The organism is Flavobacterium sp. FlaQc-30, assembly GCF_044005885.1.
Taxonomy (GTDB): domain Bacteria; phylum Bacteroidota; class Bacteroidia; order Flavobacteriales; family Flavobacteriaceae; genus Flavobacterium.
The window spans coordinates 1,095,757-1,153,427 of sequence record NZ_JBIPCO010000001.1 but is presented as its reverse complement, the minus strand read 5'-3'; the positions used below and the strand labels follow the sequence as shown (position 1 = coordinate 1,153,427).

Sequence of the window (57,671 nt, the reverse complement as noted above, 5' to 3'; positions counted from 1 at the left end):
AACCAATACAATCAATATAATCAATTCCAATTCAGGAATAGATGCTTTAACCATAAATAAAAACCTTTTTTTATTGGTAAACAATCCATTACCACAAGGAAAAGACTGGTTTAACGGAAGAAATATTTTGGACGTAGAATATTCAAAAGATGGTCTGAACTGGAAAAAATTATTTGATCTGGAAAAACAGGAAAAAGGCGAATTCAGCTACCCGGCAATCATCCAGACTACTGATAAAAAAGTACATGTTTTATATACTTATGATAGAAAGTACATCAAACATACCGCATTCGATTTGAATTAATCGGTACAATATGAGAACTCTTAAATTGTATCATCTTAATGATCCGATTTTCTCGCAAATTTATTTTCCATTTAAAGAAGCACAAAAAAATCCCCAAAGCTCGAAAGCAATGGGGATTTAATATAAAAAAACAATCTATTTTTAAAATTGTGATATAAGAAAACTTAAATTAACTTATATCACTTATATGTTTTAAAGAAAATTATGCGTTGAAAATTTTCTCTTGGTGACCAATACTTTCTTGGTGAATTGCTTTGAACATTCTTAAAACGAACTCTTCAGTAAGACCTTTTTTCTCACCTTCCAAAATCATTTTTCCTAAGATTTCGTTCCAACGGTTGTTTTGAAGAATCGCAACGTTCGCATCTTTTTTCACCTGACCAATTTCGTCAGCCACTTTCATACGTTTTCCTAACAATTCTAATAAGTTAGCATCAAGAACATCGATGTTAGCTCTTAGTTTTGTCATTTTTTGGCTGTACTCATCTGTAGTATCATCTGTTTTTCTGATCGTCAAATCTTTAATGATTTGTTTCAAAACATCTGGAGTAACTTGCTGCGCAGCATCAGACCAAGCATTGTCTGGATCAATGTGCGTTTCGATAATCATACCATCGTAGTTCAAATCTAGAGCCTCTTGCGTTACTTCGAAAATCATTTTACGATCTCCTGTAATGTGAGATGGATCGATGATTAATGGTAAATCAGGGAATTTATTTTGCAATTCGATAGCAATTTGCCACTCTGGAATGTTTCTGTATTTTGTTTTTTCGTAAGTAGAGAAACCTCTGTGGATAACTCCTAATTTCTCGATTCCAGCCATATGTAAACGCTCAACACCACCTAACCATAAAGCTAAATCTGGGTTTACAGGGTTTTTAACCAAAACGATTTTATCAGTTCCTTTCAAAGTATCAGCAATTTCTTGAACTGCGAAAGGGTTTGCAGTTGTACGAGCACCAACCCATAATACGTCGATATCATGTTCTAAAGCTAGTTTACAGTGAGCTGCAGTTGCAACTTCAGTACCCATTAATAAACCAGTTTCAGCTTTTGCTTTTTGTAACCATTTTAATCCGATTTCTCCAACACCTTCAAATCCTCCTGGACGTGTTCTTGGTTTCCAGATTCCTGCTCTGAAAACACTTACTTTTGAATCTTTTAATTCGTGAGCAATTTTCAATACTTGATCTTCAGTTTCTGCACTACATGGTCCAGCTATCACAAGTGGGTGATTTAAATTGAAATCTTCTAACCACTTTCTCATTTCTTTCTTATTTTCCATCTTAATTCTAATTTACTTTTTAGTTGTTGTTAATCCGTTTAGTATTTCTTTTATTTTATTTGTGCTTTCCATTTCTTCAAAAATGGCATTGTAATCTTCATCTTTCAACAAATCCCTAAACCGACTGAGATTTGAAATGTATTCTTCTAATGTTTCCAGAACGTGTTCTTTATTCTGTTTAAAAATTGGTGTCCACATTGCTGGCGAACTTTTTGCTAAACGAACCGTGCTTTCAAATCCACTGCCCGCCATGTCAAAAATATCCTGTTCGTCTTTTTCCTTATTCATTACTGTTTTCCCGAGCATAAACGAACTAATGTGCGACAAATGCGAAACGTAAGCAATATGTTTGTCGTGTGAAGTCGGATCCATATATCGAATCCTCATTCCTATTTCGCTAAAAAGCTTTAATGCCTTTTCCTGCAATTTAAAAGTGGTTTTTTCCACTTCGCAAATAATGTTTGTCTTTCCTTTAAACAAACCTTTTATTGCCGCCGAAGGTCCTGAAAACTCCGTTCCTGCTATCGGATGCGTGGCAATAAAATTTCTTCTTTTCGGATGATTGGCCACGGCATCACAAATTGGTTTCTTCGTTGATCCAACTTCAAAAACAATTGTTTTATCTCCAACCGAATCTAGAACTTTAGGCAAAACCGTCAACGCCACATCCACCGGAACCGAAACGATTACAAAATCGGCTTCAGCCAAATCTTCAAAACTTCCCGCTTCGTCGATAACTCCTAAATCAATGGCTTCCTGCAAATGTTTTTCGTTGCTGTCGATTCCAAAAATCGTTGAATCAGGATGTTGGTCTTTGATGTCCAGCACCATCGAACCGCCTATTAATCCTATTCCTATTACGTATACTTTCATAATTCTTTTTTTTTCCTGCAAGGTTTTCAAAACCTTGTAGGTTTATATAATCTAGACTTTCAAACTAATACCTACAAGGTTTTGAAAACCTTGCAGGAAATCTGAAATCTAAAATCGATCTATCGCTTCTTGTACTTTTTCTTCTTTCACACACAATGAGAATCTTATATAACCTTCACCGTTGCTTCCGAAGATTGTTCCCGGTGTAATGAAAATATGTTTCTCATATAATATTTCGTCAATGAACTTCTCTGCTGATTCGATTCCTTCCGGAAGTTTTGCCCAAACAAAAAGCCCAACTCCTTCTTTATACACTTTACAGTTTAACTTTTCAGCTAATTTCTCCGTTAATTCTCTTCGGCGTCTGTAAATCTTATTTTGATCTTCAAACCAAGATTTATCACAATTTAAAGCGGCAACTGCACCTTTTTGGATTCCGTAAAACATCCCGCTGTCCATGTTGCTTTTTACTTTTAGGACCGCATCGATAATTTCAGGATCTCCTAAAACCATACCGACTCTCCAGCCTGCCATGTTGAATGTTTTACTTAATGAATTCAATTCTAAAGCTACATCTTTCGCACCTTCAACCTGCAATAAACTCATCGGATTATCATTCAGAACAAAACTATACGGATTGTCATTGATCAATAATATATCGTGTTTTTTAGCAAAAGCAACCAATTTTTCAAATAACGCTAAACTTCCTCGTGCTCCTGTTGGCATGTGCGGATAACCAAGCCACATAATTTTTACTTTCGAAAGATTCAATTTTTCTAAAGCTTCAAAATCCGGTTCCCAAGCATTTTCTTCTTTCAAGTCATAATAAACCGGAACCGCTCCTACCAAATTAGTTACCGAAGTATACGTTGGATAACCTGGATTCGGAATTAAAACTTGATCGCCTTCATTTAAAAATGCTAACGAAATGTGCATAATTCCTTCTTTTGAACCCATAAGAGGTAAAATCTCATTATTAGGATTCACTTCAACACCAAACTGATCTTTATAAAAATCTGCCATCGCCTGCCTCATTTCCGGTAATCCCTGATAGCTTTGATAACCATGTCCGTTTTCGTCTTGAATTGCCGCGGCAACCGCTTCAATTACTGCTTTTGACGGACTCAAATCAGGGCTTCCAATTCCCATATTGATGATCGATTTTCCTTCAGACATCAACTGACGAACTTCTCTTAATTTTGATGAGAAGTAGTATTCTTCAACTGTGTCTAATCGTTTTGCTGTTGTAATCATTGTTTTTATTTGCTTTAGGCCATAAGCTTTAGGCTTTAGGCTCTTTTTAAACTTTCTATTTTTGACTTTAAGACTTTCCTACTTTATGACTCAGTCAAAGGTTTTGTGTTTTTATATTCTCCCAAAACTTTAAAATATTCTGCCATGATGTTTAATAATGCTTTGGCTTTTGCAAAATCTTCGTATTTCTCGAATGTTACATCTACGAAGAACGAATATTTCCAAGGCGTTTCAATTTTTGGAAGCGACTGGATTTTTGTCAAATTCAGTTTGCAATCGCTCATTACATTTAAAACCGCTGCTAAACTTCCTCTTTTGTGATCTAATTCAAATTTTACAGATGCTCTGTTGATTTCACTTTCTGGCAAAAATGAATTTTGCTTTTTGATGATTACGAAACGTGTCATATTATTTTTGATCGTTTGAATCGATGATGCAATAATATCCAGATCATACATTTCAGAAGCTGTTACACTTGCAATTGCTGCAATTCCAGTTAATTGCTTTTCCTGAATTCTTCTTGCTGTTTCGGCTGTATCTTTATCCTCAACCAATTTGATATTTGGATATTGTTTCAGGAAATCCATACACTGCAAAAGTGCCATTGGGTGTGAATGAACTTCTTTTATATCTTCAATTTTCTGACCTTTTAAAGCCATTAAATTTTGCTGAATGTTTAAATAATGCTCTCCAATAATGTGTAAATTATTCTTATCAATCAAAGCATAATTCGGAATAATTGGTCCCGCAATCGAATTTTCAATTGCCATAACTGCCTGATTCGATTTTCCTGAAAGCAAGCTGTCAATCAATTCTTCAAAAGACAAACACTCATCAATTTCCACATTTTCAGAGAAATACTCCTTTACAACCTGATGATGAAAAGAACCTTTGATACCTTGTATTGCAATTTTCGTTGTCATATATTCAAAAAAAAATCCTGATTTGCATCAGGATTGTATATTAGTTTTATTTGTCTTAAAATTTTCTCAAATAACCATAGCACAATCCTCACTTCTACTAAAGAAGAAATAAAAAGAGTTGCTAAAATAAAAACGGTTACTTGCCATTTTGTTTGTGTTTTTAAATAAATTCTCTGCGAATGTATAAATTATTTTTACTGCACCAAAAAAAAGATTGCATTTTATGAAACAAAAAGGGATTTCTTAACAAATTTATGATGTTTTGTATGATAATATAAAAATATCGGCTTAAAATGAGATATATACAATGGGGTTTTGGAAGATTCTAAGATGCTGAGATACTCAGTTTCTGAGTTTTTTTCGCCACGAATTCACAAATTAGCATAAATATTTGTGGTTGTAAAATCTAATTTCACAGATTACTTAGTGTTTTTGTCATTTCGACTGAAAGGAGAAATCACACTAGTTTGTCGACAAAGATTGGCGAATTTCTATACGGAGTTCCGAGTGTGATTTCTCCTTTCAGTCGAAATGACAAGATTGCGATTACGTAAACAATCCCGAAACTGGTTTATTCGAAATCCCGATTTTAGCATAATCAAAATTCAACTTCTCTTTTAATAAAGATGCGTAGACACTTCTAAAATCGATTTGATATTTTAAATCCCCATTATCCAAGTCGGCTAAATTTGGATTATTCCCTAAAAGCGTTCCTTTATTATTACCTCCAATTATAAACATTGGTGCTGCGGTTCCGTGATCTGTTCCGTTTCCGTTGTCTTTTACTCGTCTTCCAAATTCTGAGAAAACCACGATAGTAACATTTTGTAATAATTGTGCTTGTTTTAAATCTTGATAAAAACTATACAAAGCGTCATTCAAATCGGTTAATTTTTTCTCGTGAATGGCGAGTTGATTATCATGTGTGTCAAATCCGCCAAGCGAAGTGTAATATACTTTTGAATTCAGATTTCCTTTTATCAATCGCCCAATCCATTCCAGATTTTTGGATAATTCTGTTTTTGGATAACTGATTTCTGATTTAGATTTTGCCAATGCTTTCTGAATTTCATCTGAACCTTCGGTAACGGAATTGGCGATTTTTCGAACAAAATCCAATTGCGGATTATCTGACAAGGTTACATTTTCTTCTTTATCTGATTTTACTGTAAATCGGTTTGGATCTTTTACCGTTATCGAATTAGGCTCCATTCCTTTTAAAGCCAGATTATCGATCGAATCCAAATTTATTCCTGCCGTTGCTTGATGTCCATTACACTGTAAATCTAAATAACGTCCTAACCAGCCTTCATTAATATATTTATCTGAGTCTGCAGCGGTTTGCCAAATTTCCTGACTGCGAAAATGAGATCGAATAGGTTCTGGATAACCAACATTCTGAATTACGGTTAAATCTCCGTTTTGCTGCATTTGAGCAAAATCTTTTAAGGATGGATGAAACGCCATTCCTTTATTTTTACCAATAACAGCATCTTTACTCAAAGCTATTTTTGTTCTCAAATCATAATACAACGGATTATCGTAAGGAACAAAGGTATTCAATCCGTCGTTCCCGCCATTTAATTGCACAAACACAATACACTGCTCGCCGATTACCAAATTATTCTGCGAACCAAAAGCGTGTAAAAAATCAGGAAGCACCAGCATTCCGCCAGTAAAAGTTCCTGTAAGCGTTAGAAAATTTCTTCTGTTCATAGCTGCAGTTTTCTAAATTAATTGATATTCGGGCTGTTTTGTAATGTAATCGAAGAGTCTTATTACGGCGAAATTGGCGTACGTTTCTTTTGGGTCAAAATCATATTTCAGCAAACTCTCCATGTCCTTTTGCATGGCATCGCTTACCTTAAACAACAATCTGTTTGACAATTCAGCAATAATCGTTTTGTTATTTCCATCAGAATCAAAATCAATTTTTATGTTGAGCTTTTCAAATTCTAATTTTGGTTTTTCACCATCACCAGTCATTGTGTTTAATACTTTTCTGGTAATACTTCTTCCACTGCAAAGCAAATCTGATGTATTGTTACGTTGTAAATAAATTTGCGAAGTCAGCCAGGAATTTCCACCGTCCCATCCTTTTACATTTACCTGATTGTACAAATCCATTCCTTGCTGCTTAATAAAAAATAGAATCATAGCATCGTCCAGATCATCGATATGTAATTCATCCAAAAGCTGCAAAATATAAACCAGAGGATCTTTGATTTTTGTTCCTGAATTTTCCTTTTTGTATTCTTCAGTAAAAATTTTAGTTAATAAAGGTTGAATTTCAAACTTTACTTTTCTAAAATAATCGCCATAATAAGTCACCAAATCTTCTGACGGATTATCATAAATAAACCATTCTAGTATTTTTCGAGTAATGAGATAAGGGATGTTTTTCTGCTCAAAAATAATATCGACCAGATCATCTGCTTTCCAGTTTCCAGTTTTCCCAAAGTAAGTTTTATCAGTATCATCTTCAGCAAAACGCCTGTAAACTGCACCATCGTCTCCGTAATTTAATCCTGCTAAAGCTCTTGCTCCATTTTTAATGTCGCTTTCGGTATAATTTCCAATTCCGATCGTGAATAATTCAAGCAATTCACGACTTAGATTTTCATTGTATTTTCCTTTTTTATTATCGACATTATCAAGGTATTTCACCATTGCATTCGACTTTATGATTTGCTTGGTCAGCTCCTTGAAATTCCCGAACGCATGTTCACGCAAAATCATATTATGCTGGTAAATCCAGTAATTGACTTTTACTTTTTGAGAAGTGGAAACGAAATGATTGTGCCAAAAACAAACCATATTTTCCCGTAATGGAAATTCGTCGTTGCGCATTTTACCAATCCACCATTTTTTTAGTTCAACTGCAGAGTAGATTTCTTTTTTAAGAGCTTTCTTTTTTTCTTCTGAATCAGCGGTTTTTATGGATTCCCGAAGTTCTTTGAGTTCTAGTAGTGTTTTGGGATCATCGTTTAAAAAAGCGGGAAGCTGCGTGTCGAATTTTGAACTATAGGAATGTTTTAGAAATTTTTCTAATCCTAATTTTTCTATTGCATCGGATTCTTTTCCGGAAAAACCCAACCGTAACGACCAAAGATTGCTTTTTTTCATAACATAGAAATTTTACATTAAGACTCAGCTTTCTCCTAAAGGTTTAATTTCGAAGAAGGTTCTGAGGTTCTTAGATGTTAAGGTGCTAAGTTTTGAAAAAGTTTTTGGTAATAATTAAAACGGGGAATTATTGGGGATATTGTCATATTATGATAAAAACAATATAGCCCGTGGTTTCAACCACGGGAAACGGATTGAGGTAATGCATTGTGTTCCCGTGGTTGAAACCACGGGCTAAAATCACACAACGTATCTCTAAAAACAATAACAAAAAAAACAGCTATCATTACAATAACTGCTATCTCTTTTTAATTAATTTTACTTAAAAATCTTAATCTATTTAGATTTAGGCCTGAATTAATCCAATATCAATTATGTCAATTTATCAGGGTTCTTCTCAATACTTTTAGTTTCTGAATTAACACGTCTCTCTAATTTCTTTATATCTTCTTCTGCTGGTAAATTTTCAGGAACGATTTTTCTATCAAGCAGTAATTTTCTAACTCCTTTATTATTTTTAATATGTTCAGAGGAAATACTCCTTTCATTTGACAAACCTTTATCTTTTGTATTAAAAACAGTTATTTCAGTTGCAAAATCTTTTGCTTTTATAACAATTGTAGGTAAGAAATCTGCTAAAGGTCTCGTTTCTGGAACACCAAGTTTTTTTTTCATTTGAGTTGTGTTTTTTCCTCCAAATAGAGCTTGATCACCTTTACTTCTGATTATTCCAAAATTTTTATCATTTCCTGTTTTTTCAAAAATAAGCTCTGACAATTCCTTTTCAGATAATGTAAGTTTCTGTCTTGCATTTAACCTTTCCCAATCATCAATTCTTTTAGCAATTTCTTCAAACTTTCTTGTTTGTACAGCAAAATAATTTTGGGCAAAAGCAATTGGCTCTTTTTTAGGATCACCATTTTGAGCAATAAGATAACAAGCATATCTGGTCAACATCATATCATCAATCTCACGTTCGCTTCCAGAACCAATGACAACCATTTTGTTGACATCAACAAAATGGTCTAACACTAAGTGATCAGTGATTTCACAAGATGTTTTTGCTTTTAAAATAACTTTGTTAAAATTTCTCCATTCTGAATAGCCAAGTAAATGCTGAATATCTCTAGCAAACCAAAATTCTATACCACTTTCAGTTTTTTGCGAATGATCTTCGAAATCATTAGTAAGACTTTTAATTAATTCATTTTTCATTTAATCCCATATTTAAAGTAAAAAAGGAAGTCAAAATATACTTTAACTTCCTTTATTTTTTAGTAAATGTAAAACTTTTCCTTCAACTCTTGCTAATTATAATTTAGCAACTAAAAATTAAGACCCACACATTTCACAATCTTCAGGATCTCCAGCTTGTGCTTTTAGAAGCATTGCTTTATAATCCTCAACACTGATAGATTCAGTTTCTACAGCTGCCGCTACGGGAGTCTCTTCTTTTTTGTCGTTGTTTAGGGTAAACTTAATCGCATCAACTGCTGATTTTGTTCTTAAGTAATACATTCCTGTTTTTAAACCTGACTGCCAAGCGTAGAAGTGCATTGACGTAAGTTTAGAATAGTTCGCATCTTGCATAAACAAGTTCAACGATTGAGATTGGTCAATAAAATATCCTCTTTGACGTGACATATCGATAATATCTTTCATCGACATTTCCCAAACTGTTTTGTAAAGATCTTTTAAATCTTGCGGGATAACATCAATATTTTGAACTGATCCGTTATGACGCATAATTTCTTGTTTTAAGTCTTCGTTCCATAAACCTAGTTTTACTAAGTCTTCTAGTAAATGTTTGTTTACTACGATAAATTCTCCAGACAATACACGACGTGTGTAAATGTTTGATGTATATGGTTCGAAAGCTTCGTTGTTTCCTAGAATTTGAGAAGTTGAAGCTGTTGGCATTGGCGCAACCAATAATGAGTTACGAACTCCGTGTTCCACTACTTCTTTTCTTAATGAAGCCCAGTCCCAACGACCTGATAATTCTTCATCTTTCATTCCCCACATATTGTGTTGAAATTCTCCTTGTGACATTGGTGAACCTTCAAAAGTTGAATATGGACCTTCTTCTTTTGCCATTTCCATAGAAGCGGTTACAGCTGCGAAGTATAATGTTTCGAAAATTTCTTGATTTAGAACTTTTGCTTCATCACTTGTAAACGGTAAACGAAGCATAATAAAAGCATCTGCTAAACCTTGCACTCCTAATCCTACTGGACGGTGACGCATGTTTGAGTTTTCAGCCTCTTTTACAGGATAGTAATTTCTGTCAATTACTTTATTTAAGTTACGAGTTACACGTTTTGTAACATTATAAAGTGCTTCGTGATCGAATTTTCCGTTCTCGATAAACATTGGCAACGAAATAGAAGCCAAGTTACAAACTGCGATTTCATCTTTAGAAGTATACTCCATAATCTCTGTACACAAGTTTGAAGAACGAATTGTTCCTAAATTCTTGTGATTTGATTTACGGTTTGCTGCATCTTTGTACAACATATATGGCGTTCCAGTCTCAATTTGAGATTCTAGAATTTTCTCCCATAATTCACGAGCACGGATTGTTTTTCTTCCTTTGTTTTGAAATTCGTAATCTGTATAAAGTTTTTCGAATTCTTCTCCGTAAACATCGTATAATCCTGGACATTCGTTAGGACACATTAAAGTCCAAGTTGTATCTTCCTGAACGCGTTTCATAAACAAATCTGAAGTCCACATTGCGAAGAATAAGTCTCTTGCGCGCATTTCTTCTTTTCCAGTATTTTTCTTTAAATCTAGGAATTCGAAAATATCAGCATGCCAAGTTTCGATATAAATCGCAAAACTTCCTTTACGTTTTCCGCCTCCTTGATCTACGTAACGAGCCGTATCATTGAAAACTCTCAACATCGGAACAATTCCGTTTGAAGTTCCGTTTGTACCACGAATGTACGATCCTGTAGCACGAACGTTATGAATAGAAAGTCCAATTCCTCCTGCTGATTGCGAGATTTTTGCTGTTTGTTTTAATGTATCGTAAATTCCGTCAATACTATCATCTTGCATTGCCAAAAGGAAACAAGAAGACATTTGCGGTTTTGGAGTTCCTGCATTGAACAATGTTGGTGTTGCATGCGTAAAGAACTTTTTAGACATTAAATCGTAAGTTTCAATTACCGATTTTAAATCGTCTAAGTGAATACCAACAGAAACACGCATTAACATATGCTGTGGACGCTCTACGATTTTTCCGTTTATTTTAAGAAGATAAGAACGCTCTAAAGTTTTGAAACCAAAGTAATCGTAATTAAAATCTCTTGTGTAAATGATATGCGAATCAAGGAAAGCAGAGTTTTCCTGAATTACTTTAAATACTTCATCCGAAAGCAATGGCGCATCTTGACCATTTCTTGGATTTACGTAATTGTACATATCTTTCATCGTTTCTGAGAACGATTTTTTTGTATTTGAATGCAGGTTTGAAATTGCCACACGAGCTGCTAATTGTGCATAATCTGGGTGTGCAATAGTCATAGACGCAGCAGTTTCTGCTGCAAGATTATCCAATTCTGAAGTCGAAACTCCATCATACAATCCTTCGATAACTCTCATCGCTACCTTAACGGGATCTACAAGCTCATTTAAGCCGTAGCACAATTTTTTGATTCTTTCTGTAATCTTATCAAACATTACCGGCTCTCTGTGACCATCTCTTTTTACTACATACATAAGCTTACTATTTTAGTTATTGAAAAAATGAAAGACACTGGAAAATAAATTCCAGCACTTAAACATTGTGTGTTTTAAAATTATCTTTTTTGAGAATTGTAGGATTCTCAATAGTTATCTGTTTCCAGTCTGAAAAACAAACCGAAAAGGCATTAAAAAATGTCATTGAATCTTCGATTGGGGAAAGAGATTCAATCTAAAAAAATACTTGTAAAAGTTTTATTCTTTTCAGGGTTTAAATAACACTGAAATTATTTTTGTTGTCTAAAAATCTGCATCAAATGAAATTTTCTGAGCATCGCTGTCTGTGTTCATCACACCCGATTTTTGATACTCTGCAACACGTTTTTCAAAGAAATTGGTTTTTCCTTGAAGAGAGATCATGTCCATGAAGTCAAACGGATTCGCTGATCCATAAACACGCTCGCAGCCTAATTCTACTAATAATCTGTCAGCAACAAATTCTAGATATTGCGTCATTAAAGTCGCGTTCATTCCAATTAAACTTACCGGAAGAGATTCTGTTACAAATTCTCTTTCGATATTTAAAGCATCAACAATGATTTCTTTAATTCTATCTTTTGGAACTTTATTCACTAAGTGATGATTGTGCAGGTGAACTGCAAAATCACAATGTACGCCTTCGTCACGAGAAATCAATTCATTAGAGAAAGTTAAACCTGGCATTAAACCACGCTTTTTCAACCAGTAAATAGAACAGAAAGCTCCAGAGAAGAAAATACCTTCAACAGCTGCAAAAGCAATAAGTCTTTCAGCAAATGAATCAGATTCAATCCATTTTAAAGCCCATTCTGCTTTTTTACCAATTGCAGGAAAAACTTCCAAAGCATTAAATAATTCTGCTTTTTCTGCTTCGTCTTTCACGTAAGTGTCAATTAATAAAGAATACGTTTCACTATGAATATTTTCCATCATGATTTGAAAACCATAGAAAAACTTAGCCTCAGCATATTGAACTTCGTTTACAAAATTCTCAGCAAGATTCTCATTTACGATTCCGTCAGAAGCCGCAAAGAATGCCAAAATATGTTTGATGAAATATCTTTCATCATCACTTAATTTATTATTCCAATCTGTCAAGTCTTGGTGCAAATCAATTTCTTCTGCAGTCCAGAAACTAGCCTCCATTTTCTTATACCATTCCCAAATATCATGATGTTTGATAGGAAAAATAACGAAACGATTTTTATTTTCTTGTAGTATTGGTTCGACTTGTGACATGACAATTTTTTTAATAATTTTTACTGAATTTTTTCTAATTCAATACACTACAAAGATTGTTAATTGCTGCCAAAAATAAAAGCCAAACTTATTCACAATCGGGCGTAGTTTTTAACAACGATGAAAAATTGAAATGTTTTTCATACAACAATCAATTCTCTGTAAATGAATGATTTAAATGCTGGACATACATCTTGAAGCCCTGTAAAATATAGACTTTTTGAAATAAAAAGCAAGGAATTCTAAAATGTTTTTAAAGTTTTTTTTGAGGCTCGGCTTTCCTTTTTGTGAGTAAAAACGAATCACTTTTCAACAACGATAAGCCTTGCCGAATTTTTACGAATTTTTAAGTTCTTCGGCTACTTTTTCAAGCTCCAAATACCAGTCTTCTCCAAAGCGGCGAATCAAAGCTTCTTTGACAAATTTATACACTGGAACTTCTAGCTCTTTACCCAAAGAACAAGCATCATCACAAATATCCCACTTATCATAATTAACAGCAGCAAACTCTGTGAAGTCTTTTACACGAATTGGATACAAATGACAAGAAACTGGTTTTTTCCAATCTACGATTCCCTGATTATAAGCTTGCTCAATTCCACAAAGTGCCGTTTTACCGTCAAAAATAACATAAGCACAATCCTTATTATCAATCAAAGTCGTTTCTAGATCTCCGTCAGTTCCTTTTACCCAAGTTCCTTGCGCTTCGATGGCGTCAATTCCTTCTTTTCTTAAAAAAGGTTTTACTTTAGGATAAATCTCTTCTAAAATCTTAGTTTCAGCTTCACTTAAAGGCGCACCTGCATCGCCGTCGACGCAGCAAGCCCCTTTGCATGCTGATAAATTACAAACAAATTCTTTTTCGAGTATATCCTCTGATACGATGGTTTTTCCTAGTTGAAACATTTTGCAAAGGTAACTAAAGATTCAGGAAATAAAAATCACTCCCACACTTATGTTCTTAAACCAAACTAATTTAGAATGTTACTATTTTATCTACATAAATTTGTAGTCAGCCTTATTAAAAACGTAAGCATTTTTTTCTAAACTTACACATTTCATTGTAGTCACTTTTCCTTTATTCTTCAAATCCTTCATCGTCATGTCCATTAATAACGTTTTATCTTCTGGTTTAAAATAATTTATAAAAGCCTCGGGCATTTTCCAGCCTTTTTGATTTTTAAACATATCACCAAAACTCACTTTAGCTTCGCTTGTGTAATAACAAATAATATCATGTTCATCATTTGTCATTTGAATTCCTTTGCAATTGTATCCTAAAAAAGTCTTATTAGGCAATGTCTTAATGATAAATTTAGTCTTCTCACTTTCTTTTTTTGCCATTTCTGAATAATCCGGCATTTTTGAAGCCGAAGCCATTTTTTCTTTACCATTACCAAAACCAGTCACCGTTATATTATTCTTAGAATCCATAATCATCAACATACTCTGCCCTTTTCCTTGATCGATATTCATTGCAAAATAAGCTGCATTAGGTTCCAAAAAATAATCGGCATTCATTGCCTTTCCTTCACCGGTTTTAATTTCCATAACATATTTCCAGCTAAAATTATAGGAATTTGGCACAACTGACGGATCTACTTTATTTTTTCCATAATTCAAGATCGCATCATTCATATTTACATTTTGATCAGCAGCTTTACCACTGTCGCTTTGGCCTTTTTTACCAGCCTTATCTTCTGCAGTTTTTTTAATTTGCTGCCAAATTTGAGCTTGCGAACTATTGAATGAAAACAACAGAACCAAGAGTACTACAACCAACCGCATTCTTTCCATGATCAATAAACTTAAAATTACAAACAAATTTACTAATTGATTTTCAGTAAGTTATAATTTTTAGCTTTTAATTTTATCCGATTTTTTAAAAACAAGCTAAGAAAAGTTAAGTTCAAAAATTATCCGTCTCTTTTTCTCTAAATCAACAATTGAAACACAATATTGTTATAAATATCACATTTTACACGTATAATATGTGTTTTTATAACAAAAATACAACGTAACAAAAAATCACCTAACTTTATTACCTACTTTTGCAGCAAATTATTAATCGCTTAAAATCAGAACTATATGCTAGAAATCGACTTTAGAGAAATTATTACTGTTGGAATGGTACTTTTTGCGGTAATCGATATTGTAGGTTCTATCCCAATTATTGTCAATTTAAGAGCAAAAGTTGGTCACATCGAATCTGAAAAAGCTTCTATTGTTGCTGGCGCCATCATGATCGTTTTTCTATTTGTCGGCGAAGGTTTTTTGAGCCTGATTGGTATTGATGTACACTCGTTTGCTGTTGCAGGTTCGTTTGTATTATTTTTTCTTGCTTTAGAAATGATCTTAGGAATTAGAATTTACCGTGACGAAGAACCCGGATCAGCCTCAATTGTTCCGCTTGCTTTTCCATTGATAGCCGGAGCAGGTACAATGACTACTTTACTCTCGCTTCGATCTCAATTTCATACGGTTAATATTATCATTGCAATCATACTAAACATTGTCTTAGTTTATATTGTTTTGAAATCGTCTAAAAAAATCGAAAATTTATTAGGAGAAAACGGACTTGGCGTGGTTCGCAAGACATTTGGAGTCATACTTTTAGCAATTGCTGTTAAATTATTTGCTGCTAATGTTAAAGGTTTGTTTGTCTAAGATTTATTTTTATACTTTTACCTCATAAAATTTCTAAAACAGAACTTTAAGACTTTTTTTAACTTAAAGTTCCTTTTTACTATTTTAGACAAATAAATAAGCATATGAAAATCTTTACTTCAATCTTAGTGCTTCTAGCATTAGCTCTAATTGTTTTTAATATTACGTTATTAGACTTTAAAAATCCTTTTCAAGGTGATAGTATGGTAGCTTTTATTGGAATCGCAGCTTCTTTCTGCGCAGTATTGATTCTTTTGATTTTTAGAATTTCAAAAAGAATTGAAGAAAAAACAAACGGTCGATAATATATGTTTGACGTTTTAATTGTCGGTGGAGGAGTCTCAGGGATTTCTTGTGCCCTTGTTTTAGGTTCTGCCAAAAACAAAGCTTTTGTTACCGATAAAAAAATTGGAATCTTTACACATCAAAAAAATTCTTCTTTACAAGAAGCTATTTTTTACAATGCTTATGGTATTTCGCCTGGAAAATTAGGTTCTGAATTACTAACAGAAAGCACACAAGATTTAGCAGCTTCCTATCCGCATATTATTCAAATCGCAAATGAAAAAGTAATTAAAGTAGAAGGAACCTATCCTGAATTTACTGTAATTACCAATAAAAATTCATACCAAACAAAAAACATTGTTGTTGGAATTGGTTCTGCAAATACTTTTGATATCGAAGGTTTGATGCAGTATATTGAACCTCATATAAAAGCACTTCCCGAAAAACAACGTATTCAGCTTAAAAACGACGATCATAAAGTAGCCGACGGCATTTATGTAATTGGAACTTTGGCAGGCTGGAGAAGTCAATTAGCTATTGCTGCAGGAAGCGGCGCAGCAGTTGCAACAGATATTCTTACTTTATGGAATAATGGTATACAAACTCACGCACACGATAGTATTAGATAAAGTTATTTCACAAACCTAACTTTGTTATACTTGGGCAATGCAGGCAAAGGCAAAATTAAAGTATCAGCATGCATTGAAAAGTTTATAAATGCTCGTTTTTTTCTACTCAAAGAAACTGTGTCATTTATTCTTTCGAGCTTTTCTTCAGTACCCTTCACAAACAAAGAAACATACAATTTTTTAATCATCATATCTGTCTTAACTCTACCAGGATAATTTAAAAAATATGACTTTATTTTTTTATTACTATAGAGAACATTCAATCTTAATATTAACGCACTTTCAACACATCCACCATAGGAATACGAATCCGTAGGCATTTCAAATTTATTTTGAGCCAAACTAGAATCCTTAACAAATTCTTTGATAATTTTTTCATCTATTTTCGAATGAAAATAAACCTCTTTCTTATTTGGAGAAAACTGACACATATAACTTTCATTTTCTCCATTTAAACCTATAATTGAATATAAATTTGGCTGAATATAAAACTTTCCCTTATCTGTCAAAGTCGGATTTTTGAGCTCCCATCTGTACGACATAAACTCAATACTTTCGATTTCTTCCTTATTAGAAGAACATCCAAAACAAAAAAGAATTAAAAAAATCAAAAGTTTTTTCATTCTAAAAATAGAAGTATAAATTAATTCTAGTAAGAGTATTTTATTTGACAGAAATAATCTGTGTAACCTTAATGTGGTTTTCCTCTTCGCTTTTCCAGATTTCTCCTTTTACAGAAACCTCATCACCTTCTTTTATTTTTTTGTAATTTTCTGGTCCGCCAACATTTACAATACTGATTGTGGCAAAATAAACTTCGTTTTTAGCAGTACTGATTTTAGCTGTATAACCATCCTTTCCAAATTCAATAGACTGAACTTTTCCTGAAATTGTATTTTTATCTTTCATACTTGCACAAGAAATTGCAAAAGCCATTAGAAGTAAAAGAAAACTTATCTTTTTTAGATTTTTCATATTTTGTGATTTAACCGCAATCTCTAGAACTAAGAATTACGAAAAGCAAGCAAAGTCTTGTTTTAAAAATTTACGCTAATTGTGTGCAGCTTCCAGCGATTACTTTTAGATCTTCACCAAACTGTTTCCAAACTCGAATGTATCTCAAAACACCATCAATTGGATTGTTATCAAATTTTCCTTTTAATGAAACTGTAACAACAACGACAGCTGAATCGCCTATTATATTAATAATTTGATCGGAAGCCTCAATCATATCAATTTTCATTTTACCCGAACGATAAGAATCGAGATCAAACTGTTTTGTAATTGTATTACCATCAGGCAAATTGAACAACAAATCGTCATGAAGCATTCTTTCTAATACTAAAACATCAGCATTTTTAACAGCAGTCAGAAGTTCGATTTCGGCATTTACAACAGTTACTACTTCCATATTAAAAAGGTTTATGGTTACTTTTTCGGGTTTAAGATTGTTTTTATCATGGCGTCATCTTTCAAAATAACATCATAATAATACATTTCTCCATACAATTGTCGCGCAAATTCTGCAGTGATATATCTGTTTACCAAAGCTTTTGTTTTATCTAGCTTTAAATCTAAACCAGTCAACGAAATGTATTTTTTAAACTTCTTAAAGTAGTCGTCAGAATTTTTCATCTGTACCAGAAACTCATTAAAATGAGCGTCTTTAAAAGCATTTCGATTTTTATCTAATTCTTCAAAAACAAAATGCCCTACTATTCCTGTTTGAAGCAAATAAGCAACGTTTTCATTTCCGTGTTCTGCTTCCATCGGCACAAAAACATCCGGAACAATTCCGCCGCCGCCGTATACGATTTTACCTTTTGGCGTTTTAAATTTTAAAGAATCTGCTACTTTTATACTGTCTTTTGCATACAATTCGCCTGTTGTAACACGCGACTCTGATTCTTTAAAATACGCTTCATTTCCTTTTTTATACGGTTTTTGAATTGATCTTCCGGTTGGCGTATAATATCTTGCCACGGTAAGACGAACTGCCGATCCGTCGTTGAAATCCATTTCACGCTGTACCAAACCTTTTCCAAAAGAACGACGCCCAACGATAGTTCCGCGATCATTATCCTGAATTGCTCCTGCTAGAATTTCGCTTGCCGAAGCACTGTTTTCATTGATTAACACATATACTTTCCCAGCTTCAAAACTTCCTGCTTTCGTAGCATACGTTTTTTCTGTTGTTCCGTTTTTATTTTTGGTGAAAACAATCAATTGCTTGTCTTTTAAGAACTCATCGGCAATTGCAATCGCTTCTTCCATATAGCCGCCACCATTATCACGAAGATCGATTACGAGCGACTGAATTCCTTTTTCTTTCAATCGTGTTAAACCCGTTTTAAACTCATTAAAAGTAGTTTCGGCAAAACGATTTATTTTGATGTAACCAACATTATTCCCAATCAACAAAGAAGCATCGACACTTTTAATTGGAATAATATCTCTTTTGATTTTAAATTTCAGCTTCTTTTGCTCAGATTTTCTAAAAACAGTCAATTCAATTTCTGAACCTTTAGCTCCTTTTAGTTTAGAGAATAAACTGTCTGAAGGTAGTTTTCGTCCGTATAACTTAGTTTTTCCTGCAAATAGAATTCGGTCGCCAGATTTTAATCCTGCTTTTGCAGAAGGTCCGTTTTCGACAGGTTTTATAATGGCAACTGAATCTTTATACATATAAAAATTGATGCCGATTCCAACAAAATCCCCTTTCATACTTTCGGCTACTTCTGCCTGTTCGCTTGGCGGAATATAAACGGAATGCGGATCTAATTTTGAGAGTATATTGTCGACGGTAAGATTAACAATTGAATCGGTGTTGATGCTGTCAACATATTCATTATTGATAAAATCGATAAGTTTGTTGAGTTTAGTTTTGGAGTAATTTTTAGCCAAAAATTGGTCATCTGCAGAAGTGTGCATTAAACTTCCGAGTACTGTTCCTAGAGCAAAAGTGGCTCCAATAACAATGGGCAGATATTTGGGATTAAATTTCATTATTCTTCTAAAACAGGAATATGTTCTACTTCGACACCTGCTTTTATTAAAAATTGAATTCCAGAGTCATCACGATATCCGTTATGATAAACTACTCTTTTTATGCCTGATTGATGTATTAATTTACTGCATTCTTTACATGGCGAAAGCGTGATATACAAAGTTGCGCCTTCACATGATTGTGTTGATCGCGCTACTTTTAAGATCGCATTTGCTTCGGCATGTAAAACATCCCAGCGTGTTAAACCATCTTCGTCTTCACAGCAATTTTCAAATCCTGAAGGCGTTCCATTATAGCCGTCAGAAATAATCATTCTGTCTTTTACGATGATAGCACCCACTTGTTTACGCTTGCAATAAGAGAGTAAACTCCATTCTTTAGCGATTCTCAAATAGGCTTTATCGTATTTATTAAGCTTTTTTACTTCCATTTATTTTATCTGTTCCAAATTGGGCTTTCGATAATCATCGGAATTACTACTCCAATAATAAAAGCCGACATCACAAGTGCCCAGTCGCGTTTTGAAAAACGAAATACCGTCTGTACAATATATGAGATTACCAAAACTACAAAAACCACTACTAACTGCGCTGCTTCAATACCTAAAGCAAATTCTCCTAAAGGTAATAATTTTGAACTTGGCGAACCTCCTAAAATAGTTTTAAAATAATTCGAAAATCCAAGTCCGTGTATAATTCCAAAAAACAGCGTTACAAAAAATATTAAATTTATGCCGTCATTTTTAGTTGCTTTTCCTGCGGTAAAAAGATGATATAAGGCTGTGATCAAAATCGTTATCGGAATTAAAAACTCCACAAGGTTTACTTTTACTGCAATTATTCCAAAAACAGAAAGTATTAATGCTATAGTATGACCGATTGTAAATACGGAAACCAAAAGCAAAATGCGTTTCCAGTCTTTAAACGTATACGGAACTGTTAATGCAATTAAAAAAAGAACGTGATCGTAAGCGTTGATATCTAAAACATGCTTTAAACCTATTTGAAAGTAAATCCAAAATTCTGACATAAGAACTAATAATATTTTAATGATTAGGGGTTGTAAACATACGATTTATTTTGAAGATTCAGTAAATACAGTTCTTAAAACAATGAATAAAAATAAGTTAAATTTATGAGGAATTTAAAATTGTTAAATTAAAATAAGATTTATCTTTGCGAAATAAAACACTTTTTAATTATGCCATTTTCAGAATTATTTGATAACGAATTCAAACAAAGAAACAGAGGTCATTTCTCTGCAATTGTGCGTGTAGCATTTGCTGACGGTAAAGTAAGTCCTGAGGAGAAAGACTTTTTGGACAAATTAGCTTCAAGATTAGAAATCTCGGAAGAAGAATACAGTGAAATCTTAGTTGATCCTTGGAAACACCCAATAAACCCGCCGTATTTATATGCTCAACGTTTAGAGCGTTTGTTTGATTTGGCGAGAATGGTTCATGTTGATCATCATTTAGGAGACCAGCAAGAAGTTATGTTGACTCGTATGGGATTAGCTTTAGGATTTACTCCAGGAAACGTAAATTACATTATTTCAAAAGCATTATCTTTAGTAGACAAAAAAGTAGATTTAGATACTTTTGTTTTTGAAATGGAAAATATGAATAAATAATATTCAGGGCTTAGATTTTAATGTTCAGTTTATATACTGACTTAAAATTGAAACCTAAATAAAACTCAAAAATAAACCCGACTAGATTTTAAATCTTGTCGGGTTTATTTTGTTTGTACTATATTCAGATTTATGAATTATAAAATATCAATTATTGTTTAAACAATTCTATTTCATAAAACAGAATGGCGCATTAATCCTTAATTAATCTCAACCCCAATTTCCCTTGTCGTTCTTGACTTTCATTTGCAGTAATCTCATATGTATAATTCCCTTTTTCAAGAGTTGTTTCTCCAACATAATCAATAGGCTGCAATGTATATGTTTGACCATCAATTTGTAACTCAACAAATGCATAACTATATGCATACTCAAATACTTTGTAACTTGTTTTTTGTCCTGAATTTAAATCCTCGAAATTCACATTTCCAGTCGAAGTATTTACTGTAATATTTTTAAAATTAAATTTACTCGCATTCGACAATCTAATTTTTACTCCCGAGGAATCATTATCATTAGAACAGCTAAATAAAGTTACGGTCAAGATTAGCAAAATGGATAGTTTTTTCATAAGTCTTTTATTTAAAAGATGTTGAAAATGTAAAAAGGTTGCGTCGACAAAAAAAGTTTGCTATTGCGCTTCCTTCATAAACTCCTCTGCCTTCTCTACCATTTTATAGCTTCCGCAGAAAAATGGCACTCTTTGATGCAGTTCTGTTGGCTGGATTTCCATAATTCTTCCAAAACCGTCAGTTGCTTTTCCTCCGGCTTGTTCTGCAATAAACGCCATCGGGTTACATTCGTATAATAATCGCAATTTCCCTTTTGGTGCTTTTGAACTTGTTGGATAAATATAAATTCCGCCTTTAATCATATTTCGATGAAAATCTGAAACCAAACTTCCAATATATCTTGACGTATACGGTCTGTCTTCTTCTTCACGCTGACAATATTTGATGTAATTTTTTACACCTTGCGGAAAATGAACATAATTCCCTTCGTTTACAGAATAGATATTTCCGTTTTCTGGAAATCTCATATTTGGATGTGAAAGGTAAAATGTACCAATTGCTGGGTTTAATGTAAATCCGTTTACCCCATGTCCAGTTGTATACACTAACATAGTCGAAGTTCCATAAATTACATATCCTGCTGCAACTTGATTGATTCCCGGTTGTAAAAAATCCTCACTTGTAACCGGAGTTCCTATTGGAGTAACTCTTCTAAAAACAGAAAAGATAGTTCCTAAAGAAACATTTACATCAATGTTCGATGATCCGTCAAGAGGATCCATCAAGATAACGTACTTATTATTATGACTGTTGTCGCTCCCCTGAACAGTTATAAAATCGTCGTTTTCTTCTGAAGCAATACCACAGACAATCTCACGGTTTATTAACGTCTGGATAAATACTTCGTTTGCATAGACATCTAATTTTTGCTGGTCTTCGCCTTGGATATTTTGCTCGCCTGCTGCGCCAATAATATCTACTAAACCTGCTTTGTTTACTTTATAGTTTACGACTTTCGCCGCCAAACGTATAGAGTTGATAATTCGGGAAAGCTCCCCCGACGAATACTGAAATGCTTTTTGGTTCTCAATAATAAACTCTCCCAGTGTTTTATTGCGTTCTTCCATTGCTATATCGTTATAGTTTTTAATTTTAAGTCACAAATATCGCTTATTTTGTGAGAATGATTTAAAAATTATTTTGTTAGTTTACTACTATTGTATATTTGCTAATTAATAGCAGAAAGCAGCCTATAAAAAAATGCTTTTTTAGCTAATAAACGGTTAATAATAAGAATATATGAAATTGATCTTGACAAAGACACAATATTATATAGGAGCGATAAAAGAATAAAATTAGGATAGTTATGAATATTAGAAAAGGGAATCCTGAAGACATGAAATATGTTTTGGGATTAATACAGGAACTGGCAATATTCGAAAATGAACCTGATGCGGTTGTTATAACTGAAGAGGATTTAATACGTGACGGATTTGGAGAAAAACCGCTTTTTCATGTATTTGTAGCTGAGATTACAAATGAGTTAAAGGAAAGGGAAATTGTTGGAATTGCATTATATTATTACCGTTATTCGACTTGGAAAGGAAAAACAATCCACTTGGAAGATTTAGTTGTAAAAGAGAAAATGCGCGGTACTGGTCTTGGTTCTGCATTATATGCCGAAATAATGAGACAAGGCAAAAGAGACAATGTGAGAAGGGTTGAATGGAATGTTCTGGATTGGAATACTCCTGCTGTAAAATTTTACGAGAACTCGGGTGCAAAAATTCTCGACGGCTGGCAGGTTGTTCAAATGGATGAGTTAGGAATTAATACGTTCTTAGATAAATTATAAAAATATTAGTTTGCCACGAATTTCACGAATTAGCACGAATTAAATTAGTGGAAATTTGTGTAATTCGTGGCAAACTGACACAGATTGTAAAATCATTTTAATCTTATAATCTGTGGCAGAAGAATATAAAAAAATACCAGATTTCGTAATCTGAAATCTAAAATTAAAAAATCTAAAATTAAAAATGAGAGTATTTAAATTTGGTGGTGCATCTGTAAAAGATGCTGAAGGAATAAAAAACGTATACGACGTTTTACAAAAAGTAGGTTATGAAGATGTGATTTTAGTTGTTTCGGCAATGGGAAAAACCACAAATGCTCTTGAGGTTGTTATCAAGAACTATTTTGATAAATCGGCAGAGCTGAATTCATCTGTACAGGAAATAAAAAAATACCACAACCAAATCTTATTGGATTTGTTTGAAGATGAAAAACATGAGGTTTTTACGGCTGTGAATGCGCAATTCTCAGAATTAGAATATTTCTTAGCGCATAATAAATCTCCAAATTATAATTTTGTTTACGATCAAATTGTAAGTTTTGGAGAATTAATCTCGACTACTATTTTAAGTCATTTTATGAATTTCATGGGCATTCAAACGCAATGGCTTGATGTTCGTAATTTCATTAAAACAAACGCAAACTACAGAGATGCCGAAGTAGATTGGGAAACAACGCAGCAGCTTATTAGTAAAAATGTACCTAGAAAAATCTTAAACATTACTCAAGGGTTTTTAGGTGCTGATGAAAATAATTTCACTACGACTCTAGGTCGTGAGGGTTCTGATTATACTGCAGGAATTTTTGCTTATTGCTTAAACGCCGAAAGTGTAACGATCTGGAAAGATGTACCGGGAGTTATGAATGCTGACCCGCGTTATTTTGAAAATGCAAGTTTGTTAAATCAAATCTCGTATCGCGAGGCAATCGAATTGGCGTTTTACGGTGCAACGGTTATTCACCCAAAAACATTACAGCCGTTACAGAAAAAAGAAATTCCGTTATACGTAAAATCATTTATCAACCCATTATTAAAAGGAACTTGTGTTTCTAAAGGTGTTGATCTTGAGCCGCAATATCCTTGTTTTATCGTAAAAAGAGAACAGCTTTTAATTTCTCTTTCTTCGATTGATTTCTCTTTCATTATGGAAGAAAACATCAGTGAGATTTTTGGGTTATTCCATGAATTTAAAATCAAAGTAAACTTGATTCAGAATTCTGCGATTAGTTTCTCTGTTTGTGTAGAAGATAAATTTGGAAATTTCAGTGATTTGAACGCTATACTTTCGAAAAAATTCAAAGTAGATTACAGCGAAAATGTGACTCTATATACGATCCGTCACTTTACAGAAGATGCTGCACAGACTGTTGAAACAAACAAAGAAGTTTTACTAAAACAAGTCAGCCGCGAAACCATGCAGATTGTAACTAAGGAACTTAATTAATACTTTGTAAAAGGTAATTATTTCAATTCAAATATATTTTAGAAAGGCTTCACTTAATTGTGAAGCCTTTTTAGTTTTTACCTTTATTTAAATGTTTAATTATCATTTTCAAATCTTCTATTTGTAATTCATATTGTCTTATTATTTTTCTATACACATTTAACACTCCAATTTCAGTTTGCTGTTCTGTATTTACCAAACTTTCATAGACAGAATCTCCAATTCCTTTTTTAACCAACTCTTCCGGTGTTATCTCAAAAATTTCGCAGATTTTCTTAAAATGAATAGCCCAAGAAGTACTTTCTCCACGCTCCATCCTCGCATAGGCTGATTGCGAAATGTTTAAAAAATCAGCAACTTGTTCCTGTGACATATTTTTAGCTTTACGCAGGTTTTTAAGCTTATTTCCTATAATTACATTCATATTTAACGAATTTACAAATATAAAAATAAGAAATATTTTATATTTATCCATATTTAGGTTTTAAATAACCGATTATCGACTAAGACTATCTTAAAACAGTCTGTACTTTTGTGTGTATATCAATCTAAATATTAACCAATAAATCTTTATCATTATGAAAAAATTAGAATTACAAAAAATGGAAAAGTTATTAGCAGGAGGCCCTTACACCAACACTTATGATCAAGAAGCACCAGACCCATATGACGAGGGCGGCGGCGGTTGTACTAAAATTATGAATAGAGGGGATTTTAGTCGTTCAGACGCTTGTATTGTATGTTCAGGAATTGGAGGAATAGCTGTAGGAGCAATGTTTGGAGGCGGTGCTGGAGCACTCCAAGGATGGATAGGAGGAGTTGTACAAGGTCTTTTTACCTGCTAAAGCTTTTTTTAACCCGTTGAATAAAGTTCTCAATATTAAATTATTTTGAATATTCAACGGGTAAAATTATTTGTACATCAATATTTCTAACAAAATACATCATCAAAAATTATAAATGATTTACGAAATTTTATTAATAAAACTAAAATTATACACACGCTTTGAGTATGATTACAAATTTAAGTATATGATTAAGATTAATTATATGCTTATCCTTCTTCCTTCTTATCTATTTCTTCTGCATAATATCTACATATTTAATAATCTATTTTACGCACTTTCTGTATATTTTTTAACGATAATAGGTTTAGATTTTCATACTATTTCAAACAAATCAAATCTAAATACAATTATTTTATTCAGTAATTTACTTGACCTTTACAAAAGCATTAAACTAAACTTTTTTTCAGAACTAATTCTAAAATTTTTTTTACTCATACCTTTTCTATTCTTAACAAAAAACACACTGCCATTAATATTAATAGGATTCCTTTTTATTTCTTTTAGTTTTTTCTTAAAAGAAATAGTATCTAATAATGTCGTAAGTAAAAAAATATATCTCATTTTAATTTTTATTTATATGTTTCCCCTTATGCTTTTAGGCGGTCCCTTCTTAGATTTTACAAAAAAACAATTACAGTTTGTTGAGTTTACCAAAGTGTATTTTTATAAAATTTACTTAACATCAGCTACTATAACTTTCTTGCTCGCTATAATTTCTTTTTATGTATACCTCCATAATTACTATAAGACCTCAAAACAATGAAGCTATCTTACATATTTTTTTTAAAATCATATCGGGAAATGGGGTTAATAGATATATTTTTCATGTCAATAATTATTTTGACTTCTAAATATAAAGACACTTTTATAGTTTATTCATTAACTCCAATTCTATTTTCAGATAAGTTTTTTAATTTAATATGGTCAAACACAAATGAAAAATTATTCTTTTTCCAATTTCCAAGTATTGAGCTTAAAAAGATTGCTTCAACTAAACAAAGTCAGTTTATTGTCGAATTCAACATCTGTTATTTACTAATTACTTTGCTGTTCAATCAAAATTTTAATGGAACAAATCTAACCAACTGGCTTTTAATGAATATTTTTATTTTTATCAATCTGATAGTTGGAAATATTCTTTTTAATATTTTTTTTGCGATCCCTCTTATCAAATCACTCATACTTTTAATTACAAACTCTTTGGTTTTAATAGTGATTTTCTATATTAACACATATTTGATAGATTTTTCATTTATAACATTTTTATCAATTTTGATATTTTTAATTTTTTATCGATCCCATACTTTAAATACTTTGTTCAGTAATTTACATATAAACACCTTTTATGATTAAAGTCGAAAATTTAACCAAAAGATTTAACTCAAATATAATTTTAGAGAATATAAATTTTTTAATAGAAAAAGGTGAGCTCTCTGTTATTTATGGTCGAAATGGTGCAGGAAAAACAACCTTAATTAAATGTTTGATAGGACTTCTAAAACCAAATACTGGCACAGTAAACCTTATCCCAAACAATAAAAACAAAATAGGTTTATACCTTGGCCATGAAATGTTAATTGATAAACTAACAGTAAAAGAATACATTCTTCTAGCAGGAAAACTAAAAGGGTTACTTAATAACGAAATAGAATCAAAAATTACTAAAATTTCACAAACTCTAGACTTTGATGCACATTTAAATAAATTGATTTCTACAATCTCATTTGGAACAAAATCTAAAGTTTTACTAGCGACATCAATAATAAACGACCCCGAAATTTTAGTTATGGATGAACCTTTTATAGGATTAGATTTAATTGCAATAAAAGAAGTAGTAAATGTATTGTCAAATCTAAAAGAAAAAGGATGTACTCTTTTTATTTCCTCTAACCAAGTAGACATCCTTGAAAATTTTACTGATAAAATTTTAATATTAAAAAATCAAACAATCATATTAGAAAAAAAAATAAACACTCTAAATATAGAAAGTACTGACCAACTGTCAGATTTAGTATTAACATACTTAAAATAAGGTTTAAGCTCTTAATAATTCGATGTGAAAATAAAAAAAACAAATTATTTATTACTATTGTTATTATCCAGTGTTTCAATAATAGTATCCAAAGCAGGTAATAATCTACTTAACGTTGAAGAATTATACTATCAATCACTTACAGTACATCTAACCTCTCAACAAATTGAAAGAATACTTGAAGTCCAGAAAAAAATTAAGTGGTTATACTATATTATTGTCCCAATTATCACTTTAATAAAAACAATGATAATTTCAAGTGTAATCTACGTTGGAATTATGCTGTTTGATAGCAGAAAAATGAATTTTAACTTAGTTTGGCATTATGTTTTAAAGGCAGAATTTATTTTTATTTTGGTAAGTATTTTTAAAATAGTTTGGTTTTGTTGTTTTCAAACAAACTATAACCTGAAAGATCTTCAATATTTTTATCCTTTATCAGCATTAAACATTACAGGCTACAAAAGGCTTGAAGTCTGGTTTATTTATCCATTTCAGGTCATTAATTTGTTTGAGCTTCTTTATGTCATTTACTTAGGTTTTGAAATTGGCAAATTAACAGAAACTAATACTGATCAAGGACTAAAAATTCTAGGCTTAAGCTATGTTCCAGCACTATTTTTATGGGTTGCAACAGTAATGTTTTTTACATTAAACTATTCTTAAAATGTCTAAAATTCAAAAACTTTTTCTCATCATCTGCTGTAGCATAATCATTATTTACACAGTCAACTATTTTTCCTACAAATAAGATTACATTCAAGCAGGACTTGGAGCAATATCAATGGTTTGCTTAATCATATCCCTACTTTTAAATAGAAAACAAAAACAATGAAAAAATCATTAAAAATAATCTTTGCATTACTATTTATCAGTGCTCTATTCTTTCTTGGTTATCAAATAACATCCAAAATAAACCACAAAAAAGAAATTCTTCAAAACATCAAAACCATTCCCAATTTCTCTTATCAAACCATAAATGGAGAAACTTTTACAAATGAAAATCTTAAAAATGATATTGCAACAATTTTTATCTATTTCAATACTGAATGTGACTACTGTGATGCAGAAACACAAATGATACAAAAAAACATGGAAAAATTTAAGGACGTTCAGCTCATTTTTATATCCTTTGAAGAACCTTTACAAATTAAAAAATTTGCTAAAAAACATCAATTAACAGCTTATGATAATGTCCGTTTTTTACATGACAACAAAATTTCATTCGCTGCTACTTTTGATGTTAATTCATTGCCTAGCATAGTATTATATGATAAAAATCAAAATTTAATCGAGAAAACAAAAGGCCAAATAAACCCTGCCATTTTGATTAGAAAATTAAATATCGACTAATCGCAATGAATTTAAAACACATCCGTAAAACCCATTCTTTACAACTCGATCAATCAGATTGTGGCGCAGCATGTTTATTATCTATCATAAAGTTTTATAATGGCAATACTTCTTTAGAAAAAATAAGAGAATTAAGCGGTACAACCAAACAAGGAACAACAATGTTAGGATTGTACCAGGCAGCCAATCAATTAGGCTTTAATGCTGATGGCTGTGAAGCTGATATGCAGGCTTTGATTGATCATAAACAACCCCTTATTTTACATACTTTAATTGATAATCGATTAAACCATTATGTCATTTGCTATGGCTACAATGAAAAAGATGGATTTCTGATTGGAGATCCTGCGAAAGGAATTGCTGTTTTATCAATCCAAGAACTAGACAAAGTTTGGATTTCAAAATCTTGCCTGACTTTAGAACCAAATAAAAATTTCGTTACAGAAGAAGCAGAAAAAAACATTCAATTAAAATGGTTTTTAGATATACTAAAAGAAGATTATAAACTTATTTGGATTTCTATACTGCTTGGTGTTTTTGTTGCTGGTTTAGGGTTGGCAATGGCTCTTTTTTCTCAAAAACTTATTGATGATATACTTCCATCAAACAACATCAATAAATTAATTTCTGGAATTATCCTGTTGGCTATTTTACTTTCTGCTCGTGTTGGAATATCTGTTTTAAGACAGCATTTTACAATTCGACAATCTAGAGATTTTAATAACCGTATTAATAATACATTTTTCTCGTCCTTGCTTCAACTTCCTAAATTCTTTTTTGACACTAGAAAAACAGGAGAACTTGTCTCAAGACTAAACGATACACAACGAGTACAAAATGTCATCAAAATATTAGCTAACACATTAATTATAGACATTCTTGCTGTTATAATCTCATCTGTTTTCTTACTAACTTATTCATTGAAGTTGGGAATAATTTGTATTCTCAGCCTGCCTGTTTACTTTTTTATAATCTATCGTCACAATAAAAAAATCATGCTTTCTCAAAAAGAAGTAATGGAAAGTTCAGCTATTAATGAAAGTAATTTCATTAATACAATTCAAGGTATATCTACTATTAAAAATGACAATAAACAAGCTGTATTCAATCAATTAAATCAATTTATTTTCGCTAACTATCAGGAAAAAATAGTTAACCTTGGAAAAATTAACATTAGCTTATCTTGGCAATCTGGCTTGGCAAGCGTAGTATTTGTTATTGGAATCTTAATCTATACTTCTATTCAGGTATTTAATAAAGAAATTAAAATTGGAGAATTAATGGCTATTTTAGGAATTGTCGGCTCATTATTACCTTCAATTGCAAGTTTGGCTTTAATTTCGATTCCAATAAACGAAGCAAAAATAGCTTTTAACAGAATGTATGAATTTGCATCCATTAAAAAAGAAAATGAAGAAGGGCTGAAAATTATTGAAATTAATACTATTTCCATTCAAAATCTATCATTTCGGTTTGCAGGTCGAAGCGAACTTTTCCATAGCGTAAATATCGAAATCAAAAAAGGAAAATTTATTGCAATAGTAGGCGAAAGCGGATCTGGAAAAAGTACTTTGGGGCAAATATTACAGCGTTTCTACCCATTCGAAAATGGAAATATTATTTTAAACAACAAACAGCAGCTTCAAGAAATTGAACTTAAAAATTATAGAGATTTATTAGGAGTCATTCCGCAAGAGATTACCATTTTCAGCGGAAATGTTATTGATAACATCCTGCTTGGAACGATAGACACGCCAGAAAATGTAATGCAGTTTATTAAAGAATATGAATTTGGACATTTCTTCAATCAACTGCCACAAGGATTAGAAACTATTCTTGGCGAAGAAGGCATAAATTTAAGCGGCGGTCAAAAGCAAATTATTGCTTTGGCACGAGCCTTATACAAAAAACCTCAGTTCCTAATTTTGGATGAAGCAACATCTGCTATGGATAGAAAAACAGAAAATTTCACTTTAAAATTACTGCAAAAAATAAAACTAGACTGCGCAGTATTATTCATTTCACATCGCTTAAATAAATTAAAAGCTATTGCTGATACTATTTATATTTTAGAAAATCAAACTATAACTCAGTTTGGCAATCATGAGGAACTAATGCAAACGAATAATTTTTATAGTGAATACTGGAAAGAAAACAATTAAAAGCCAAATCATGAAATTAAAAATTCAAAAAGCAGTTATTTTTTTCAATAAGTACCTTTATAGTCCTACAGTTCTATTAGGAATGTTTTGGATATTTTTCTTTAAAGGAGAACGATTTTCCGTTCAAAAAATAATTGATGCTCGATATGAACCAGAACTCTACGGCGCAGCAGTAATGGCAGTAGTTTTTTTGACAATTTTCAAACACAACAAAAAAAATCCGACTAATAAAAAATAGTGAATAATACATGGTTATAATAGTGGTGAATATGATTTGAAGATATAAAAGTTACCTCGCCCTATTATTCTCTGTCTGCTCAATTTCAGATTTCTTGTAAGTTGTCTTTTTTGAATTCCCGAAACTATACGTTGCTATTAGTTTAAAGTAATTTGTAGTATAGGTTCTGTGGTAATAAATTTGAGTCTGCCCTACTTCGTAATCACCGGAAACCATAAACTTATGAAAGATATCATTTGCCGTAAAATTTAGTCTTAGCGCCTCTTTAAAAAAGTTTCTTTCGATCCCCAGCGTTACAGTTGAGCGCGGGTTTTCACTTCGCAATCCATAGCTTTTATCCCCTAGATACCAAGCTAGTAATTGAATTTTAAAAAGGTCAGGAATCGTAAAAGTGTTATTTGAATACAAATAAATTTGAGGCTTAACCGGACCTAAAGCATATTCATAAAAATTATCGATTGATTTGCTTAAATTCATACTCACGGTATTAGTAGAATTCCACCATTTCACATTGAAAGATCTCGAAAGCGAGGTAAAAAAAGTATGTTCTTTTTCGATATTTAAAGACCTTAAAATATAACTATTTGGCGTGTCACCCCGCAATGCAGCGCCCGAAATGGGGTCAATTTTGTATGTGTACCCAATTTTAAAATCAAACTTTTTATACATTGTACCAATTTCAAAAGCGTGCGTTTTTTCAGGAAGCAAATTCGGGTTTCCTTCTATTGTCGTAAATGGATCTTGATAAATAACATACGGGTTTAAAGCTTGATATCGAGGTCTTGTAATTCTGGAAACATATGAAAAATGAGCTTTCCAGTCTTCAGATAGATTAAAATTTAAAAGTAGGTTTGGAAAAAAATTCTCATAATCTTTACCAAATTTCTGAACCCCGTTTGCATTCGTATACAAATCATAACTTGTGCTTTCTACCCTTGCTCCAATAGAAAAATTTACTTTTTCACCCAGCATACTTCCAAAATTAAAATAAGCTGCGCTAATCTTTTCCTTGTATGTAAAATCACTCGAAAGAGTATCGTCTAATTCAAAATCATCGGTATTAGCAATAAAAAAATCAGTTCCAGACTTTATCGCGGCATAACTAAATTTGGCTCCAAGTTCCAGTTTGGTTTTATCACTAATTTTTTTCGAATAATCAGCTTGTGACATTACAATGTTTATGGTGCTTCCAACATCATTTTTTAGAAATCTTTTACCATCTGTTTCCTCAACAACACTATTTTCTTCAATAAAATCCCTCACCGTTCCGTTGTAATTTGAATATTGTGTTCCTATAAACAATGACGAGCCTTTGGTATCTGTTATCAGATTATAATTCAAATTAATAAACTGATTCAGCAGCACATCATTTTTGGCAATATCTGTAGCATAAAAACTATTCCCTGAATTATTCGTTATTGCATTTCTGCTTTTTACTGCTCCGCCTAAATCTTCGATATTTCCACTATAAGCCAGTGAAATATAACTATTCATCGAAAAAGTATATTGAATTCCAGCTCCGAAATTGGAGTAATTATTAAATTGCCTTTGCCAATCTGTAGTTAGAGCAGACTTCATATAAACATCCGGATTTGGACGTGTTCTGGTGGTGTACAACAACTCCCTGCCTTTGCCCAATTGTAATCCGTAATTGGTTATAAAAGAAAATTTACCTTTGGTATAATTAAAATCTAAAAGAGTATTGGTACTTGTTCCTGCAAATTTAGAAACGGTAACATGCTGACTTGCTGTTCCCATTGTACCATTTTCGATGTTTTGTTTTGTAATAATATTGACAACCGCTTTTCCCTCGGCATCATACTTTGATGATGGATTTGAAATTACTTCAATTTTTGCAATCTGCGAAACTGGAATCGCCGCAAAACGTTCGTAATTTATCAAAATTCCGTTGAGATAAATAATGGCTTCACCTTTGCCCAGAACGCTTATTTGTCCTTCGGCAACTACCACATTTGGAACTCGCCCTAACAATTCATTTACAGAACTGCTCGCTGCCAGAACAGTTCCTGCTACATTAACATCGATTGTTCCGTTTGCACCGTATTTAAGCAATGACGGCTGACTTTTTACGACTACTTCGTTTAACTGATTGTTACTTTCTAAAACTATAATCGAGCTCAAATCAATATTTTCGGCATCTGAATAGTTTATATTCAAATGCTTGTCTGTAAATTCTGCTGAAGTCAATTTTAAAATTACTTCTTTTTGATTAATATCGGATAATTGAAAAACTCCGTCTAAAAAATCCTGTTGTTTTATAATTAGGGAATCACGAACAGACAAAACAACAACTGTTCCCATCATCAATTCGTTATTTCGACTGACTACTTTTCCAGAAATTTTTTGAATAGACTGTGCCTTTAAAAATGCACTATTAAAAAGAAAACAATATAGATAAACGAAAACCAGAATTAAAAACCTCATAAAATTTAATGATTAAGATTTGACTTTTTGTAGGGACAAAAGTCAGCTCTAAACCACTAAACGAGGTAATCGAAAGAGAAATCAGGAGTACGAATTTATAAATTAATACTTCTGTTAAGCCTGTAAAGCTTGAATTTGATAATTTAAAGGTGTCGTTCCTGTATGTTTTTTAAAGACAGCGAAGAATGTCGATTTCGAATTAAACCCCACATCATAACCAACAGATTCTAAAGTCAATTTATCATTTGACCTTATTATTATACAAGCTTCATTTATTCTCAATTCATTTATATAACTTGTAAAATTCTTTCCTAGATTATTATTCAAAAACTGAGACAATTGATGCGGCGTCACATTTAATTCTTTTGATAAATCCTGTAAACTCAAATTTGCATTTTTATACAAACTTTTCTCAATCATTTTGTTCTGGAGTTTCTCAAGTAAAAGGGCGGCTTCAGATTCTTCCATTTTCTTTCCCGAAGCTTTTTGTCCGTACAATAAAAATAAATCATCTGTTCTTTTTCGATAGAGAAGAATCGAAATTATCAAATACAAAATAAAAGAAAACACAACTGCTCCGCCAATATAAACTGCTGCTCTGGCTCCCATAATTGCTAAAAAATAAAAAAGAAACAGTAAAAAATTCGCCAGAAAAAGCATTCCAAACCACATTTCCGCCGGAGTTGTTTTTTCTTTTATATTGATGATTTTCTTTAAAATGTTTCTAATGGTAAAAGCAGAAAAAAGGATATAAACAAACCATTGAAAATAAATAGTTCTGATAAAATAAGTACCCCAAAGTTCTGGATACGTTTTATATGGATATACTATTCCAACGACTGCAATTAAAATTCCCCAAAACAAAAGTGTCAATTTCCAAGATTTGGGCAAAACAGTAACTTCATCAACGGCAGATTTTAGAAAATAATACAAACATGGACCAATAAAAAAACAAGCGGTAAGTCCTAATTGTAAGTACAATTTTGGCAATTCTGGATGAAAATAAACAAATACCGACTTTGCTATTCTTATACTCAGTGCAAATAAAAGTGTTCCTAAAAAGTAATTTGTCAAATACTTTTTCTTCGTAAAAAAGAAAAAATAAATGGCCAAAATAATTCCGTTGAAAGCCCCCAATGCACTAAAAAAAAATAAAAGTTCTTTACCAGTATCCATTATTCAAATTTGTTTATCCTGACAAAGCTAAAAAAAAATGATTTCTATTGCCTTCTTTTTTAATTATAATAGAAAATGCGATTATTCTTATAGCTGAAAATATTTAACTAATTTTATAACTCTAAAAGAAAAACATCAAACAAAATCAAATATTCCTATATCATGGAAAACGACAAAGAGCCTTCAGAAGAAACAAAAGAAAGATGGATCAACGATCCTAACAATTGGATTTGGGGCATTTTTTATTATAACCCAGAAGACAAAAGAATCTTTCCTCCAAAGAAAATTAAAGAGTTTGGCTGGACCACGAACTTCGCCAATCCTAATTCTGTTTTTGTATTATTAGCGATAATGGCTGTTCTTATTACCTTAGGTCGTTACCTTAATTAATTCACTTCAAACTGTAATATTCAACGTAATAATTCCCGATTATAAATACTACTTTTGATTTTTTGAGAGTTAAAGTGTTTATGTTGAAAAAACTACTGTTTTTTGTGATACTGTTTTGGTATTCTGGGCTTCAGGCTCAGGAAACTGAATCGCTGTACAAAACAAAAAAAATCATTGTAGCAAAAGACACTATTCATCTCGAACCTTTCAGCATAAACTCTAGTTTTTTTGAGATTTTAAATTCCAAAAACCAACCTATAGACTCTACTTTTTATAGAGTCGATTTTCAAAAAGGGACATTACTTTTAAATGAAAAATTGACTTCGGTTTCGGATACTTTAATTGTCAATTATCTCAATTATCCTGATTTCCTGACAAAAGAATACGGCTTCTACAAAGACAGTCAAGTGGTAAGCAACGATATTGATACTGAAAAATTATACAAAATTGACAATTCCAATATTAAAAAAACCACTCCTTTTGACGGCTTAAATACTTCTGGAAGTATTACTCGAGGTGTAACAATTGGGAATAATCAAAATACGGTTTTAAACTCTAATTTAGATTTACAGATTACCGGAAAAATATCCGATAAAGTTAGTTTGCGTGCATCGCTGCAAGACAATAATATTCCGCTTCAAGATGGCGGTTATTCTCAAAAACTAGATCAGTTTGACAATATTTTCATGGAACTTTTTACTGATGATTGGAACATTCGGGCGGGTGATGTTTTTCTAGAAAATCGGAAAACACAATTCTTGAGTTTCAACAAAAAAGTTCAAGGACTTTCTGCCAGTTTCGATTTTGATACCGAAAAAAGTAAGACTACTATTTTTGCATCGGTTTCGTTTGTAAAAGGCCAATATGCGAAAAGTACTTTTACAGGTCAGGAAGGAAATCAAGGGCCGTATAAACTTAAGGGACAAAATGGCGAATTGTATGTTTTGGTAATTTCAGGTTCAGAGCGCGTTTATGTAAACGGTGTTTTACTTAAAAGAGGCGAAAACAACGATTATGTAATTGACTATAATGCGGGTGAAATTGTTTTTACTTCTCTTTTTACGATAACTTCAGAAATGCGTATCAATGTTGAATATCAATATTCTGAACGCAATTACAATCGATTAGTGACTTATGCCGGTGCAACGCACGAAAACAAAAGCTGGAGTTTTGGCGGTTATTTATACTCCGAAAATGACATGAAAAACCAGCCGTTACAGCAAAATCTTTCTACAGAACAGGTGCAGGTTTTAGCGCAGGCAGGCGATAATCAAAATTTAATGAAAGCCCCATCTGCATATAAAGATGCTTATGCTGAAAATAAAATATTGTACAAAAAAAATAATGTCAATTCTGTAGAATATTATGAGTATTCAAAAAATCCTGCTGATGTTTTGTACAATGTAAAATTTAGTCTTGTGGGTAATAATCTCGGAAATTACATCATTCAAAATAATACTTCTGTCGAACGAATTTATGAATATGTTCCGCCCATAAATGGTACTCCGCAAGGAAACTACGAACCAATTGTACAACTGGTCGCGCCAATAAAAATTCAGGTGGCGACTTTTTTAGGAAAATATAATCCTGACGAAAAAACATTGGTTGATTTTGAAATTGCCATGAGCAATAACGACAAAAATTTATTTTCTCCAATTGACGATTCGGACAACGAAGGTATTGCTTTTAAAACCAATATTAAAAAAAGACTTTTTACCAGAAATTGGACTTTAGATGGTTTTGCCAATTATCAATTTGTTCAAAAGGATTTTAGATCTGTAGAGCGTTTGTACAATATCGAATTTAATAGGGATTGGAACTTAAACACGGCTCTTTTAGGAAACCAAAGTTTATTGGTTACGGGCTTAAACTTTGATTTGTTTGCCAAAAAAGAGACTTCTAATATCGGGTTGTTTACTTATCAATTTGAAAAATTGGATTTTACCGAAAGTTATTCGGGAGCTCGCCATACCACGACCGCTTTATTCAAATTTAAAAATTGGACAATCGAGAATCAAGGCAGTTTTTTAAATAGTGACGCAACGACATCGACTTCAAAGTTTATTAGAAATCAAACTAGAACTAAATATCATTTTGGCAAAAACTGGATTGGAGCGAGTATGCAGCTTGAAGATAATCAGGAAAAAGATAAGGTTAGCAATCAGTTTTCGGCGATAAGCCAGCGATTTTCTGAATATGGTACTTTTGTTGGGCGCGGCGACAGTACAAAGGTTTTTGTTGAACTAGGGTTTTTACAGCGAATAAATGACAGTTTACAAAATGGTCTTTTGCGGCATGTAAATAACTCGCAGACTTACTATTTAAAGTCGAAACTAATTCAGAATAAAAAAACTGATTTAGCGGTTTATGCTAGTTATCGAAATCTTGATTTTACAGATTCTAACCGAAAAAACGAACCTTCTTTAAACTCTAGAATTCTTTATAATGATCGATTCTTCAACCAATTTATGCAAATAAGCAGTGCTTATGAAACGAGTTCTGGAACTATCGCTCAACAAGAATTTACATATATTGAGGTTCCTGCGGGACAAGGTGTTTATACTTGGAATGATTATAATGGTAATGGGATTCAGGAACTGGAAGAATTTGAAATTGCGGCTTTTCCTGATCAGGCAAAGTTTATCCGAATCTTTTTACCAAATCGAGTTTACATCAAAACCAATCAAAATAAATTCTCGCAATCTGTTGTACTGAATCCGCTGCAATGGCAAAATGAAAAAGGGTTAAAGAAAATTATATCTTATTTCTACAACCAAACTTCTTTTATGATGGATCGAAAGGTAAAAAGCGATGGTGAGCTGGAGTTGAATCCTTTTTATTCTTCTGATGAAAATATTCTGGGTTTGAATTCGAGTTTTAGAAACAGTTTGTTTTACAATCGAGGCAAACAAAAACATTCTGTTACTTATTCGTATCTTATCAATAACGGAAAAAGTTTACTTTCAATTGGCTCGCAAAATGTCAAAAACAATTCGCATCAATTGCAATACACGCATTTGTATCAAAAAAGCTGGCTGTTTAATTTCTTTACAAAAACAATAAGCACCAACTTGATTTCTAAAGATTTTGCGGAGAAAAACTACGATTTAAAAGGGTATCAGCTTGCGCCAAAAATCAGCTATTTGTTTTCAAGAAATACCAGTTTAGATTTTTTCTATGAATTTCAAAACAAAGAAAATCAGATTGGCAATCTTGAAACATTGATGCAAAACCGTCTGGGAACTTCATTTTCTTTTGCGGGAGAGAAAAAAGTAACTTTAAATGGTGAGTTTTCTTTTTATGAAAATAAGTTTACGGGCAATGAATTTTCATCAGTAGGATTTCAAATGCTTGAAGGTTTGCAAGCGGGACAAAATTTGGTTTGGAAACTGCTTCTGCAAAAGAATATTACACAGTTTTTAGATGTAAATTTAAACTATCAAGGACGTAAAAGTGAGGCTGGATCTACTGTGCATACAGGCAATGTTCAGCTTCGTGCATATTTTTAGCGGTTAACAAAAAACATAAGAATTAATTGCTTAATTTTATAATACTATTTAAACTAAAATCTTATGAAAAAATTATTATTGCTCTGTTTTATAGTAGTTTTATCTACTAATTTTTACGCTCAGGAAACTGTAACTAAAGCGGCTAAAAGTAAAACTGAAACGACTGCAAAGAAAACTAAGGCTAAAGCTGATAAAACTACCGCAGACGCAAAGAAAACAGCTGATAAAGCTGCAAAAACTAAAAGCACAGCAGATAAAGAAACCGCTAAAGCGAAAAAAGAAACTGCTGACGCTGCTAAAAAAACAGCAGACAAGGAAACAGCTAAAGCAAAAAAGGAAACAGCAAGCGCAGCTAAAAAAACAACAGCAAAGGCTGAAAGTACAAAGGCTGACGTAAAGAAAACGACTGCAAAAGCTGATGCCGCAGCTAAAACAGCGACTAAAGATGCAACCGCAACTAAAAAAACTGCGACAAAAACTTTAAAAGAAACGAATGAAAAAGCACCAAAAGTAGCTGATAAGGTTACGGGTGAATACAATGGTAAAAAAGTATATACAGGGCCAAGAGGCGGTAAATACTATATCAACAAAAATGGTAATAAAACCTATATTCAAGATTAAGGTACTGAGATTCTGAGGGACTAAGATACTAAGATATGAAACTTTGAAGCCGAACGTATGTTCGGCTTTTTTATTTACTAAAAAAAGAAACCTCAGCCCCTTAGTATCTCAGCCTCTTAGAACCTTAAATAAAATATTGAGTTAATAATTTAGTAATATGTGCGAAATAACATAAAAAACATATTTCTTTATCTTCGTTTGCAAAAAGCGTTAAACTATGAGCATTGACTATTCTGCTAACAAAACAATTTTAGTTGCTCCATTAAACTGGGGACTTGGCCACGCCACAAGATGTATCCCAATTATTAAGGCGCTTCAGGAAAACAATTTTATTCCTATTATTGCTTCTGATGGTGTTGCGCTGGCTTTGCTGCGAAAAGAATTTCCCTATATACAAACACTGGAACTGCCTTCTTACCACATTGAATATGCTAAAAATGGTAAAAATTTTAAATGGAAGTTAATTAAAAATCTTCCGAAGATGATTGCTGCTATTTTAGATGAGAAAAAAATGGTGAACGGCTGGATTAAAAAACATGGTATCGACGGAATTATTTCTGATAATAGATTGGGTGTTTTTAGTAAAAAAGTGCCTTCTGTTTTTATGACGCATCAGTTGAATGTGATGACTGGAAACACTACTTGGTTTACGAGTAAATGCCATCAGTATTTTATAAAAAAATATTCGCAGTGCTGGGTTCCAGATTCAAATGAAAAAACAAATCTTACCGGCGATTTAGGTCATCTTAAAAGCAATGATTTAAATCTTAAGTACATTGGCCCTTTGAGCAGAATGCGTAAAAAGGAAACGCCTAAAATATACGATTTGATGATTATTTTATCAGGGCCGGAACCGCAGCGTACTTATCTTGACGAAAAGCTGCAAAAAGAAATAGCGGGTTACAAAGGAAAAGTAGTTTTTGTACAAGGAATTGTAGAGAAAACGCAAACTAAATGGCAGGCTGGAAATGTTACTTATTACAACTTTATGAATTCTAAACAATTAGAACAGACTTTTAATGAAAGTGATTTTGTTTTATGTCGTTCTGGTTATACAACTGTTATGGATTTGGCTAAACTGGGCAAAAAGGCTTTCTTTATTCCAACTCCGGGACAATACGAACAGGAATATCTGGCGGTAAAACTTCAGGAAGAAAATCTTGTACCTTATGCAATGCAAGACGACTTTACGATTGATGATTTATCAAAAGTAAAGTCGTTTAAGGGTTTGTCTCAATTTAATGAAGAAATAGACTGGGATTCGCTATTTACTGTTTTTGAGGACTAATACCATTTATATATATAAATGGTATAATTTTTTTAGAAATTGAACTGAGCTTGCAGTCGCAGTAAATTTCCTTGTTGTCTGTTTATTGGAAGTGCGCTGTCCTCAAAAGTTCTATCGGCAATTACATATTCGGCAGTTAATTCGAAAGCTTTAATTGGCTGCCATTCGATGCCTATTTCGTAATCTCTTACAACGTAACTTCTGGCGTCTTTTTCATATTTCTTACCTCCGTCATAATATTGAAATTTTGCAAAAGGATAAAGATGTTGCTTTTTAAAATCAAGCTTATAACTCATCAATACATAACCTCCATTTAAGTCTGTTTCATCAACAGTATTGGTTAAGGTATTGTAACGAGGTCCTGTACCAACATTATATTCTGCTTGAATTCCGAAAGGTCTTGGATACAAAACAAAAGTAGCCCCTACTCTTTGGTCTTTTACATACTGTGGATCGTTAACTTTTACTCCCGGAGAAATTTCACCTGTAAAAGCCCATTTACCTGTATAAGCCTGAATTCCTGGCTCTATAATTTGACTTCCGATAACAAAAGGATAAGTAATTCTTGCTACAACATTTAAATCTCTGTTACCGTCTAGTTTATTTGCAATTTGCCCATTGTAAACTCCAAAAGCAAAAACTCCATAATCACCAGATCCTTTAAATCCATCTTTTACAAGCATTTCGAAACGTTTTCTAATTTCAGCAGGTGCCCAATAAAAAAACAGACCTAAATCACGCTCATTTAAAATAGCACTATTCATCGCATCGTTACGATCTAAAGCTAAACGCTGTGAACTTGACTGCATATTTTCGAAACCGTATGGAATTTTACTTTGTCCAACACGTACACGATATTCTTTTTTCTTATCGAAAGAAAGATCGAAATACAAATCACGAATTTGCACAAAATTCTGAATTCCAGTACTTGGAGAACTCGCAAAATCAGGTTGAAAATAGAAGAATACGTTAGGATGAACCTGTCCTGAAAAGACTAAACGCGCACGACGAATAAAAAGTCCGTTGTTTGCTTTTGCGTCTGGAGCTGTAGAAGTTGTTCCCCAAGATTTATCACATTGTTCGCAGGAAACTTTATCGTTTGTAGAGAACAAACCATTGTATCTAATTTGTGCATAACCTCTTAAAGAGATTCTGTCGTACCAGTGTTCCTCGCCGCTTACACCTGACTTAGTATCTGGCAGTTTCGCTTTATTTATAGAGTCTAAAATACGAATTACTTCGTTTTTTACTTCTTGCTTGTTCACATCTTGTGCATTTGATGCCCAAGTCAACAGTAATAAAACTGCAATTATTTTTCTTTTTATCATTCTTTCTTTAATCCCTTAATTTCAGAATGCAAAGATGTATCACCTATGTTAAGAAATCATTAACCAGATGTTACTATAATAAAAATTTATTGTTATGGACTAAATCTGTATGTTGATTTATTGTTAAACACCTTTGTTTTAGGGCGTTTGACAAAAACTCAATTACAATTTTTTAACGTCAGTTTTTTGGTTCTTAAGCGCTTTTTCGAGCGTAAAAGAGAATTCTGAACCAATTCCGAACTCACTTTCTACATAAACTTTCTCTTTATGCGCCTCAATAATATGCTTTACGATCGCCAAACCTAAACCAGAACCTCCTTCAGATCGAGTACCGCTTTTATCAACTCTATAGAAGCGTTCAAAAAGTCTTGGAATGTTTTGTTTCTCAACTCCTTCTCCGTTATCACTTATGCGTATTAAAACTTTTCTCTTGGTTAAATTAACTACACCAACTTCGGTTAAACCGCCTTCTTTTCCGTATTTGATCGAGTTTACAATTAGATTTTCTAAAACTTGTTGAATCCTGTCTTTATCACCTCTAATAATAACAGATTGTACATTTTTACTTTCAAAAGCCAATTTAATTTTCTTTTTATCAGCTTTCATTTCTAACAAATCGAAAACATTATGAATGAGCTCTACAATATCAAAATCAGTAATCATCAAATTTAAATCACCAGATTCTAATTTGGTAATCATATCTAAATCTTCAACAATGTAAATTAATCGTTCAACTCCTTTTTCGGCACGTTTTAAATATTTTTTTCGAATATTTTTATCATCCATTGCTCCATCAAGCAAAGTCGAAACGTAACCTTGAACGGTAAATAATGGTGTTTTTAATTCGTGCGAAACGTTTCCTAGAAACTCTCTTCGGTATTGCTCTCGAATTTCAAGCATTTCGATTTCCAGCTTTTTATCTGTCGCAAACTTTTTTACTTCTCGCGAAAGCGTTTCCATATCAGTCGTTATAGGCTGATTGATAAGTGTTGTTGATTCTAGCAGCGAAACCTCATCGTATATTTTTTTTACTCTTCTATATATAAAACGTTCTACACGATATTGTAAAACCAGAAATGAGAAGATATAAATTGAGATTAAAAAAATTATCCCAAATGCAATTTGGTGTTTCAATTGACCTTTATAAAATAAAGACATCAATATGAGTACAAATCCTGTTGCAAATAGACTTATATATAATGCCGATTTTACAGCAAATTTGTATGTTTTTTTAAAATTGATTTTCATTGAAAATATTGAACCATTAACGGATTATTTTTTTCACCATATAAGTGATATAAATTCATTTAAAAGTAAAACTTAATTGTGTGCATTTACATAAGAACTTAAAAAAGCAAATCTTTGTCAAAGTTCAGAACTTTGACAAAGATAATTATTGTGAATATTGGTAAACCAGAAATTAAATGAGCTTATATCACTTATATGGTTTCCTTACTATTGAATCCTTAAACTTCAAATTTGTAGCCTACACCTTTTATGGTTTTAAAAAGATCTTCGCCTATTTTTTCGCGTAGTTTTCTAATATGAACATCAATTGTTCTTCCTCCAACTACCACTTCGTTCCCCCAGACTTTATCAAGAATTTCATCTCTTTTAAAAACTTTACCTGGTTTTGAAGCTAATAAATAGAACAATTCGAATTCTTTTCTAGGAAGTGCAATTTCTACATTGCCTTTGATAATTTTATACTCTTCGCGGTTAATCTCGATTCCTCCAACATTTATAGTATCACTAACTACTTCTTGTTCTTTTAACCTTCTTAACAGAGCCTTTACTTTTGAGACCAACAATTTTGGTTTGATTGGTTTCGTAATATAATCATCAGCACCAGCATCAAAACCAGCTACTTGCGAATAGTCTTCACTTCTTGCGGTAAGAAATGTTATGATAACATTATTTAATTCGGGGATTTTTCTGATGTGCTCACAAGCTTCCATACCATCCATTTCAGCCATCATCACGTCCATAATAATTAATTCTGGCAATTCTTTCTGAGCTTTTGCTATAGCATCTTTTCCGTTAGAAGCTGTAACAATCTGATAGCCTTCTTGAGCAAGGTTATAGCCAACGATTTCTAAGATATCTGGTTCGTCGTCAACTAATAAAATCTTGGTTTGTGTTTTTTTCATAAATAGCAAAAATTGAGATTTTTACATCAAATTCTCTTTAATATATATCCGATGTTTTTTATTTCACAGGGTAAATATAGTAATAAATGAATCGTTAAAAATTGCTGTTAACGGTAATTTAATCTGGTAACAATTTGATAATCTTTAGCACACAAAAACATAACAAGTTCGTAACATCGACTTCACAGCCCAGTTATTTCTTTGCACAAAAATAAATCAAACACAACACTGAAATGAAATTCAATTTAAAATTTCTATTTATTGCATTATTTATCTGTACGATTTCGATCGCACAAAACAAAGGTACGATTTCTGGCGTTTTAACCGACAAAGAAATGAACAACGAAGCCTTACCTTTTGCAAATGTTTTAATTAAAGGTACAAACATTAGCGTAAATACTGACGTTGACGGAAAATATTCGTTAAGCGTAAATCCAGGAAATTATATCGTTATTTATAGTTTTTTAGGATATGAATCTAAAGAAACTCCAGTTGCGGTAAAAGCAAACGAAACTGTAGTGGTTAATCAAGCGCTTTCTTCGGGAAGTTTCACTCTTAAAGATGTAGTGGTAAAATCGGCTGCAGTAAACAGACAAAAAGAAACTGCTCTTTTACTGGAACAAAAAAATGCTGTCGACATTAAACAAGCAATTGGTGCACAGGAACTTTCTAAAAAAGGAGTAAGTGATGTTGCAAATGCAGTTGTAAAAACTACTGGTATTACAAAGCAAGAAGGAACAAATAACATTTTTGTAAGAGGTTTGGGAGACCGTTACAACTCTACAACAATGAATGGACTTCCAATTCCTTCAAACGATCCGGAAAAGAAAAACATCAACTTAGACATTTTCTCAACAGACATTATCGAGTACGTTTCTATCGACAAAGTATACAACGGAAAATTCTTTGGAGATTTTGCGGGAGGAAATGTTGATATCGTTTCAAAAGACTATAAAGGAAACGGATTCTTCAAAATTGATTTAGAATCTAAAGGCAATACGAATGCTCTTGGAGAAAACAATTTTACTTTGCAAAAAGGACCAAACGCTTTTGGATTCAGTAAAGCTGAAATTCCAAGCAATCCTTTAACGCAATACAATTACAGTACTTTACAATTCGACAAAAAAACACCAATTGGAGGTTCTTTCGGAATTTCGGGTGGTGATTCTTATAATGTTGGTGAAGCAGGAAAAATCAACATCTTCGGAACTGCATCTTTCACAAATGAATATGCTTCACGAACACAAGGTATTGCAAGAGGAAGCGTTAATGCTGCAGGTGTTGCCGGAAAAGATCTAGATTACAACTATCTTTCATACAATACCAATACTACCGGAATGTTTAATGTTGGTTACAAAATCAATAACAGAAACAAAATTAACTTCAATAGTTTGTACATCAACACCTCTTCACAAAGAAAAGAAGAGTCAAGAGGATATATTGTTGACTTAGCAAACGAAGGAAACGGTTACATCCGCAGAAATGAATATGAGAAATCAGCTTTATGGGTAAACCAATTATTGGGAGAACATAAATTGAGCGAAAGAAGCACTTTGAACTGGGGAGGTTCTTTTAATACTGTAAAACAAGATATTCCAGACAGAACATACAATACAATGAATCTTGTTGACGGCGGTTATGTAATTAACTCTCAATCTGCTCCAAATAACCACCGTTATTTCCAAACATTAAAAGAAAACGAATTGGCGGCAAATTTATCTGTAAACTACAAATTCAGCAAAAATGATGATGGAGATTATAGAGGAAAATTTACTGCAGGTTACAACGGAAGATTCAAAAACAGAGATTTCGAGGCAACTCAATTCAACTTTAAAACTACAACATTCCCTGTTTCACATACAGGTGATATTGTAGATCCTAACAACCTGGATTTATTCTATAACCAACAAAATCTAGACAACAACTTCTTTACGATTTCAACTTTCCGTGGAGGACCAGAAGTTCCAAACGCACTTGATCCACAAACATACAGCGGTGATTTGACTATCAATGGCGGTTTTTTAAATACTGAATACAAATTCAACAAATTAACTGCAGTTTTAGGATTAAGAGCTGAAGTTATCACACAAAATGTTGACTGGAGTACACAGTTGGATCCTGCTGGAGGAAGCGATAAATTAGAAAAAACAGCTTTCTTGCCAAGTTTGGTATTAAAATACGAACTTAACGAAAAACAAAATTTACGTTTTGGATTCAGTAAAACATATACACTTCCACAGTTCAAGGAAAGATCTCCTTTTATCTATGAGGAATTTTTACAAGCAAAAATTGGTAACCCATTTTTATACGCTTCAGATGATTACAACTTTGACTTAAAATGGGAAATTTTCCCTAACAGCGACGAAGTTCTTTCTGTAACAGGTTTCGGAAAATACATCTTAAACCCAATCAACGAGGTGGTTATCAACTCTTCTACAAATGACATCTCTTACGTAAACTCTGGAGATTATGGTTATGTAGCAGGTGCTGAATTAGAATACAAGAAAACACTTTTTACTTTTGACAGTGAAAACACTAAAAAATTAACTGGAGGAATCAACGTATCATATTTGTATAGCAAACAAGAATTAAACAACGAAAAAGTTCAAGAAGAAACACAAGGAACTCGTCCAACTACTTTTACTAATACAACTGGTAAATTTACAGGAGCTTCTCCTTTGTTATTAAATGCTGACTTATCTTTCTTCAATGAATGGAATGACAAAAAAAGCAACTTAACAACAACTTTAGCTTATACTTATTTCTCTGACCGTGTTAATGCAATTGGTACTTTAGAAAAAGGTGATTTAGTTGACAAAGCTGCTGGTTCATTAGACTTCATTGCAAAATCAAAACTAAACAAAAACTACAGCCTTGGTTTAGTTGTAAAAAACATGCTTGATCCAACTATAAAAAGAGTTCAGGAAAATCAATCTGGAGATGTTGACATTTTGAGCTACAAAAAAGGGTTAAACCTAAGCTTACAATTTAGCTATGAATTTTAAACAAAACATATCTTTAATTAATAAAAGACAGCTTTAGAGCTGTCTTTTTTTTTGCGCATTTTCAACTATAAACAACGTGTTAAGCTGTTAACATTTAGTTAATATAAAAGCTGCTTTTTATTAAACTAACAATCACACTTGCTTAACATCTAAAAAAGATTTCTAATCCATCTTTGCAACAAGAAATTAAACACACAAAAAAAATTATTAAAACGATTATGAAAAAATCAATTTTAAATTTCGTTACAGTTTTTGCTTTATCAGGAGTTTTGCTTACAAGCTGTTCTTCTAATGATGACGAAAAAAAACCAAGTTCTTCGTTTACGGCAGATCCTGCTAATTTTCAAGGAAAAATTACTGATGGCGAAGTAATTCTTGATCCTACTAAAACGTACAAATTGACTGGAGGAATAAGAGTAGAAAATGGTGCTACTTTGACAATTCCTGCTGGAACAACAATTGAAGGAACAGGAGGAACTGCTTCTTATATCGCAGTTGCTCAAGGTGGTAAAATCAACGTAAACGGTACAGCTGACAAACCAGTTGTAATGACTGCTTCAACTAAAGCTGCTGGTAAATGGGGTGGATTAGTAATTTGTGGAAAAGCGCCAATCAACCGTGATAATGGTAAAACTACTACTGCAACATCTGAGGTTGCTGAGTTAACTTATGGTGGAACTGTTGCTAATGATAATTCTGGTTCTATTAAATATTTAAGAATTGAGTACGCTGGTGCTGCTTTCAATACTGAAAAAGAATTCAACGGACTTTCATTCTTTGGAGTTGGTTCAGGTACAATTGTAGAAAACGTACAAGCTTACTACGGTGCTGATGATGGTTTCGAATTCTTCGGAGGAACTGTAAATACAAAAAACTTAATCTCTATCGGTAACGAGGATGACCAATTTGACTGGACTGAAGGTTGGAGCGGAACAAACGAAAACTGGTATGGTAAATTAGATTTCGGAAAAGGAAACAGAGGAATTGAAGCTGATAACTTCGAATTTGGATATGCATTTGCTCCAATCTCTAACCCAACAATCACAAACTTAACTCTTGTTGGACCTGGAAGTACTGCTGCTACAGCTAACTTTGCTGAAAATCAAGCTATCAAATTAAGAAGAGGAACTAAAGCTAAAATCTCTAACGTAGTAGTTAGTGCTTGGGCAACTGGTGTTGATGTTGAAAACGATGAAACTATCGCTTTCGTTGGTACAGATTTAAAAGTATCAAACATCTTATTCCTAGCTGATGTACCTGCAAAAACTAAAGGAAAGAAAACAGATGGAACTTCTGCTAGTGTTACTGGTGTAATTACTGAATCTGCAGCTGCAACTGGAGCTGGAAACGGTATTGCTAAACCAACATGGGCTGCTGGATGGTCAGTAGGTTTCTAATCAGTTAAAATATAAAATGTTAAAAACATCCTAATAATTTAGGATGTTTTTTTTTGGCTTAGTTTTTGTAATTTTTTTTGTATATTTACTCATCCAAATAAATGCGATGGCAAAAAACTACTTTTATATTATTTTTTTATTGGCTTTTTTCTTTACTGTAAGTGTTTCAGCACAAGACAGTAAGCAATTACCAAAAACTCAAGAGTCCGTAGGAATTGAGGGTCTCAGCTTGTACCCTAACCCAGTGGTCAATGGAAAAGTATATATTACCTCAAAAAATGATTTAGAAAAAGAAATCATCATTTTTGACATCTTAGGAAAAAGAGTATTACAAACGCATCTAAGCTCAAAAGAACTAAACGTTTCAGATCTTGTTCCCGGCGTTTACATTATAAAAATAAGCGAGCAAAATGCTACGGCAACCCGAAAGCTCATTATTCGATAAAACACAAAAAAAGCTCCTGATAGAGCTTTTTTTAGTTTACAGTGTTGTTTTTTAGTATTCAATCTCATTATCGTTTACGAAATTTGATACTTAAGAATACTGAAACTAAAAAAGGCAACACTGAACGCCAAAAAATAAATATCTTTGCACAAAAAAGTTTTGATTACAGCCAGCGATATATTTACGATTTCCAGCCATAAGCAATTTGAAAAAACAGCACTAAAAGTGTTTCGCTTTCAATATGAAAACAATCCAGTATATCGTGATTTTTGTGATTTCCTTAAAACAAATGTACAGCAAGTAAAAACATTGGCACAAATTCCATTTTTACCTATTCAGTTTTTTAAAAGCCATGACGTAGTATCAAACACCAATCCTGCCGAAGTTACTTTTACCAGCAGCGGTACGACTGGAATGATTACCAGCAGGCATTTGGTAACCGATGTTTCTCTTTATGAAGAAAGTTACCGAAAAGGATTTTCTCAATTCTATGGCAATATCGAAGATTATGTTGTTTTAGCCCTTTTACCGTCCTATTTAGAGCGCGAGGGATCTTCGCTTATTTATATGGTCGAAGACTTAATAAAACTATCCAATCAGCCTGAAAGCGGGTTTTATCTGCACAATCACGACGACTTAATTAAAAAACTGACTGAACTTGACGAATCCGGTCAAAATGTAATTTTAATTGGCGTTACATATGCTTTGTTGGATTTAATCGAGAAACATCAGTTTCAGCTTCAAAACACCATTATTATGGAAACTGGAGGAATGAAAGGAAAACGCAAAGAAATGATTCGCGAAGAACTGCACGAACAACTTTGCAAAGGATTTGGTGTAAATGCGATTCATTCAGAATACGGAATGACAGAACTTTTAGCGCAAGCTTATTCTTTAGGCGAAGGTGTATTTGAATGCCCGTCTTGGATGCATATTTTAGTTCGCGATCCAGAAGATGCTTTGACGTATATAAAAGATGGAAAAACCGGCGGAATCAACGTTATTGATTTAGCCAATATCAATTCTTGTTCTTTTATTGCAACTCAGGATTTAGGCAAAAAAAATCCCAACAACTCTTTCGAGGTATTGGGACGTTTTGATAATTCTGATATTCGTGGGTGTAATTTAATGGTGCTTTAATGTTTAAATCGTTGATTTGTTAAATCGTTTAATCAGCATAAAACTCGATTAAACAATTAACCGATTAAACAGTTAAACCATTTAGACCACTCTAATCACAAAATAGTTTTTCTTTCCACTTTGTAATAACACAAATTGATTGTTAATCAAATCATTTGCAGTTAATACAAAATCTTCTTTTATTTTTTCTCTGTTTACAGAAATTGAGTTCGCAGTCAACGCGCGTCTAGCTTCTCCGTTTGATTTAAAGAAACCTGTTTTTTCGTTTAAAACCGTTACAATATCTAATCCGTTTTCCAAATCAGCTTTTGCAATTTCAGCTTGCGGCACTCCATCAAAAACTTCTAAGAAAGTCACTTCATCTAATTTTTTCAAATCATCAGCAGTAGAATTTCCAAACAAAATATTCGAAGCCTGAATCGCTTTTTCTAATTCTTCTTTACTATGAACAAAAATCGTGATTTCTTCCGCCAATTTCTTTTGCAAGATTCTTAAATGCGGCGCCGTTTGATGCTCAGCAATTAAAGCCTCAATAATTTCTTTGTCTAAGAATGTAAAGATTTTAATGTATTTTTCTGCATCAACATCAGTTGAATTTACCCAAAATTGGTAAAACTTGTACACAGACGTTTTATCAGCATCTAACCAAACATTTCCACCTTCAGATTTTCCAAATTTAGATCCGTCTGCTTTTGTGATCAAAGGTGTTGTCAAAGCAAAAGCCTTTGCCCCTTCTCCGCCCATTCTGCGCACTAATTCTGTACCTGTAGTAATATTTCCCCATTGGTCAGAACCTCCCATTTGCAAAACGCAATTATTGTTTTTATACAAATGATAAAAATCGTACCCTTGAATTAATTGATATGTAAATTCGGTAAAAGACATTCCTTCACCTTCTCCGCTAAATCTCTTTTTAACAGAATCCTTCGCCATCATATAATTTACTGTGATACGTTTTCCAACTTCACGAGCAAAATCAATAAACGAGAATTCTTTCATCCAGTCATAGTTATTTACCATTACTGGAGCATTTGCTTCTTTTGAATTAAAGTCTAGGAAACGAGACAGAACACTTTTAATTCCGGCAACGTTTTTAGCCAAAGCCTCTTCGTTCAACAAATTTCTTTCGTCAGATTTTCCAGAAGGATCACCAATCATTCCAGTCGCACCGCCTACAAGAGCGATTGGCTGATGACCAAAATTCTTTAAATGAACCAATAAAATAATCTGAACCATACTGCCTATATGCAGTGAATCTGCTGTTGGATCAAAACCAATATATGCCGAAGTTACCTCTTTTAGCAATTGTTCTTCCGTTCCTGGCATGCTATCATGGTACAAACCGCGCCACTTTAATTCTTCAACTAGATTCTTCATTTTTAAAATATTTTGCGCAAATATAATCAATGGTAATCGCAATGGCAAAAACTTATGCCACTAAGGCGCTAAGACACAAATATTATTTTAAAAAAATCAAAACTTTGCGCCTTTGCGGCAAAACCAAAAAAACCTTTGCAAAAAAACCTTTGCAACTTTGTCTCTCTGCAGCTTTGCACCTTTCCAACAAAAACTTATATTTACAAAATGGTATTAGTAACTGGCGGAACAGGTTTAGTAGGCTCACATTTATTGCTTCATTTAATCGAAAATGGAGAAAATGTTCGGGCAATTTACAGAACCAAAAACAACATTCAAAAAGCAAAATCGGTTTTTGAACTTTATAAGAAAGAAGCTTTATTTGAAAAAGTAGAATGGCTTGAAGCCGATATTTTAGATGTTCCTTCTTTAGAAACTGCTTTTATTGATGTTGATTACGTTTACCACTGCGCCGCTTTAATTTCATTTGACCCAAAAGACGAGGAATCACTTCGAAAAATAAACATCGAAGGAACCGCCAATATGGTTAATTTTTCGATCGCACTAGGCATAAAGAAATTTTGCTTTGTAAGCTCTATTGCTGCACTTGGCGATTTGGCATCACACGAAACTTATATTACCGAAGAAACAGACTGGAATCCTGAAAAACCACACAGCGATTATGCTATTTCTAAATACGGTTCCGAAATGGAAGTATGGCGCGCTCATCAAGAAGGTTTGGATGTTATAATTGTAAATCCCGGTGTAATTTTAGGACCAATTCCGAAAACAAAAAACAAACAGCAGGGAAGCGCCGAATTGTACTTAAAAGTTGCTAATGGTCTTTCGTTTTACACTCTTGGAAGCACTGGTTTTATTACCGTTGACGATGTTGTAAAAATTTCTCGTCAATTAATGCATAGTGAAATTAAAAATGGGCGTTTTACTTTAATAGCTGATAATATTGTTTTTAAAGATATTCTTGATACAATTGCCGAGGTTTTGAAAGTAAAAAAACCAAGCATTCATGCCAAACCTTTATTTATGAATTTCCTTTGGATGGCTGACGGAATATTTTCAACTCTGTTTTTTCAAAAAAGACGCCTGACAAAAGCAACTGCAAAAGCTTCTTATTCTAAAAATTTGTATTCAAATGAAAAAATAAAAACCGCTCTAGGAACGGTTTTTACAGATGTACATCAATATGTAAAGGATATTTCTAAATTATAGAATTATTTTTTAGGCTGCGGCTTCATTTGTCGTCTTATCGAGTCAAGATTTATTTGACTCTTTGTCTTTTTAATCGAATCTTTAGGTTTTTCTTTATCCTTAAGATTCACCGCTTTCATCGCTTTTTTCTCTTCAATTTTAACGATCGAATCTGTGTCTCTTTGATTTTTTGCTAATCGTTTTCCAACCTCATCAAACATCTCTTTGTAGTTCTCATAATCTGCAGCATAATACATATTATTTTGAGCAAATTGAAGACTGTCTACTTTGTATTTCTTTAAAATAAACTTCGTTGGATTTGTTTCTGTAGAATCTAACGAAATTGGATTTTGATATTTCATTGCTTCCAGAAGAGACAAATCATACATAATATCAATCATTTTATCTTTCTCAATAAGTTTAGCAGGCTGTTTTACAACCTCTCTTTTACAACTTACAGAAAGAAATATAACCAATACTATTACAAAACAATTTTTCATTTCGTCTTTTTATCTATCAAACAATAAACGTTTTCCAGCACGGATATCTTTTACTTTAAAGTTATTGTAAACCATTTCACCATTTACAAAAGTGTGCGTAATTCTCGATTTAAAAGCTGTGCCTTCAAACGGAGACCAACCGCATTTGTATAAAATATTATCTTGATTTACACTCCAAGGCAAACTCGGATTTACAATTACCAAGTCAGCATAATAACCCTCTTTAATAAAACCTCTTTTTTCAATTTTAAAGATTTTTGCAGGATTATGACACATTTTTTCTACAATTTTCTCTACGCTTATTTTACCTTGATGATGCGCTTCGAACATTGCTACAACGGCATGCTGCACAAGCGGACCTCCAGAAGGTGCTTTTAAATAAGATTGTAACTTTTCTTCTTTTGTATGAGGAGCATGATCTGTTGCTATAACATCAATTCTACCATCATTCAAAGCTTCCCAAAGTGCTTTTCTATCACTTTCGGTTTTTACAGCAGGATTCCATTTAATGAAATTTCCTTTTGTTTTATAATCTTCATCGGTAAACCAAAGATGATGCACACAAACCTCAGCAGTAATTTTTTTATCTTCTAATGGAATTTTGTTTGTAAACAATTCCATTTCTTTAGCTGTCGATAAATGAAAAATATGCAAACGCGCACCTGTTCTTTTTGCCAAAGCCACGGCTTTTGAAGACGAAATATAACAAGCCTCAGCACTTCTAATTAAATTATGCGCTGTTACCGGAACATCTTCACCATATTTTTCTTTGAACTCTGCTAAGTTATTTTGAATAGTAGTTTCGTCTTCGCAATGCACAGCGATTAACATTGGCGTGCTTGAAAAAATTTTCTCTAAAGTTTCTTCTTTGTCAACCAGCATATTTCCTGTTGAAGAACCTAGAAATATCTTAATTCCAGCAACATTTTTAGGATTCGTTTTTAAAACTTCTTCTAAGTTATCATTTGTAGCCCCCATCATAAACGAATAGTTCGCAAATGATTTTTGGGCAGCGATTTGATATTTATCTTCTAATATTTCTTGTGTAACGGCATTTGGAACTGTATTTGGCTGTTCGATAAAAGAAGTAATTCCTCCCGCAACCGCAGCTCTTGATTCTGATTCAATATCGCCTTTATGCGTTAAACCTGGTTCTCTAAAATGAACTTGATCATCGATTGCGCCTGGTATTAAATAACTTCCTTCGGCATCTACAACAATACAATCAGATGATTTTAAACTGATACTATCAGCGACTTCAACAATCAAGTCGTTTTCTATAAAAACATCTCCATCAAAAATAGACCCTTCGTTTACAATTTTTGCATTTTTAATTAAAATCCTATTCATGTTCTATCTTTATAATGTATTGACTAATTTTTTTAATCTTAACGAAATCACTCCAAAAATTGCTTCTTTGATAATGGCGTTACTCATTTTCGAAACTCCTTTTGTTCTATCTGTAAAAATAATTGGAACTTCTTTAATTTCAAATTGAGCACAATAAGTTCTGTACTTCATTTCGATTTGAAACGCATATCCCACAAACTTTATTTTGTTAAGATTGATTTTCTCCAAAACCTCTCTTTTATAACAAACGAAACCAGCTGTTGCATCATGAATTTTCATTCCGGTAATAAACTTTACGTAAACTGAAGCGAAGTACGACATCAATACACGGCTTAATGGCCAATTTACCACATTTACGCCTTTTACATAACGGGAACCAATAGCCAAATCAGCTCCGCCAAAATGACAAGCATCATATAATTTCTCTAAATCATTTGGGTTATGCGAAAAGTCAGCGTCCATTTCAAAAATGAAATCATATTTACGCTCCAAAGCCCACTTAAAACCATGAACATAAGCCGTTCCTAAACCCGCTTTTTTGGCTCTTTTTTCAAGAAATAATCTTCCAGAAAATTCTTCTTGCAGTGCAATCACTTTATCAGCAGTATGGTCTGGAGAATTATCATCGATTATTAAAAGATGAAACGCTTTATGCTGCGAAAGTACCGCTCTCACAATACTTTCAATATTTTCAATTTCGTTATAAGTTGGAATTATGACAATACTATCACTCATTTTTCTTGGTAATTTCACCGCAAAAGTAAACTTTTTATAGCATTTGGTTCATAATAAATACATAATAAAAGTATTGACACAAAAAATTACTAATTTTGTGCGCTATGATTGAACAACTTCATCCTCGAATTATTGAAAACAAAGATTGGGCAACTGTTTTATTCATCCTGACCTTTGCGATTGTTGCTATAACAAAATCAGCATATGAAACTCGCTTTTCTGAGTTCAGCAGGCTGATTTTCTCAGATAAATACGCTAAAATTTATCGCGACAATAATCATATAAACAGCAGCTTTACTGTTGGTTTGTTTTTTGTGCAGATTATTTCCTTTGCTTTTTTTATTCAACTTACGATGAGCATTTATGGAACGGCATCAAAAACAGATTATTTATTGTTTATTCGAATTGCAACTTTTCTTCTTTATTTTATTCTTGCAAAATATTTGATCGAAAAAATTGTAGCAGCTTCGTTCAATATTGATGAATTTATGGAACTTTTTAACTTACAAAAAGTAACCTACCGAACTTACATTGGTGTTTTAATACTTCCTATCAATGCTATTTTGTTCTATTATAACAATATTCCAATAATTGTTCCGTTTGCGATCATAGGTATTTCACTGTGTATCAGCCTATACTCATATTTTATTTCAATTAAAACGTATCAAAACGCAATTATCGACAAGTTGTTTTATTTTATTTTATATCTTTGCGCTCTTGAAATAGCCCCTTATTATTTTCTCTATTATTGGATGACAAAAGGGAGTGCTTAGTAAATGTTTATAATATGAAAGTGAAAACAATTTTGGTGTCACAGCCTGAACCTAAAGTGGAGAATTCTCCTTACTTTGAGCTCCAACAAAAACACAAAATAAAAATTGATTTCAGACCATTTATTCATGTGGAAGGGGTTAGTGCAAAAGAGATTCGATTACAAAAAATCGACCTTAATCACTATACTGCTATCATTTTAACAAGTCGAAATGCTGTAGATCATTTTTTTAGAGTGGCTGATGAAATGCGCTACAAAGTTCCTGAAGGATTGAAATATTTTTGTCAATCTGAAGCAGTTGCCTTTTATCTGCAAAAGTATGTAGTATACAGAAAACGTAAAATTTACGTTGGTGCTAAAGATTTTGCTGATTTATCGCCTCTAATTAAAAAATACAAAGACGAGAAGTTTTTACTTCCAGCATCTGACCAATTAAATGCAGACGCTCCAATAACATTAAATAGTCTAAAAGTAGATTGGGCACAAGCTGTTTTTTACAGAACTGTAATGAGCGACTTATCTGATCTTGCAGATGTTTATTATGATGTTTTGGCATTTTTCAGCCCAACAGGAATTAAATCATTGTTTAAAAACTTCCCAGACTTTAAACAAAACAATACCAGAATCGCTGTATTTGGAAGCACAACTCAAAAAGAAGCTTTAGATCACGGTTTAAGAATTGATATTCTTGCTCCAACACCTGAAACACCTTCTATGACAATGGCTCTTGAAAAATACATCGCCGAAGCAAACAAAGGAAAATAAAACCTTAAGAATACAAAATATTAAAATTCCAAATTCCAACTTAATCACTTGGGATTTGGAATTTTTGTTTTACACCCTTTCGTTTCCCATGGTTGAAACCACGAGCTGTATTTTTGGAATTTGGGATTTAAAAAATTGGAATTTTATTTTCCCCTCCTTTTAACTATATTTGATTTCTATTCTAAACCAAATTAAAAGAATTAGTTTCAAATTACAAGTTATGAAAATCAACTCCTTATTAATTGAAATTGACGGTATCGACAAAGAAATACTTCGCTACTTAATGGATGATGCCCGAAAACCCATTTTGCAAATTGCCAATAAAATTGGCATTTCGGGAGCTGCAATTCATCAGCGGTTAAAAAAACTAGAACAATCCGGCGTTATTTCAGGATCTAAGTTTACTGTTAACCCAAAAGTTTTAGGCTACAATACTATGGCTTTTGTTGGCGTTTATCTTGACAAAGCTTCTCGAAACTCCGAAGCTGTAAAAGATCTTAGAAAAATTCCAGAAGTTCTAGAGTGCCATTATACCACAGGAAACTGGTCTGTATTAATTAAAATTATCTGTCGCGACAACGAACATTTAATGCAGCTTTTAAATACCAAAATTCAGGCAATTGAAGGTGTTTCAAGAACTGAAACTTTTATATCGTTAGATCAACAAATTGACAGGCAGATACAATTATAAAT

General features: G+C 32.7%; 54 protein-coding genes (1 of these 54 running past the window's edge). 25 read left to right on the top strand and 29 right to left on the bottom strand.

Going from position 1 to position 57,671, the window contains the following annotated elements:
* Nucleotides 1-304 carry the end of an exo-alpha-sialidase gene (locus ACHRV0_RS05120; protein ID WP_395440106.1) on the top strand. 746 nt of this gene lie to the left of the window's left edge, so 304 of the gene's 1,050 nt are visible here — the last part of the coding sequence; its start codon lies beyond the left edge, outside the window; it ends in the stop codon at nt 302-304.
* A 202-nt stretch (nt 305-506) separates the two neighbouring features.
* On the opposite strand, the gene ACHRV0_RS05115 is transcribed toward ACHRV0_RS05120, so the two are convergent.
* The 11 genes from ACHRV0_RS05115 to ACHRV0_RS05065 form a co-directional block, all read right to left on the bottom strand.
* Nucleotides 507-1,589 carry a bifunctional 3-deoxy-7-phosphoheptulonate synthase/chorismate mutase type II gene (locus tag ACHRV0_RS05115; protein ID WP_089054266.1) on the bottom strand — a complete coding sequence of 361 codons (1,083 nt, stop codon included), beginning with the start codon at nt 1,587-1,589 and terminating at the stop codon, nt 507-509.
* A 12-nt stretch (nt 1,590-1,601) separates the two neighbouring features.
* Nucleotides 1,602-2,462, bottom strand: coding sequence for a prephenate dehydrogenase (locus tag ACHRV0_RS05110; protein ID WP_395440105.1), 861 nt, complete (start codon nt 2,460-2,462; stop codon nt 1,602-1,604).
* A gap of 108 nt (nt 2,463-2,570) precedes the next feature.
* Nucleotides 2,571-3,716 carry a pyridoxal phosphate-dependent aminotransferase gene (locus tag ACHRV0_RS05105; protein WP_395440104.1) on the bottom strand — a complete coding sequence of 382 codons (1,146 nt, stop codon included), beginning with the start codon at nt 3,714-3,716 and terminating at the stop codon, nt 2,571-2,573.
* 83 nt (nt 3,717-3,799) lie between these two features.
* Entirely contained in the window at nt 3,800-4,639 is an 840-nt protein-coding gene (locus ACHRV0_RS05100) for a prephenate dehydratase (RefSeq protein WP_129024500.1), read from the bottom strand.
* A 546-nt stretch (nt 4,640-5,185) separates the two neighbouring features.
* Entirely contained in the window at nt 5,186-6,355 is a 1,170-nt protein-coding gene (locus ACHRV0_RS05095) for a DUF1501 domain-containing protein (RefSeq protein ID WP_395440103.1), read from the bottom strand.
* Nucleotides 6,356-6,367: 12 nt separating this feature from the next.
* Nucleotides 6,368-7,765: a DUF1800 domain-containing protein gene (locus ACHRV0_RS05090; protein ID WP_395440102.1), complete on the bottom strand. Its 1,398-nt coding sequence runs from the start codon at nt 7,763-7,765 to the stop codon at nt 6,368-6,370.
* Nucleotides 7,766-8,137: 372 nt separating this feature from the next.
* Nucleotides 8,138-8,980: a DNA damage-inducible protein D gene (gene dinD, locus ACHRV0_RS05085; protein ID WP_129024503.1), complete on the bottom strand. Its 843-nt coding sequence runs from the start codon at nt 8,978-8,980 to the stop codon at nt 8,138-8,140.
* A 117-nt stretch (nt 8,981-9,097) separates the two neighbouring features.
* Nucleotides 9,098-11,491 (bottom strand): ribonucleoside-diphosphate reductase subunit alpha, encoded by a 2,394-nt coding sequence (locus tag ACHRV0_RS05080; RefSeq protein ID WP_395440101.1) that lies wholly within the window; start codon nt 11,489-11,491, stop codon nt 9,098-9,100.
* Nucleotides 11,492-11,755: 264 nt separating this feature from the next.
* Entirely contained in the window at nt 11,756-12,733 is a 978-nt protein-coding gene (locus ACHRV0_RS05075) for a ribonucleotide-diphosphate reductase subunit beta (protein ID WP_089054274.1), read from the bottom strand.
* A gap of 336 nt (nt 12,734-13,069) precedes the next feature.
* Nucleotides 13,070-13,639 carry a DUF3109 family protein gene (locus ACHRV0_RS05070; RefSeq protein ID WP_089054275.1) on the bottom strand — a complete coding sequence of 190 codons (570 nt, stop codon included), beginning with the start codon at nt 13,637-13,639 and terminating at the stop codon, nt 13,070-13,072.
* 90 nt (nt 13,640-13,729) lie between these two features.
* A complete protein-coding gene (locus ACHRV0_RS05065) occupies nt 13,730-14,530 on the bottom strand; it encodes a hypothetical protein (RefSeq protein WP_395440100.1) in 801 nt (266 codons plus the stop codon).
* A gap of 291 nt (nt 14,531-14,821) precedes the next feature.
* Between ACHRV0_RS05065 and ACHRV0_RS05060 the strand changes: the two genes are divergently transcribed.
* From ACHRV0_RS05060 to ACHRV0_RS05050, 3 genes are all read left to right on the top strand, one after another.
* Nucleotides 14,822-15,400, top strand: coding sequence for a MarC family protein (locus ACHRV0_RS05060; protein ID WP_129024506.1), 579 nt, complete (start codon nt 14,822-14,824; stop codon nt 15,398-15,400).
* A 104-nt stretch (nt 15,401-15,504) separates the two neighbouring features.
* Nucleotides 15,505-15,705, top strand: coding sequence for a hypothetical protein (locus ACHRV0_RS05055; RefSeq protein ID WP_026728410.1), 201 nt, complete (start codon nt 15,505-15,507; stop codon nt 15,703-15,705).
* 3 nt (nt 15,706-15,708) lie between these two features.
* Nucleotides 15,709-16,314, top strand: a complete 606-nt coding sequence (locus tag ACHRV0_RS05050; RefSeq protein ID WP_395440099.1) for an FAD-dependent oxidoreductase — start codon at nt 15,709-15,711, stop codon at nt 16,312-16,314.
* Between the two features lie 2 nt (nt 16,315-16,316).
* On the opposite strand, the gene ACHRV0_RS05045 is transcribed toward ACHRV0_RS05050, so the two are convergent.
* The 6 genes from ACHRV0_RS05045 to ACHRV0_RS05020 form a co-directional block, all read right to left on the bottom strand.
* Nucleotides 16,317-16,937: a hypothetical protein gene (locus ACHRV0_RS05045; RefSeq protein ID WP_395440098.1), complete on the bottom strand. Its 621-nt coding sequence runs from the start codon at nt 16,935-16,937 to the stop codon at nt 16,317-16,319.
* A gap of 40 nt (nt 16,938-16,977) precedes the next feature.
* Complete coding sequence (locus tag ACHRV0_RS05040; protein ID WP_395440097.1) at nt 16,978-17,289, bottom strand: hypothetical protein; 312 nt, start codon at nt 17,287-17,289, stop codon at nt 16,978-16,980.
* Nucleotides 17,290-17,359: 70 nt separating this feature from the next.
* Complete coding sequence (locus ACHRV0_RS05035) at nt 17,360-17,725, bottom strand: nuclear transport factor 2 family protein (RefSeq protein WP_089058458.1); 366 nt, start codon at nt 17,723-17,725, stop codon at nt 17,360-17,362.
* A gap of 17 nt (nt 17,726-17,742) precedes the next feature.
* Nucleotides 17,743-19,320, bottom strand: a complete 1,578-nt coding sequence (locus tag ACHRV0_RS05030; protein WP_129024510.1) for a S41 family peptidase — start codon at nt 19,318-19,320, stop codon at nt 17,743-17,745.
* On the bottom strand, nt 19,320-19,751 hold the full coding sequence (locus tag ACHRV0_RS05025) for a dCMP deaminase family protein (protein WP_089054282.1): 432 nt from the start codon (nt 19,749-19,751) through the stop codon (nt 19,320-19,322). The genes ACHRV0_RS05030 and ACHRV0_RS05025 overlap by 1 nt, the downstream gene beginning before the upstream one ends.
* A 5-nt stretch (nt 19,752-19,756) precedes the next feature.
* Nucleotides 19,757-20,350 (bottom strand): HupE/UreJ family protein, encoded by a 594-nt coding sequence (locus ACHRV0_RS05020; RefSeq protein ID WP_129024511.1) that lies wholly within the window; start codon nt 20,348-20,350, stop codon nt 19,757-19,759.
* A gap of 171 nt (nt 20,351-20,521) precedes the next feature.
* On the opposite strand from ACHRV0_RS05020, the gene ACHRV0_RS05015 reads away from it, so the two are divergent.
* The gene (locus ACHRV0_RS05015) at nt 20,522-20,953 is read left to right on the top strand and encodes a TerB family tellurite resistance protein (RefSeq protein WP_089054284.1); all 432 of its coding nucleotides are present in this window, start codon (nt 20,522-20,524) and stop codon (nt 20,951-20,953) included.
* Between the two features lie 193 nt (nt 20,954-21,146).
* Here the strand turns inward: ACHRV0_RS05015 and ACHRV0_RS05010 are convergent, their stop codons facing one another.
* On the bottom strand, nt 21,147-21,524 hold the full coding sequence (locus ACHRV0_RS05010) for a hypothetical protein (RefSeq protein ID WP_129024512.1): 378 nt from the start codon (nt 21,522-21,524) through the stop codon (nt 21,147-21,149).
* A 60-nt stretch (nt 21,525-21,584) separates the two neighbouring features.
* A complete protein-coding gene (gene fbp, locus ACHRV0_RS05005) occupies nt 21,585-22,592 on the bottom strand; it encodes a class 1 fructose-bisphosphatase (RefSeq protein WP_129024513.1) in 1,008 nt (335 codons plus the stop codon).
* Between the two features lie 239 nt (nt 22,593-22,831).
* On the opposite strand from fbp, the gene ACHRV0_RS05000 reads away from it, so the two are divergent.
* Together ACHRV0_RS05000 and ACHRV0_RS04995 are read left to right on the top strand one after the other, a co-directional pair.
* Nucleotides 22,832-23,320 (top strand): GNAT family N-acetyltransferase, encoded by a 489-nt coding sequence (locus ACHRV0_RS05000; RefSeq protein WP_395440096.1) that lies wholly within the window; start codon nt 22,832-22,834, stop codon nt 23,318-23,320.
* A 184-nt stretch (nt 23,321-23,504) separates the two neighbouring features.
* Nucleotides 23,505-24,764 carry an aspartate kinase gene (locus ACHRV0_RS04995; RefSeq protein WP_129024515.1) on the top strand — a complete coding sequence of 420 codons (1,260 nt, stop codon included), beginning with the start codon at nt 23,505-23,507 and terminating at the stop codon, nt 24,762-24,764.
* A 70-nt stretch (nt 24,765-24,834) separates the two neighbouring features.
* Here ACHRV0_RS04995 and ACHRV0_RS04990 read toward each other — a convergent pair whose 3' ends face one another.
* Complete coding sequence (locus tag ACHRV0_RS04990; protein WP_395440095.1) at nt 24,835-25,239, bottom strand: helix-turn-helix domain-containing protein; 405 nt, start codon at nt 25,237-25,239, stop codon at nt 24,835-24,837.
* Between the two features lie 103 nt (nt 25,240-25,342).
* Here ACHRV0_RS04990 and ACHRV0_RS04985 point away from each other — a divergent pair, with 103 nt between their 5' ends.
* From ACHRV0_RS04985 to ACHRV0_RS04960, 6 genes are all read left to right on the top strand, one after another.
* A complete protein-coding gene (locus ACHRV0_RS04985) occupies nt 25,343-25,609 on the top strand; it encodes a hypothetical protein (protein WP_164975034.1) in 267 nt (88 codons plus the stop codon).
* Between the two features lie 1,348 nt (nt 25,610-26,957).
* A complete protein-coding gene (locus ACHRV0_RS04980) occupies nt 26,958-27,644 on the top strand; it encodes an ATP-binding cassette domain-containing protein (RefSeq protein WP_395440094.1) in 687 nt (228 codons plus the stop codon).
* A 24-nt stretch (nt 27,645-27,668) separates the two neighbouring features.
* Nucleotides 27,669-28,310 (top strand): hypothetical protein, encoded by a 642-nt coding sequence (locus tag ACHRV0_RS04975; protein WP_395440093.1) that lies wholly within the window; start codon nt 27,669-27,671, stop codon nt 28,308-28,310.
* Nucleotides 28,311-28,475: 165 nt separating this feature from the next.
* Nucleotides 28,476-28,997: a TlpA family protein disulfide reductase gene (locus tag ACHRV0_RS04970; RefSeq protein ID WP_395440092.1), complete on the top strand. Its 522-nt coding sequence runs from the start codon at nt 28,476-28,478 to the stop codon at nt 28,995-28,997.
* 5 nt (nt 28,998-29,002) lie between these two features.
* A complete protein-coding gene (locus ACHRV0_RS04965; protein ID WP_395440091.1) occupies nt 29,003-31,159 on the top strand; it encodes a peptidase domain-containing ABC transporter in 2,157 nt (718 codons plus the stop codon).
* Between the two features lie 10 nt (nt 31,160-31,169).
* Nucleotides 31,170-31,397: a hypothetical protein gene (locus tag ACHRV0_RS04960; RefSeq protein ID WP_395440090.1), complete on the top strand. Its 228-nt coding sequence runs from the start codon at nt 31,170-31,172 to the stop codon at nt 31,395-31,397.
* A 51-nt stretch (nt 31,398-31,448) separates the two neighbouring features.
* On the opposite strand, the gene ACHRV0_RS04955 is transcribed toward ACHRV0_RS04960, so the two are convergent.
* Nucleotides 31,449-33,842 carry a TonB-dependent receptor domain-containing protein gene (locus tag ACHRV0_RS04955; protein WP_395440089.1) on the bottom strand — a complete coding sequence of 798 codons (2,394 nt, stop codon included), beginning with the start codon at nt 33,840-33,842 and terminating at the stop codon, nt 31,449-31,451.
* A 114-nt stretch (nt 33,843-33,956) separates the two neighbouring features.
* The gene (locus tag ACHRV0_RS04950; protein WP_395440088.1) at nt 33,957-35,018 is read right to left on the bottom strand and encodes a helix-turn-helix domain-containing protein; all 1,062 of its coding nucleotides are present in this window, start codon (nt 35,016-35,018) and stop codon (nt 33,957-33,959) included.
* 162 nt (nt 35,019-35,180) lie between these two features.
* Here ACHRV0_RS04950 and ACHRV0_RS04945 point away from each other — a divergent pair, with 162 nt between their 5' ends.
* From ACHRV0_RS04945 to ACHRV0_RS04930, 4 genes are all read left to right on the top strand, one after another.
* Entirely contained in the window at nt 35,181-35,408 is a 228-nt protein-coding gene (locus ACHRV0_RS04945; protein ID WP_395440087.1) for a hypothetical protein, read from the top strand.
* Between the two features lie 80 nt (nt 35,409-35,488).
* Nucleotides 35,489-38,917 (top strand): hypothetical protein, encoded by a 3,429-nt coding sequence (locus ACHRV0_RS04940; protein WP_395440086.1) that lies wholly within the window; start codon nt 35,489-35,491, stop codon nt 38,915-38,917.
* A gap of 63 nt (nt 38,918-38,980) precedes the next feature.
* Nucleotides 38,981-39,538: a hypothetical protein gene (locus tag ACHRV0_RS04935; protein ID WP_129023774.1), complete on the top strand. Its 558-nt coding sequence runs from the start codon at nt 38,981-38,983 to the stop codon at nt 39,536-39,538.
* A 217-nt stretch (nt 39,539-39,755) separates the two neighbouring features.
* On the top strand, nt 39,756-40,826 hold the full coding sequence (locus tag ACHRV0_RS04930; RefSeq protein ID WP_129023773.1) for a glycosyltransferase: 1,071 nt from the start codon (nt 39,756-39,758) through the stop codon (nt 40,824-40,826).
* Between the two features lie 32 nt (nt 40,827-40,858).
* On the opposite strand, the gene ACHRV0_RS04925 is transcribed toward ACHRV0_RS04930, so the two are convergent.
* The 3 genes from ACHRV0_RS04925 to ACHRV0_RS04915 form a co-directional block, all read right to left on the bottom strand.
* Complete coding sequence (locus tag ACHRV0_RS04925; protein ID WP_395440085.1) at nt 40,859-42,154, bottom strand: porin; 1,296 nt, start codon at nt 42,152-42,154, stop codon at nt 40,859-40,861.
* 162 nt (nt 42,155-42,316) lie between these two features.
* On the bottom strand, nt 42,317-43,402 hold the full coding sequence (locus ACHRV0_RS04920; protein ID WP_089058439.1) for a cell wall metabolism sensor histidine kinase WalK: 1,086 nt from the start codon (nt 43,400-43,402) through the stop codon (nt 42,317-42,319).
* 218 nt (nt 43,403-43,620) lie between these two features.
* Complete coding sequence (locus ACHRV0_RS04915) at nt 43,621-44,304, bottom strand: response regulator transcription factor (RefSeq protein WP_089054298.1); 684 nt, start codon at nt 44,302-44,304, stop codon at nt 43,621-43,623.
* Nucleotides 44,305-44,537: 233 nt separating this feature from the next.
* On the opposite strand from ACHRV0_RS04915, the gene ACHRV0_RS04910 reads away from it, so the two are divergent.
* The 4 genes from ACHRV0_RS04910 to ACHRV0_RS04895 all read left to right on the top strand — a co-directional run bounded on the left by ACHRV0_RS04910 (nt 44,538) and on the right by ACHRV0_RS04895 (nt 50,291).
* Nucleotides 44,538-47,309 carry a TonB-dependent receptor domain-containing protein gene (locus ACHRV0_RS04910; protein ID WP_395440084.1) on the top strand — a complete coding sequence of 924 codons (2,772 nt, stop codon included), beginning with the start codon at nt 44,538-44,540 and terminating at the stop codon, nt 47,307-47,309.
* A 218-nt stretch (nt 47,310-47,527) separates the two neighbouring features.
* Nucleotides 47,528-48,706 carry a hypothetical protein gene (locus ACHRV0_RS04905; protein ID WP_129023770.1) on the top strand — a complete coding sequence of 393 codons (1,179 nt, stop codon included), beginning with the start codon at nt 47,528-47,530 and terminating at the stop codon, nt 48,704-48,706.
* 106 nt (nt 48,707-48,812) lie between these two features.
* Nucleotides 48,813-49,151 (top strand): T9SS type A sorting domain-containing protein, encoded by a 339-nt coding sequence (locus ACHRV0_RS04900; RefSeq protein ID WP_129023769.1) that lies wholly within the window; start codon nt 48,813-48,815, stop codon nt 49,149-49,151.
* Nucleotides 49,152-49,310: 159 nt separating this feature from the next.
* Nucleotides 49,311-50,291: an acyl transferase gene (locus ACHRV0_RS04895; RefSeq protein WP_395440135.1), complete on the top strand. Its 981-nt coding sequence runs from the start codon at nt 49,311-49,313 to the stop codon at nt 50,289-50,291.
* Nucleotides 50,292-50,372: 81 nt separating this feature from the next.
* On the opposite strand, the gene tyrS is transcribed toward ACHRV0_RS04895, so the two are convergent.
* Nucleotides 50,373-51,668 carry a tyrosine--tRNA ligase gene (gene tyrS, locus ACHRV0_RS04890; RefSeq protein ID WP_395440083.1) on the bottom strand — a complete coding sequence of 432 codons (1,296 nt, stop codon included), beginning with the start codon at nt 51,666-51,668 and terminating at the stop codon, nt 50,373-50,375.
* 207 nt (nt 51,669-51,875) lie between these two features.
* Between tyrS and ACHRV0_RS04885 the strand changes: the two genes are divergently transcribed.
* Complete coding sequence (locus tag ACHRV0_RS04885; protein WP_395440082.1) at nt 51,876-52,877, top strand: NAD-dependent epimerase/dehydratase family protein; 1,002 nt, start codon at nt 51,876-51,878, stop codon at nt 52,875-52,877.
* A 2-nt stretch (nt 52,878-52,879) separates the two neighbouring features.
* On the opposite strand, the gene ACHRV0_RS04880 is transcribed toward ACHRV0_RS04885, so the two are convergent.
* From ACHRV0_RS04880 to ACHRV0_RS04870, 3 genes are read right to left on the bottom strand one after another with little or no spacing between them, the layout of a single operon-like run.
* Nucleotides 52,880-53,356 (bottom strand): DUF4296 domain-containing protein, encoded by a 477-nt coding sequence (locus tag ACHRV0_RS04880; RefSeq protein ID WP_089054305.1) that lies wholly within the window; start codon nt 53,354-53,356, stop codon nt 52,880-52,882.
* Between the two features lie 9 nt (nt 53,357-53,365).
* The gene (locus ACHRV0_RS04875) at nt 53,366-54,706 is read right to left on the bottom strand and encodes a dihydroorotase (protein ID WP_089054306.1); all 1,341 of its coding nucleotides are present in this window, start codon (nt 54,704-54,706) and stop codon (nt 53,366-53,368) included.
* Between the two features lie 9 nt (nt 54,707-54,715).
* Entirely contained in the window at nt 54,716-55,441 is a 726-nt protein-coding gene (locus ACHRV0_RS04870; protein ID WP_395440081.1) for a polyprenol monophosphomannose synthase, read from the bottom strand.
* A gap of 104 nt (nt 55,442-55,545) precedes the next feature.
* Here ACHRV0_RS04870 and ACHRV0_RS04865 point away from each other — a divergent pair, with 104 nt between their 5' ends.
* The 3 genes from ACHRV0_RS04865 (at nt 55,546) to ACHRV0_RS04855 (ending at nt 57,669) form a co-directional block, all read left to right on the top strand.
* The gene (locus ACHRV0_RS04865; protein WP_129023763.1) at nt 55,546-56,214 is read left to right on the top strand and encodes a DUF4271 domain-containing protein; all 669 of its coding nucleotides are present in this window, start codon (nt 55,546-55,548) and stop codon (nt 56,212-56,214) included.
* Nucleotides 56,215-56,228: 14 nt separating this feature from the next.
* A complete protein-coding gene (locus tag ACHRV0_RS04860; RefSeq protein WP_089054309.1) occupies nt 56,229-56,978 on the top strand; it encodes a uroporphyrinogen-III synthase in 750 nt (249 codons plus the stop codon).
* A gap of 220 nt (nt 56,979-57,198) precedes the next feature.
* Nucleotides 57,199-57,669 (top strand): Lrp/AsnC family transcriptional regulator, encoded by a 471-nt coding sequence (locus tag ACHRV0_RS04855; RefSeq protein WP_089054372.1) that lies wholly within the window; start codon nt 57,199-57,201, stop codon nt 57,667-57,669.
* The last annotated feature ends 2 nt before the right edge of the window (nt 57,670-57,671 follow it).

Excerpts from the sequence above, each read along its gene's own strand:
- ACHRV0_RS05115 (WP_089054266.1), bottom strand. The coding sequence starts at position 1,589 with ATGGAAAATAAGAAAGAAATGAGAAAGTGGTTAGAAGATTTCAATTTA.
- ACHRV0_RS05110 (WP_395440105.1), bottom strand. The coding sequence starts at position 2,462 with ATGAAAGTATACGTAATAGGAATAGGATTAATAGGCGGTTCGATGGTG.
- ACHRV0_RS05105 (WP_395440104.1), bottom strand. The coding sequence starts at position 3,716 with ATGATTACAACAGCAAAACGATTAGACACAGTTGAAGAATACTACTTC.
- ACHRV0_RS05100 (WP_129024500.1), bottom strand. The coding sequence starts at position 4,639 with ATGACAACGAAAATTGCAATACAAGGTATCAAAGGTTCTTTTCATCAT.
- ACHRV0_RS05095 (WP_395440103.1), bottom strand. The coding sequence starts at position 6,355 with ATGAACAGAAGAAATTTTCTAACGCTTACAGGAACTTTTACTGGCGGA.
- ACHRV0_RS05090 (WP_395440102.1), bottom strand. The coding sequence starts at position 7,765 with ATGAAAAAAAGCAATCTTTGGTCGTTACGGTTGGGTTTTTCCGGAAAA.
- dinD (WP_129024503.1), bottom strand. The coding sequence starts at position 8,980 with ATGAAAAATGAATTAATTAAAAGTCTTACTAATGATTTCGAAGATCAT.
- ACHRV0_RS05080 (WP_395440101.1), bottom strand. The coding sequence starts at position 11,491 with ATGTATGTAGTAAAAAGAGATGGTCACAGAGAGCCGGTAATGTTTGAT.
- ACHRV0_RS05075 (WP_089054274.1), bottom strand. The coding sequence starts at position 12,733 with ATGTCACAAGTCGAACCAATACTACAAGAAAATAAAAATCGTTTCGTT.
- ACHRV0_RS05070 (WP_089054275.1), bottom strand. The coding sequence starts at position 13,639 with ATGTTTCAACTAGGAAAAACCATCGTATCAGAGGATATACTCGAAAAA.
- ACHRV0_RS05065 (WP_395440100.1), bottom strand. The coding sequence starts at position 14,530 with ATGGAAAGAATGCGGTTGGTTGTAGTACTCTTGGTTCTGTTGTTTTCA.
- ACHRV0_RS05060 (WP_129024506.1), top strand. The coding sequence starts at position 14,822 with ATGCTAGAAATCGACTTTAGAGAAATTATTACTGTTGGAATGGTACTT.
- ACHRV0_RS05055 (WP_026728410.1), top strand. The coding sequence starts at position 15,505 with ATGAAAATCTTTACTTCAATCTTAGTGCTTCTAGCATTAGCTCTAATT.
- ACHRV0_RS05050 (WP_395440099.1), top strand. The coding sequence starts at position 15,709 with ATGTTTGACGTTTTAATTGTCGGTGGAGGAGTCTCAGGGATTTCTTGT.
- ACHRV0_RS05045 (WP_395440098.1), bottom strand. The coding sequence starts at position 16,937 with ATGAAAAAACTTTTGATTTTTTTAATTCTTTTTTGTTTTGGATGTTCT.
- ACHRV0_RS05040 (WP_395440097.1), bottom strand. The coding sequence starts at position 17,289 with ATGAAAAATCTAAAAAAGATAAGTTTTCTTTTACTTCTAATGGCTTTT.
- ACHRV0_RS05035 (WP_089058458.1), bottom strand. The coding sequence starts at position 17,725 with ATGGAAGTAGTAACTGTTGTAAATGCCGAAATCGAACTTCTGACTGCT.
- ACHRV0_RS05030 (WP_129024510.1), bottom strand. The coding sequence starts at position 19,320 with ATGAAATTTAATCCCAAATATCTGCCCATTGTTATTGGAGCCACTTTT.
- ACHRV0_RS05025 (WP_089054282.1), bottom strand. The coding sequence starts at position 19,751 with ATGGAAGTAAAAAAGCTTAATAAATACGATAAAGCCTATTTGAGAATC.
- ACHRV0_RS05020 (WP_129024511.1), bottom strand. The coding sequence starts at position 20,350 with ATGTCAGAATTTTGGATTTACTTTCAAATAGGTTTAAAGCATGTTTTA.
- ACHRV0_RS05015 (WP_089054284.1), top strand. The coding sequence starts at position 20,522 with ATGCCATTTTCAGAATTATTTGATAACGAATTCAAACAAAGAAACAGA.
- ACHRV0_RS05010 (WP_129024512.1), bottom strand. The coding sequence starts at position 21,524 with ATGAAAAAACTATCCATTTTGCTAATCTTGACCGTAACTTTATTTAGC.
- fbp (WP_129024513.1), bottom strand. The coding sequence starts at position 22,592 with ATGGAAGAACGCAATAAAACACTGGGAGAGTTTATTATTGAGAACCAA.
- ACHRV0_RS05000 (WP_395440096.1), top strand. The coding sequence starts at position 22,832 with ATGAATATTAGAAAAGGGAATCCTGAAGACATGAAATATGTTTTGGGA.
- ACHRV0_RS04995 (WP_129024515.1), top strand. The coding sequence starts at position 23,505 with ATGAGAGTATTTAAATTTGGTGGTGCATCTGTAAAAGATGCTGAAGGA.
- ACHRV0_RS04990 (WP_395440095.1), bottom strand. The coding sequence starts at position 25,239 with ATGGATAAATATAAAATATTTCTTATTTTTATATTTGTAAATTCGTTA.
- ACHRV0_RS04985 (WP_164975034.1), top strand. The coding sequence starts at position 25,343 with ATGAAAAAATTAGAATTACAAAAAATGGAAAAGTTATTAGCAGGAGGC.
- ACHRV0_RS04980 (WP_395440094.1), top strand. The coding sequence starts at position 26,958 with ATGATTAAAGTCGAAAATTTAACCAAAAGATTTAACTCAAATATAATT.
- ACHRV0_RS04970 (WP_395440092.1), top strand. The coding sequence starts at position 28,476 with ATGAAAAAATCATTAAAAATAATCTTTGCATTACTATTTATCAGTGCT.
- ACHRV0_RS04965 (WP_395440091.1), top strand. The coding sequence starts at position 29,003 with ATGAATTTAAAACACATCCGTAAAACCCATTCTTTACAACTCGATCAA.
- ACHRV0_RS04960 (WP_395440090.1), top strand. The coding sequence starts at position 31,170 with ATGAAATTAAAAATTCAAAAAGCAGTTATTTTTTTCAATAAGTACCTT.
- ACHRV0_RS04955 (WP_395440089.1), bottom strand. The coding sequence starts at position 33,842 with ATGAGGTTTTTAATTCTGGTTTTCGTTTATCTATATTGTTTTCTTTTT.
- ACHRV0_RS04950 (WP_395440088.1), bottom strand. The coding sequence starts at position 35,018 with ATGGATACTGGTAAAGAACTTTTATTTTTTTTTAGTGCATTGGGGGCT.
- ACHRV0_RS04945 (WP_395440087.1), top strand. The coding sequence starts at position 35,181 with ATGGAAAACGACAAAGAGCCTTCAGAAGAAACAAAAGAAAGATGGATC.
- ACHRV0_RS04940 (WP_395440086.1), top strand. The coding sequence starts at position 35,489 with ATGTTGAAAAAACTACTGTTTTTTGTGATACTGTTTTGGTATTCTGGG.
- ACHRV0_RS04935 (WP_129023774.1), top strand. The coding sequence starts at position 38,981 with ATGAAAAAATTATTATTGCTCTGTTTTATAGTAGTTTTATCTACTAAT.
- ACHRV0_RS04930 (WP_129023773.1), top strand. The coding sequence starts at position 39,756 with ATGAGCATTGACTATTCTGCTAACAAAACAATTTTAGTTGCTCCATTA.
- ACHRV0_RS04925 (WP_395440085.1), bottom strand. The coding sequence starts at position 42,154 with ATGATAAAAAGAAAAATAATTGCAGTTTTATTACTGTTGACTTGGGCA.
- ACHRV0_RS04920 (WP_089058439.1), bottom strand. The coding sequence starts at position 43,402 with ATGAAAATCAATTTTAAAAAAACATACAAATTTGCTGTAAAATCGGCA.
- ACHRV0_RS04915 (WP_089054298.1), bottom strand. The coding sequence starts at position 44,304 with ATGAAAAAAACACAAACCAAGATTTTATTAGTTGACGACGAACCAGAT.
- ACHRV0_RS04910 (WP_395440084.1), top strand. The coding sequence starts at position 44,538 with ATGAAATTCAATTTAAAATTTCTATTTATTGCATTATTTATCTGTACG.
- ACHRV0_RS04905 (WP_129023770.1), top strand. The coding sequence starts at position 47,528 with ATGAAAAAATCAATTTTAAATTTCGTTACAGTTTTTGCTTTATCAGGA.
- ACHRV0_RS04900 (WP_129023769.1), top strand. The coding sequence starts at position 48,813 with ATGGCAAAAAACTACTTTTATATTATTTTTTTATTGGCTTTTTTCTTT.
- tyrS (WP_395440083.1), bottom strand. The coding sequence starts at position 51,668 with ATGAAGAATCTAGTTGAAGAATTAAAGTGGCGCGGTTTGTACCATGAT.
- ACHRV0_RS04885 (WP_395440082.1), top strand. The coding sequence starts at position 51,876 with ATGGTATTAGTAACTGGCGGAACAGGTTTAGTAGGCTCACATTTATTG.
- ACHRV0_RS04880 (WP_089054305.1), bottom strand. The coding sequence starts at position 53,356 with ATGAAAAATTGTTTTGTAATAGTATTGGTTATATTTCTTTCTGTAAGT.
- ACHRV0_RS04875 (WP_089054306.1), bottom strand. The coding sequence starts at position 54,706 with ATGAATAGGATTTTAATTAAAAATGCAAAAATTGTAAACGAAGGGTCT.
- ACHRV0_RS04870 (WP_395440081.1), bottom strand. The coding sequence starts at position 55,441 with ATGAGTGATAGTATTGTCATAATTCCAACTTATAACGAAATTGAAAAT.
- ACHRV0_RS04865 (WP_129023763.1), top strand. The coding sequence starts at position 55,546 with ATGATTGAACAACTTCATCCTCGAATTATTGAAAACAAAGATTGGGCA.
- ACHRV0_RS04860 (WP_089054309.1), top strand. The coding sequence starts at position 56,229 with ATGAAAGTGAAAACAATTTTGGTGTCACAGCCTGAACCTAAAGTGGAG.
- ACHRV0_RS04855 (WP_089054372.1), top strand. The coding sequence starts at position 57,199 with ATGAAAATCAACTCCTTATTAATTGAAATTGACGGTATCGACAAAGAA.